This window comes from Legionella saoudiensis, assembly GCF_001465875.1.
Taxonomy (GTDB): domain Bacteria; phylum Pseudomonadota; class Gammaproteobacteria; order Legionellales; family Legionellaceae; genus Legionella; species Legionella saoudiensis.
Genome location: NZ_LN901321.1, coordinates 156,689 through 214,359 on the forward strand (window position 1 = coordinate 156,689; position 57,671 = coordinate 214,359).

Consider the following 57,671-nt stretch of genomic DNA (forward strand, 5'->3'; position numbering starts at 1 on the left):
TTAACTGGTACCGGCTTTACGCCAACAACTACGGTCACCATTGGCGGTATTGCGGCTGCAGGCGTTATCGTGAACAGCGCAACCAGCATTACGGCCGTAACCCCAGCTTATGTGAGTGGGGCCTTGGCGGTGAATGTGGTGGTCAATAATGGGGTATCCAATGCGGTATTAAGCGGAGGCTTTACCTATCAACCGGCTGCTCCGACCATTACCAGCATTAGTCCAAACAGTGGTTCAATGGCGGGTGGTACGGCAGTTACCGTCAGTGGTACGAATTTTACCCCCACGACGACCTTAACCATTGCAGGCATTGCAGCCACCAATGTAACGGTAGTTAATGCGACGACGTTGACCGCAATAACCCCGGCCTATGTCAGTGGTCCTTTAGTTAGTAATGTGGTGGTAAACAATGGCGTAGGCAGTGCGACTTTAACCGGTGGTTATACCTATATTGCGGTTGCACCAACAATTACTGCGGTAAGTCCAACCAGTGGCCCTATGTCTGGCGGTACAACCATTACGATCACGGGCAAAAACTTTACCCCAACAACGACGGTATCTGTTGGCGGTATCAGTGCGACTTCAGTTGTCGTTTCCAACGCGACTACCTTAACTGCGGTAACTCCTGCTTATGTAAGTGGCCAGTTAACTAAAGACATTAGCATTAATAATGGTAATTCCAATGCAACCTTATCCAGTAGTTTCACTTATATCGCACCTGCTCCAACTTTGGTGAGTATTACTCCTACATCGGGACCAACGAGTGGTGGAACCTCTATTACCTTGACTGGAACAGCCTTTACTCCAGGCACTACGGTAACGATTGGCGGTGTTGCAGCAACAAGCGTTAATGTTGTGAATGCAACAACTTTAACGGCAATAACCCCAGCTTACGTCAGTGGTCCCTTAGTGGAAACGGTAGTAGTGAATAATGGTGTGGCAACCGCAAGTTTATTAAACGCATTTACCTATATTGCGAGTGCCCCCACAATTACTGCAATTGTTCCTACTTCGGGAACGTCCTCTGGAGGTACTAGTGTTACTATTTCAGGTTCTAATTTTATTCCTGGGACTACTGTCACTATTGGCGGGCAGGCAGCAACCAGCATAACAGTGGTGAATGCATCAACGATAACTGCCGTAACGCCAGCATACAATAGTGGTTCTTTGACAGTTAATGTTGTGGTAAATAATACGGTATCTACAGCCACATTAACTAATGGTTATACTTATATTGCGGTAGCGCCGAATATTACTTCTTGTAGTTATCCAGGAGGTATATTAACTACGGCATGGGTGTGTGTGGGAACAAATATGAATGTGTTCCCAAATACATTCCTGAATGTAAAAGGTGGATTGCTTTGTACCGCTGGAGTGAGTATCACAGGTTTAGTTGCAACTGTAGTGAATACCTTAAATATTGGTGGTAATTCACTACTTCCGGGCTTGTATTCTGGTTGTACTATTGAGCTTTGTAATAATAGTACGTGTACTGGATTAAAGTCCAACATTGTTGCATTTAGTTAAATTTGCTTCTTTCGATTGGAATTTTCTTAGGCCTTCATTAATAATTGATATTAATGAAGGTTTCTGATTTAAGGTGACTATTGTGAACGAGCTAGACATTTTGAAATTATTTTACGATGAAATGAAACTTCAAGGCGTTACCCGTGATCAAGTGTTTCTAACCATCGAGGAGGAGGCAGCAGCGATATTAACACAGAAACTTAATATGCCTGTTTCCGTAGAAGATGCGCAAAAATTAACTGATATTTGTATTGCCAATGAATGGTTAGAGCGCACTACCGCAGACCCTCATTACAAGTATTTATCCTTAACTGAGGCGGGCCTGCAAATTGTTCTGGCAAATGAATACAGTTAATTTATTAAAGATTATCAATCAAAGGTATAAACTTTAAGCAAAAATCGGTAAAATACATCACTTTATTTTTTTAGTTGTTGCCATGCCAAAACGAACTGATATTAAATCCATATTGATACTTGGTGCAGGGCCTATAGTTATTGGGCAAGCCTGTGAATTTGACTATTCTGGCACGCAAGCGGTACGTGCGCTTAGGGAAGAGGGGTATCGTGTTATTCTGGTTAATTCGAATCCAGCAACGATTATGACGGATCCTGAATTGGCTGATGCAACTTATATCGAGCCTGTTTCCTGGAAAGAAGTAGCACGAATTATTGAAATTGAACGTCCTGATGCCTTATTACCCACAATGGGAGGGCAAACCGCTCTAAACTGCGCCCTAGATCTGGTTCGTGAGGGTATTTTAGAAAAGTACTCTGTAGAAATGATAGGGGCTACGCGTGAAGCAATTGATAGAGCTGAGGATCGCGAAAAATTTCGTCAGTTAATGATTAAAATTGGCTTGGAAATGCCGCGCTCAGCCATTGCCCATTCTATGGAAGAGGCCTTTCAGGTGCAAGCCCAATTAGGTTATCCCGCGATTATTCGTCCTTCATTTACCATGGGCGGAAGTGGCGGCGGTATTGCTTATAACCGGGAAGAGTTTGAAGAAATTTGTATGCGCGGTTTAGAGCTCTCACCTACCCATGAATTACTTATTGATGAATCGGTATTAGGTTGGAAAGAGTATGAAATGGAGGTGGTGCGCGATAAAAATGATAATTGCATTATTGTCTGCACCATTGAGAATTTGGATCCCATGGGGGTTCATACTGGTGATTCTATTACCGTAGCTCCTGCACAAACTTTAACAGATAAAGAATACCAACGCATGCGTGATGCAGCGATTAAAGTCTTGCGAGCAGTAGGTGTGGATACCGGTGGCTCAAATGTGCAGTTTGCGATTAATCCTGAAGATGGGCGCATGCTGGTAGTTGAGATGAATCCTAGGGTTTCGCGTAGTTCCGCTCTTGCTTCTAAAGCAACCGGTTTTCCCATCGCTAAGATTGCCGCAAAACTGGCAGTTGGTTATACGCTTGATGAGTTAAAAAATGAAATTACTGGTGGTAAAACTCCAGCCTCATTTGAGCCAAGTATTGATTACGTGGTTACTAAAGTGCCCCGGTTTAATTTTGATAAGTTCCCGCAAACTTCGGCTACTTTAACAACGCAAATGAAGTCGGTAGGCGAGGTAATGGCTATAGGGGCGAATTTTCAGGAATCATTACAAAAAGCAATTCGAGGTTTAGAAATTGGACGTTGCGGTTTGCATTCATTATTTAAAAATGAAGACTTAGCTGAGTTAAGAGGACATTTGCGTGAACCTACACCCGATCGTTTATGGTACATCGCGGATGCGTTCCGCCACAATTTGACGCTTGAAGAAATTCATATGGAAAGCCGGGTTGATCCATGGTTCTTGGCCCAAATTGAAGAGCTGGTGCAGCTTGAGCGCTCTATTAAAGACAAGAGTATTCATGAGCTTGATAAAACAACATTGAGATTATTAAAACGACGTGGTTTTGCTGATGCTTATTTGGCCCAATTACTAGGGTGTACTGAAGATGAGGTACGTGCTTGGCGTAAAGAACAGGGGGTATTACCAGTCTATAAACGCATCGATTCATGCGCAGGTGAATTCCCCAGTGACACAGCATATATGTATTCATGTTATGAGAGCAGTTGTGAAGCACGTCCTGAGCATGATAAGAAAAAGATTATGATTCTTGGTGGGGGTCCTAATCGCATTGGTCAAGGAATTGAGTTTGATTATTGCTGTGTGCATGCAGCAATGGCATTAAGAGATGCGGGATGCCAAACCATCATGGTAAATTGTAATCCCGAAACCGTTTCTACTGATTTTGACACCTCGGATCGATTGTACTTCGAACCAGTAACCCTTGAGGATGTGCTGGCCATTGTTGATGTGGAAAAACCAGACGGCGTAATCGTTCATTACGGTGGACAAACACCCTTAAAATTGGCACGGGCTTTAGAAGCGAATGGAGTCACCATTATTGGTACCTCACCGGATGCAATTGATACGGCCGAAGACCGCGATCGCTTCCAAAAATTAGTTACCGAATTACGTTTGCACCAGCCTGATAATGGTACTGTGCGCAGCGAAGAAGAAGCCATCGCTTTGGCAAATAAAATTGGTTATCCCTTAGTAGTTAGACCTTCCTATGTTTTAGGTGGAAGGGCTATGGAAGTAGTTTATCAAGAAGAGGATTTACGGCATTATTTATCCCACGCAGTGGCAGTCTCCAACGATTCACCCGTATTGTTGGATAGATTTTTGAATGATGCAATTGAAGTGGATATTGATGCAGTTTGTGATGGCAAGGACGTATTGATTGGTGCGGTCATGGAGCACATTGAACAAGCAGGAATTCATTCAGGTGATTCGGCTTGTACATTACCACCCTTTAGCTTGAGCGTGGTGGTGCAACAGGACCTGATGGAACAAATGCGCCAAATGGCATTGAAATTAGGTGTGGTTGGCTTAATTAATGCGCAATTTGCAATTCAAGCTGACGATATTTACGTGTTGGAAGTGAACCCACGGGCATCGCGAACGGTTCCCTTTGTATCCAAAGCGACCGGCTTGCCCTTAGCGAAGATTGCGGCACGTTGTAAGTTAGGTATGAGTTTAAAGGAGCAAGGGTTAAGCCAAAATCACCATATGCCGGCATTTTATTCCATTAAGCTGCCGGTTTTCCCCTTTATCAAGTTTTCCGGAGTGGACTCGATTCTTGGCCCTGAGATGAAGTCGACAGGAGAGGTAATGGGGATCGCGAGACGTTTTGGACAAGCATTTGCCAAAGCACAATTAGGTGCAGGATGTAATATTCCCAAACGGCGACGTGCTTTTGTTTCAGTGCGCGACGCGGATAAGACTAGAGTAGGAGAGATTGCAAAGCGCCTAATTGAATTAGGTTTTGAAATCATTGCTACTCGGGGGACTGCTTTAGTTTTACAAGCGGCAGGAGTTGATTGCCGTAGGGTATTTAAAGTTGCTGAGGGGCGTCCCCATGTATTGGATTTCATTAAAAATAATGAGATCGATTTCATTGTAAATACTACTGAGGGTAAGCGAGCAATTGCAGATTCCTTTGCGATTAGACGCAATGCCTTACAGCATAAGGTGAGTTATACAACGACTCTTTCTGGTGCTGAAGCAGCATGTCTTGCAATGAAATATGAAGACCGAGAGACTGTAACTCGCTTACAGGATTTACATTAACTATTGGTATCATTAATTGGGGGGCGGTGGTTTCATCGCCCCTTAAACGATCTTTATTCCGGTTTAGGGGAGAAAACCAGGATAGGGGTTCTAATGAGGTATCTTTACCAGGGAATTACATTTAGAGGTTGATATGAACAAACATCCCATGACAATACAAGGTGCAGAAGCACTAAAAGAAGAATTACAACGTTTAAAATTTGTCGATAGACCACGTATTGTAGAAGCAATAGCTACGGCACGTGCGCATGGCGATTTAAAGGAGAACGCGGAGTATCATGCTGCTCGCGAACAGCAAAGCTTTAATGAAGGCCGTATTCAAGAACTAGAAGCAAAATTATCCAATGCGCAAATTATTGATATCAGTAAATTAGCGAATAACGGTAAAGTAGTTTTTGGTTCAACGGTGACGGTTTGCCATGTAGCAACAGATGCGCACATTACTTACCAGATCGTAGGTGAAGATGAAGCAGATATTAAGCTGCATAAGATTTCATACAGTTCACCAATTGGTCGCGCACTTATTGGCAAAGAGTTGGATGATGTAGTAACCGTTAATACACCAGGCGGGCTAGTTGATTACGAAATCATTGAAGTTCAGTATGTCTAAATTCCTGCTTATTCCTACAATTATTTATATCACCATGTAATTTATCATCCCTGAGGTTGGGTTTTATAACCCAACCTATTATTCAATAAATTCATCTTGCTAAGATAATCACACTAATAAATAGATTTAAGTAGCTTGGGAAGCTTGGGCTTTACATTCAGTATTTTGTCTAGTTAAATGTTTTTCGAATTTTAAATCAGGGAGAAGATAATGACAGGCAAATGTTATGTGGCTTTAGGAGGCGCAGCAGCTAGGGAGTTTAGAACGATAGATCTTCAAACAATCAGCAAAAAAGAGCTTACCACGCTTATCTTTAATGAGGCTGGTCGTGATGATGTATACGAGCCGCATAACGAGAAAAAAGCAAATAAAGAACTGGAGCGAGTCGATACATTGTTTTCTCATAATAATGCGAATGTAAATGTAAAATTCACCCTCCATTGCAGCAAAAAAACCTACATTGAAAAGCGCAAAAATTTTCTCGCAGGAAATCAAGAATCATTGCCAATCGATAGCGCCATAGATGTAAAAAAGCAGTATGGTGTTAAGTTTGATGGTGATCAAAAAATAAAGGCTTTTATGAAAATAGAGCAGGTAATCAATAAGGAGTTGGCAACCTTAGCCCTAAATGAGAACGATGCTGAAGCTCATACAAAATATAACCCGAGAATGTTTGTTGCAGCTGTAGAGCAAAATGAACCTCAAGAAGATTGTAAAGTGTATAAAAAACTCTAAAGGATAAGCCAATTATGTAGCCCGTATTAGCGAAGCGTAATACGGGCTACATAATGTTCTAGGATTGAAAATCGTTTTGCTGAATACCACCAACTACCCAGGCACTATTGTCATCAAATTGGCGGAAATGCCAAATTTCATCCAATTGGGTAATCGGCTCGTCATTTTCTTTAACTGAACCGGTAAAACGCACACTGGCAATATAGGAATTGGTTTGTCTGGAGATATCCAATAATTCCGCATCTAAAGTAATTACTTCCGTTTTATTAGGCTCATTACCGCGTTCATCCAATTGCATTTTAATTTCAGCAAATACCTCCGGAGCAGTAAATTCTCTTAAATCCTGGGTATTCTTTTCATCATATGCTGCTTGTAGGCGATTAAAGGTAACTTTTGCTTCCCGCAAAAAGCTTGCCGGAGAAAAGCCTGCAGGAACGTCTGCAGCACTGCTACTGCTAGGAGCTTGATTATTAAACGCCTGCGTAAAATTGTTAAACGGGCTTTGTTGCTGATTAAATGCGCGGTTTTGCTGCCCAGTTTGCATTCCTGGCTGCATGCGTCTGCGGAAAAAGTTAACTGCAAAAAAGATGACGGCACCAACGATTAGCCAGGTCAATATACCTGTACCAAAACCATGCCCCATAAATAAACTGGTTAATAGGCCGCCAATTAATAAACCGCCTAAGAGCCCACCCCATTTGCTGGTATTGTTAGTCCGTTGTCCCAATGGTGTTGCATGTTGCGCTTTATTTGGTGAGTACATACTGCTTTGTGAGCGCTGCACGCCAAAACTTCTGCCACCTCCAAATCGCTTAGCTGCTGCTTCATTAACTAACAGACCAAAGCTTAGTATGGTGATAAGTAAACATGAAATGAGAGTACGCATAGTATCTGACCTTTCTTTAAATAGGGAGTATAAGTATATATGAACGAAGGCTATTTTTCCTCTGGGTGAGTAAAAAATAAACTATAATTAATAAAGTAGTTATTGAATTTTGTTTTTCAAGGCCAATAGCTATACAAATTTCTTAAAATGTTTTATTTCGAGCCCTTACTTTCGCGTGCTAAGACAATATAAGCAAAGGAGTAAGAGCTTTTTATTAATTTGGGCATATGAATCAACTGCCATAATGACATTGTTCATGTACCTCCAGAAGTGATATAGGAGGATATCATGCGTGAGAACATAAATACCGACTTCGAGCTTTTTCGCCAAAAAAAGGAATCAGCCCCTAAGCGTAGGCATAAAATAGCAATCTTGGATAAAGCGCAATTGCATCAGGAGCGAGATGTTGTTGATTTAATTGAGAAGCCTGAGGATGGAGCGCTAGGCAAGGTGATAAAAGACAAGATTTGTCTTGGATTTTATGGCTTAGTGGCGAGAGTTCCCTACAGTTTGATTGCGGTGCGTGATAAAGATTATATGGAGCAATTGCTCTTTGATTATTTTTTAGCAGAAGAAATAAGGCAGGCACGAAAAGCTGCTAAACATAATGGGAGGGAATGGACTGCGGCAATGGAGTTAAAGTTAATTACTGACAAAGAGCAGGATATACAGGACGTTGTTGCAATAATGTTAGATAAAGCAACTTATGGGCATCTAAATAGACCATTATATGCCACTTTCCTGGTTCAATATGTAAAAGGATATACGGATTTAGGTTCTGATGTGGTTGATTATATTATCCAGCAAGGTAATCCCCCCGAGCACATTACGACAAAAGAAGGTTTTAATTATGAATTAAAGCAGCTAATGTCTCTTGCTGCTATGGCCAAAATTATGGGTGACCCTGATTGGCTAGGCAGCAAAGGTAACAATACTGGCTATGTGCTTGAAGATGCTCAGGCTAAAGTAGTGTTGGTTGATGCGGGAGCAGCTTTAACTAGTGATGGTTTGCGTATTGATTCTCACGCAAAGGATATTCAAATAGGCAAAAACCTGCAGCAGGGGATTGTTTTTGAGCAATTAACTCCCAAACAACACGATGAATACATTGGTGCTTTGTATCGTTTTTCCAGTTTAGATGATGCGAGGCTCTATGAGCTAATTTCTGAGTTGGTTCAACGAGGTGGAGTTTATAATAGCAGCCGGGATGATAAAGGTAATCCGATAATCTTGTTTCAGGATATGCAAGCGGAAGGTATGATTGTAAAGATTATGAATAATATTCTCCAGTTAAGAGAAACTTATGCGGTAGAGTTACGAAATTATCATAAAATGGCAATTCAACGAGGATTTCTCAATCCATTGCGCGAAGTATCACCAGAGCATTTTATCTTGCAGCCGGAAGAGGTATTTGCACCAACCTCTATAGGGATAGTTATGGATGCCTTCTTATCTAAAGACCAGGTTTAAAAACCTGGAATCCGCAAAAATCACATAACATATACATTTCGGCATTATTTTTATCATGAAGGTCAAAATTGATTCTTTAATTGGACCTTCTCTAAGATTCATAATGTTCTCTTAATGTTTCATTGTTATAATGCCCACAGTTAGCAAATATAGTCCAATTATCATTTCCTTATTGTGGAGAGTAATTATGCCCGGTTTTTTTAAACGTCCTGATCCTGATAAAAATTTTTTCCAGAATTATTATGATCATCTTAATGCTTTAGCCAGACAAACAGCAGAGCTTTGCACAAAGTATAAGGAACTGAAAACAGAACGTCAAATAGAAGAATTTATGGATAAAGTTATCAGTGATCGCTTCCTTGTATTAGAACCTCTACGTGACGGTTATGATTATATGGATGAAGTTCTTGGGGCTACCGTTTTGCCTGTTGTAGCATTGCTTGGTTCGGTTGTTGCCGCTGTTGCCGCTGCATGGGAGGGAGTTCACGCCTTAGCTATTCATTGGGGTATGGCTGATAATGACAAGGTGGATCATGCAGCGAATGCGCTTAATCTATGTATAGCATCAGCTTTAGCCTTATCGCTTTCTGTGGTATCACTCCTAAAGTCAGCGATTAGCTTGATAAGCCGTCCTATTGCTACTGCAGAATATGGTTTCGCTAAACAAGATACATATCGTTTCTATAACGAGGATAAAGAGCCTGCAGTTGAGTTTATGAGAGAAGGCGTTAAAGACTTTGTTGACTCTACAGCGAGCGGTTTAAATCGACTAGCAAATATGTTTAACTAACAGAAATCTGTTAGTGGAGCAATAAGCTGGGCTGAGAAGCCCAGCCTCTTCATTAAACAATAGCCTCATTTAATACAAAACCATTTAGAATCCCCGGTGTAAACGGGTTCACCTGATTATTTGTTTTTAATAAATAACGCCCTGAATTACTATTCACTTCAAAAAGAATTTGCAGACTGGAACTGTCTTGTTCATCAATTAAGACATTAACTTTTTCCAAAAGCTTAAATAAGGCCCAATTTCCTTGCTCAGCTAATTCATAGTGATTGCCATCAATAGAATCTAATGCGAGTTTGACATTAGGTTGAGGCCAGATAAAGCGAATATGTGATTCGCTGCTTTGATTGTCCGAGATTTGGGTATTGCCAATTTCCAGAACCAGGCTTGCTATTACCGGGTCCAGGTTTATTTTTTGCAGACTAAAGTCAATACGACTCTCATTACCGCCATTCGGGAAAAACATATTTGTAATTATATTTGCACGCATCAGTGCATCTAACGTTTCCGTGGCGATCGGTAGAACAGAATCATTAACTGCTTTTGGCTTCCACTCGGCAGTAGAGGTATCTAAAAACGGTTTAACGAATTGTTCCGTAAAGGAGTTTAATGAACCATTGGTCGCAAAAAAGTGGTTAAAATCAGCAATGGCAATTTCTTCATGTTGGTTGGCATCCAAAGGATAGCGTTTGGCAATGCGATTTTTGAATTCCTGATAAATCGTTTGTTGCCATTGTTGATTAATGTACTGACGGCTGTCTTTAAGTAAGAGCCCCCAGGTTTCACCTGCTAATTGCTTGGCCCAGTTACTTAAAGGCTCGGGTAATTGACGTGCTTGATTAAAGAGTAAGCTGACCGGATCGGAGGCGGTATCACTCATAAAACGAGATTTAGTAATATTAAATGCCGTTTTGCCTCCATCATTAATCATGGACAGGGTTGAAATGAAGCGATCAAGCTCTTCGATTTTTATACTTAATTCTTTAGTGCCTGATAGGCTCATTAAATTTAAATCAGTAAACTGGCTGGCAATGGCCTGGTTAAACAAGGATGATTCATTGCTTAAATCAGCCTTAGTTTCTTGTTGCAGCAAACCTACCAAAGTGGTGACAGTATGGGACTGCTCCAAGCGTTTAGCGACCTGACGTCCTTCCTGATAATTCTGATAATGTGCTGGTTGCGAGCGGCGCATAAAGGTTTGCCACCAAGTTACATAATCATAGCAATATGCTTGGGTGAGCATATTAGGCAAGTCCGATATATCCTGACGCGCCAATACCCAATTTTCTTTTTGCAGATTTTGGCTCATTTCGGAAATTTTCTTTATTATCTCGTTAAATCCTGCGCGAGTGTAATAAACAGGTAATTCATCAGTAGCCAAAATAAACCCATCGGCGACAATTTTTTGTCGAGTTTTAGGAAAAGACTCTTTAGCAATAGAGTAATAAAGGTAGCTGCTTGGTAAGGCATTTAAATAATTACGTGCATCACTAACCACTTGCGATTTAATTAGCATATCTTTAGGCGGTTTGCTTAATGATTGTTTGAGCAAGGCGATTTGTTTTTGTAATTCAACTGCAGGTAGATTGCGCCATTGAGTAGTAAACCAATCTTGCACCTGCGCTGCAGAGAAGTGTTCTGGTTGTCCTAACATCAGATACACTTTAAGCGCATTGTAACGAGCAATAGGCGTATTGCCTGGACTATTAATTACGGTTTCCAATTCGGCAGTGATTGCGGGTAAAAATTCCCCTTGTAAGCGATGCTGTGCATTATTGTGTAAATTCGATTTTAACTGATGTACCGTAGGCAATGATAAAGAGTTACTGGAAACATGTGCTAATTTTTTGGCCGCATTGGATAAGTGATATAATGCCTGCTTGCTCTTATCCTTTTGGCTAATTAAGGCATCATAAGCAAGCAGCTCTTTACTGGCGGCGTCCAATAAATGCACGGCTTTATAATGATGATAACTCAAAATACATAAAGTAATTCCGGCAATACCGGCGGTAAGTGCCACCAAAGGTTTTTGGGAAAACTTTCTTGCCTGGGGAATTTGACTGCATTGTTCTTGGATCGACTTTAAGGCTCCCTCAACAAAATATGCTCTAAAATTAGTTGCTTGAGGGAAGGTGTCTTGCACCACTAAGGCATATTCGTGCTGAATTTTCTTATTTAAACGGTCAATACTGACCCCACTTTGCTCGGCACTAGTAAAATAAATCGAGTGCAGTTGGAATAACTTGGGTGAAATTCCTTGCAGTAGGGAATGAATTGGCGGGCGTAAACTAGCCATTTGAATCGGAAACTCACGAATTAAGCTTCGTCTCATTGTAGAGCGGGCAGGATGCATTTTGGGAATTACTTGTTGCCCCAATGTTTCCAGCAAATGATTGAATTGAGAGGTAAAGGTTTCTATTTTTTTGTGTACTTCGTTTACACAATCTAATGAAAAACCTAGAGGTTTGAGTAATTCGGAGGCATGATTTGATTGATAAAATTCAGTAAAACCGGCCAAAGTGTCCATTTTAGTGAAAATCAGCGCTAACTCCACCGGATAACCAAGGTTAATCCCCCAGCGCTCTAGTAATTGTAAATGTGCTTTTCTTTTCTCGCCAAACTGGTTACGGTCGCTAATGAGCAAATCTTCAACATCAATACATAGCACTACCCCAGTAATTTTAAGATAACTGCTGCATCGATTGAGTTGTTTTAAAGTATTTTGCAACAAAGTTTTGCTGTTGGTAAACCAACCTTCGCCTAGTTCTACAATAATACCGCGTGGATTAAAATAAACTTTGGCGTGTTCTTCACTAAAGACAGGCATTTCCTCCATATTACTTTGTTTCAATAAAGAGGTTTTACCTTGAGCATGTTTTCCCGTAATCACGAGAAATGATAATTGGTTGCTTTGTGGTTTTAATCGAGTGAGTGTTTTTTTAATTGCATCACATAATGCATGTAAAGAATTGTCCATTATTTATCCAGCAATGCAAGTTGGGTGTGTCCAAATAAGACGGCCTTAGCTTTATTTTCTAATAAAATATGACTGGTAAAAAAAGCAAGTGAGACAATTGCTGCCGCAATGGCTACCGTTAATATGGCTGTTTTATAATTTTTTTTCACGATTTTCGGCATGGGGTTTTCATTAAATAAACGTTGGGGTTTGTGAAAACGATGCTGTTGCGTGATTTGATATAGATCTTCAATATAATTATCTAAAACTTGTCGTCCATCAGCTTTAAGATGGTAGCGGCCTTCAAAGCCAAGAATAAGTAAATAATATACCAACTCAATCAGATCAAGATATTGATTAGGGCGCTCTTTAATATAATCAACGATTTCAAAAAAACGGTCTTGGGGCTGAGCATTATCATTAGTTAACGGAGTAAACGCTTTGAATTCAGCAGTGATATTATAAACGCGCATGTAGCTTTTACCCAGCATTTCATCGATTGTTGCGGATACCAGGTAATGGGCAATGCCAATTAATGCCTCCGGGTATTTCGATGCATGGAGCTTACTGTGAAAAGCTAATAGCTCATGCTCAATATTATCCCTGATGTGCTCAACTGGAGGCAAAGCAGCACTTAAACACAGGCGCTCCAACAGTGATAATAAAGGGCCAGATGCGGCAACCAAAGTGTTGGTAGAAAAAGGGGCAATGAATAATTTAGAGCGATAATAGCCTTGCGGGGCAGGTAAAGGGCCCGAATTAGTGATGGGATTACTGACAAGTGAGGTGCTGTAAAGCTCAGCTGCCATCATGTAGCTCCTAAACGGTTTTTTGCGCTGTCATCCATTTGATGTGCAAAAACTCTAAATTCAAAAGAAGAAGATAATACGTTATGTAATGCACTGAGTTCAAGTGGGAGTTAGAGCGGAATTTCTCATTTAACGTTTCTCTGCCATCTGCCGGTTACTTATGATTAAATCAATGAAGCTTCCGGCTCCTATGTTAATGAAATTATATTAGAAGCTACATTGTCCGCACACACCGGACTGCCACTCCATTACTCTTATTAATAAATCCTTGCCCCCCAGCAGGGAAACTTTCAACTCTGGAACTTGTAATATCTAGCTCAGTTGAAGTCCAATAAAATGATACAGTGGAGAGGTTTCCTATATTATTATCAAATAAATTTGAATGTATATTCTGGAGTAAAGGTGCCGCCTGCGACCCGCAGCCAGAGCCTAGCGATAAAGCATCATATCCAAACTCACAAATAGCTGGTAAATACCAGTTGCTTGCCTCAGGCGTTATTTTATCCAGGCAGCTCTGAGCAGCAGGAAAGTCTCCTGGTGGATTGGCGAGTAGGGCAGTGTTGGTTTGGCCATCGGAAATATCGGTTGCACCCGTGACACTGTCTGCTAAAGACCACTGTAAAGGAGTGGTTTCATCGGCAATTGCTGCTAGCTTGCCCCCAACACTTGAAGTATTCGGCGTAGTATCATCAAAAGCAAAAACATATCCATCCTGATAAATACAGCCATAATTTAAAATAACAACGTTGCTGGTTACGGGGAGAGCATTATCTGCCTGAGCAGTAATTACACTGGGAATAGGTGAGGTTCCTGTGCTTGAACAAGGATTTGCCCCATCTGAACTTGCTGTTGCCCCTGGGGTTATGGTGATGGTGCAACTGTCCCCAGCGAGTAAAGGTGCGTTACAGTTCGTGGTATTAGATGCAGTACCGGCCGGCCATGACGGGATTGAGACATTAAAATTAACTGCAGGCGAGCTCCCAGTGTTTGAAATGGTGATTATTCGTGCAACTCCTGAATTTGGCGTTCCTGTCACCCCATACTCAGTAAGTCCTGTGACACTCAAGGCCAAATCGCTGACACTGGTTGATAACGTAGTGGTATTGGTCACACAGTTCACCTGAACATTCGTCACGTTAGCGGTACCCATAGTTCCGCTACCATTAGTTACGGTACATACTTGGTTAGCAGGTTGAGAATAGATAGTGACTGAATAAGGTGAGTCCTGGAGAACTGGAGTGGGGAAAGTAAATGGTCCATTCGTATTGAGTGTTATTAATTCAGTACCGTTATTTTGCAATACTAATGTGCCTTGAAGCCCTGATACACTTCCGCCTACCGTATGGGGCATAGAGCATAAAAAAGCATTAAGATTAAAAAATAAAGAGGAGGTATTGCTTCCTTTCACTAAAACATTGGCTATATAAAACGCAATATTGGCATTTGTTGCGAAGGAGATGTTACATTGAGCATTTGGGGCTAAAACAGCAGGACAGCCATTATTTTGCACCACATAATGAATAAAATTCGAATTTGTAGAGCTGACTTGAATATTTCTTGCTGGAATAAGCGAATTATTTTTAATGGTGATGGAGCCTGGGGTCGCCATGCACCCTTCTAGAGTAATATTGGTTACGCAGCTCAAATTTAAATTATTACACAGGGCATTGGATTGATTTTTGACAATACTTAAAACAGCGTTTGGTGATTGCGTAGTACTGAATGTATTAGATGCAAAGATAAGAGTAACCAAAAATAAATAATATCTCATAAATCTCCCTATCATAAAAAACAAATCCAAGGTTGTTTTTTTACTAAATTAAGGGTTGCATTATAAAGTATTTTATTTCGCAAGCATATCAACTCGATGGAAAGCTCAACAGGGCATTTTGAATTACATTCACCATGTTCCATCGGATTAGGGTTATGTGCTAACAAGGATAAAGAAGTTGCCTAACTTTCCTTAAATAGAACTTAATCTTTTGTTTCTTGGGATACCTTGTTATAAATCACGAGATTATTTCCAAGCACCTCTAACTTGCATCAACCCATAATAATAAGGTACCATTCGCCTTTGCCGTATATAGAACTATTTTAGTACTATATTTATAGTAATGAAGAACAATAATTATGCGCCGGCTTTGTCTTTAATTAAGACTTATTTAGTACTAGATTATTTGGCTTTGGAGTGTTATGCTGCGCATCAGCAAATTGGCCGATTATGGAACAGTTGTGATGGTGTACCTTGCCAGGCACCCACAGGATTTATGTAATGCCCGTGACATTGCGTTACATACCCATTTGACTGTCCCAACGGTAAGTAAAATTTTAAAACGTTTAACCAGTGCAGGATTGCTCACCTCAGTGCGAGGGGTAACCGGAGGATATCGGTTACGTAGGCCTGCTACTGAAATTTCCGTTTCGCAAATTATTTTTGCGCTGGAAGATCATCGTGGTTTCACCGAATGCAGTTTGCAACCTAATGACTGCTCGTTACAAGGAGTTTGTACTATTCAGGGCAATTGGCGACTTATTAGCCAGGCGATAGAGACCGCGTTGGATAGTGTGAGTTTGGATACCTTGGCAAAACCAACTCTACAGGTACGTGATATAGAGCGTATCCGACAATTAGCAAGTGGAGTCAATCGTGGCTAAAAGCAGTGAGCAACTTAATTCTCTGCTCGATAGAGAATATCAACATGGTTTTATAACCGACATTGAAGTAGAAACTTTTGAACCTGGACTGAATGAAGACGTGATTCGTCGTTTATCAGCTATTAAAGGAGAGCCTGAGTTTTTACTGGAATGGCGTTTGCAAGCATTCAGGCATTGGCTAACCATGCCGCATCCTGAATGGTCGAGTGTGTATTATCCCCCAATAGATTATCAGGCTATTTCGTATTATTCTGCGCCTAAAAGCAAAAAAGACGCGCCTAAAAGTCTGGATGAAGTTGATCCTGAGTTATTACGAACCTATGAAAAACTAGGGATCCCTTTAAAAGAACAAGAGCTCTTGGCTGGTGTTGCCGTTGATGCAGTGTTTGATAGCGTTTCCGTAGCGACGACCTTTAAAGCCAAATTGGCAGAAAAAGGGGTTATCTTTTGTCCTTTCTCAGAAGCAGTACATAAATATCCAGATTTACTGATGAAGTATTTAGGTTCAGTAGTATCTTATCGGGATAACTTCTATGCGGCATTGAATTCAGCGGTATTTAGCGATGGCTCATTTGTATACATTCCTAAAGGCGTGCGTTGTCCTATGGAATTATCTACTTATTTCCGTATCAATGCAGCCTCTACTGGTCAGTTTGAGCGCACATTGATCATCGCCGACGATGACAGCTACGTTTCCTATCTGGAAGGCTGTACGGCGCCGATGCGTGATGAAAATCAATTACATGCGGCTGTAGTGGAGTTAGTGGCTTTAGATGGTGCGCAAATTAAATACTCTACCGTACAAAACTGGTATCCAGGTGATAAAGAGGGTAAAGGGGGCATTTATAATTTTGTAACCAAACGTGGTGCGTGCCGCGGTAAGCGTTCCAAGATTTCTTGGACTCAGATTGAAACAGGTTCCGCCATTACCTGGAAGTACCCTAGCGTTATCTTGCAAGGCGATGACTCGGTAGGTGAGTTCTATTCGGTGGCCCTAACCAATAATTTCCAACAAGCCGATACAGGTACGAAGATGATCCATATCGGTAAAAACACGCGCTCTACGATCATTTCTAAAGGGATCAGTGCCGGACGTGCCCATAACGCGTACCGCGGCTTAGTACGCATTGCACCAACGGCAACGAATGCACGTAACTACACGCAATGTGATTCCATGTTAATGGGCTCGGAGTGTTCAGCACATACGTTCCCATACATTGAGGTGAAAAACCCTACCGCACAAGTAGAACATGAAGCAACGACTTCCAAAATCAGTGAAGAACAATTGTTTTATTGCCAGCAACGAGGCATTGATACTGAAGATGCAGTTTCTATGATTGTGAACGGTTTTTGTAAGCAAGTATTGAAAGAATTACCCATGGAATTTGCTGTAGAAGCCACTAAATTGCTGGGTTTAAGTTTAGAAGGGGCAGTAGGCTAATATGTTAAAAATTAATGAATTAAATGTTGAAGTGAACGAGCAGTCGATTTTAAAAGGCATTAACCTCAATGTTAATCCCGGCGAAGTTCACGCCATTATGGGCCCTAATGGTTCAGGAAAAAGTACCTTATCTAAAGTTTTAGCAGGGCATCCTTCGTATCAGGTAACCAGTGGCGAAATGATTTATTTAGGTAATGATTTGGCGCCTTTGTCTCCTGAGGAACGTGCACGCGCAGGCATTTTTCTATCGTTCCAATATCCAGTAGAAATTCCTGGGGTAACCAACATTAATTTTCTTAAGGCTTCGGTTAATGCAGTCCGTAAAGGTCAGGGTAAAAATCCTTTAGACGCAATTGAATTTTTAAGCTTCATTCGTGAAAAATGTGAATTATTGGATATGGATGAAAGCTTTTTATACCGCAGCATCAATGAAGGCTTCTCAGGTGGCGAGAAAAAACGCAATGAAATCCTGCAGATGGCGGCGTTAGAGCCCAAATTAGCTATTCTTGATGAAACGGATTCAGGTTTGGATATTGATGCATTACGCATTATTTCTCATGGGGTAAACGCCATGCGTTCACCAGAGCGTTCCATTGTTTTAGTGACGCATTATCAACGCTTACTGGATTACATTGAGCCTGATTTTATTCACGTATTGGTGAATGGGCGAATTATTATGTCAGGTGATAAAACCCTAGCGCTCGAACTAGAGAAAAAAGGGTATAGCTGGCTTGAGGAAACGGTGTAGTGATGAATGAGATTCTGGATTTTTATCAGCAACAGGCCGCAGTCAGTTTATCAACGACTCCTTGGCTTGCGCAGTTGCAAACAAAAGCATTAACGAATCTAAACCGCCGAGGTTTTCCTACTCGTCATGACGAAGAGTGGAAGTACACCAATGTTGATGCTTTATTAAAACAGTCTTTTACGCCCTATAATCGTGATGCAGTTGCGGCTAGCCCGCAAGTTTCCGATTTACCCGTAGCGCAGCAAGTACTTATCCACAATGGGTTAATTTCTGGAATAGAGCAAGTTACGCAAGCAATGCCTGCGGGTGTTTTGATTTTGCCTTTGGCAAGCGCATTAACCAGCCATGCGGAGTTGGTACAAGCGCATTTGGGTCATAGTTTAAATGAAGAACATGGTTTTCATTTCTTAAATACTGCCATGATTCATTGTGGGGTGTTTATTTATATCCCCAAAGGCGTTTGTGTGGACGAGCCGATTGCTTTAACCCATGTTCAAGACCAGGCTAACCAGGCAGTGCATTTACGACATTTGATTATTGTCGAAGCAGACAGCCAAGCATCGATTATTGAAGACTATCAAGGCCTGGAGGGCACTAGTTATTTAACTAACGTGGTTACGGAAGTTTTTCTAAGTGCCAATGCTAAGCTTACGCATTATAAGCTTCAACGCGAAAGTAAAATGGCGTATCACTTAGGCCATGTTTCAGTGAAGCAAGGAGCAGGTAGCGATTTTGCCAACCATTCATTAAGTTTAGGTGGTAAGTGTGTACGCTCTGATTTAAGTCTGTATTTGCAAGAAGAAAAAGCGCACTGCTTAATGAATGGGATTTATGCGCCAGCCGAAGGCCAACATGTGGATCACCACACAACGGTACATCATTTGGTACCAAACTGTACTAGTGATCAAGATTACAAAGGGATTTTAACTGGCCGCGCACGCGCGGTATTTAACGGCAAGGTGATTGTGGCGAAAGATGCACAGCATACCAATGCCAAACAACAAAATAAAAACTTATTACTTACGGCTAATGCGGAAGTAGATACCAAGCCGCAGTTAGAGATTTTTGCCGATGATGTACAGTGTTCACATGGTGCAACAGTTGGGCAATTGGATGAAGAGGCACTGTTCTATTTAGCAACGCGTGGAATAGGCCGTGTGGAAGCATCTCATTATCTAATACATGCTTTTGCTCAAGATAATTTGCGGCTCATCCCGCAGGCTAAATTGGCGGAAGTTATGGGCCATTTATTAATACAACAACTGGGGTAAGCACATGGACACGATTGACTCATTAGTTGACACGTTAAATATCAATGCAATTCGCAAAGACTTTCCGATTTTGCATCAGAAGATTAATGACTATGATTTGGTTTATTTTGATAATGCGGCAACCACGCAAAAACCAAAGGCGGTTATTGATGCCATTCAACGTTATTATGAATTGGATAATTCCAACGTGCATCGTGGTGTGCATACTTTAAGTGTTCGGGCCACCGATCTTTATGAGGTAGCTCGCTCAAGGGTCAAGCACTTTATTAATGCCCGTTCAGCACGTGAATGCATTTTTGTTCGCGGCACTACAGAGGCGATTAATTTAGTGGCACAAAGTTATGTGGCTCCGCGTTTACTCCCCGGGGATGAGGTATTAATTACCCATATGGAGCATCATTCAAATATTGTTCCATGGCAAATGATTTGCAAAAAGGCAGGTGCCAAGTTGCAAGTAGCACCTATTACTCAAGAGGGTGAAATTATCCTGGATGAGTTCGCCAAAAAATTAAACGAGAAAACACGCTTTGTTTCGCTAAATTATGTTTCCAATGCCTTAGGCACCATTAATCCAGTTAAAAAAATGATTGACATGGCCCATGAGTATGGAGTGCCTGTTTTATTAGATGGCGCTCAGGCCACAGCGCATTTACCGGTTGACGTGCAGGCTCTAGGCTGTGATTTTTACGCATTCTCCGGGCATAAAATGTATGGTCCAACAGGTATTGGCGTATTATGGGGTAAAGAGTCCCTTTTAGATGAAATGTCTCCTTATCAAGGGGGCGGCGAAATGATTAATTACGTCACCTTCGACTCCACTGAATATGCACCCTTACCACAAAAGTTTGAGGCAGGAACCCCTAACATTGCTGGCGCAATCGGTTTGGGAGCTGCTATAGATTATTTATGGTCTTTGGATCTTGAAACCATTGCGGCTTATGAAAAAGAATTGCTTGAATATGCAACGGCAGGAATTCAATCTTTAGGTGGTTTTAGAATTATTGGTACCGCCAAGCAGAAAGTACCGGTGGTTTCTTTTATCCATGAAAGCATTCATGCGCATGATATTGGTACCATCATGGACAGCAGGGGCGTTGCTTTACGCAGCGGCCATCATTGTGCCATGCCTTTAATGGATTTCTATGGGGTTGCCGCAACATCACGTATCTCGCTTTCGTTTTATAATACCAAAGAAGAGATTGACCGCTGTATCGAAGCATTAAACCAAGTTAAAGAGGTATTTGCATGAGTGCTGATTTGCGTGAGTTGTATCAGGAAATCATTATTGATCATAATCGCAATCCTCGCCATCATTATGCGATGGATGATGCAACTACTCAAGCCAATGGGTTTAATCCTTTATGTGGCGACAAATTAACGGTTTATGTGAAATTAGATAAGAATAAAATTTCCGAGTTAAGCTTTTTAGGCTGTGGTTGTGCGATTTCACAAGCCTCTGCTTCGTTGATGACGGATACCATCAAAGGAAAAACAGTGGAAGAAGCTCATGAACTTTTTCACCGTTTTCATCATATGCTGACGCAAAATGAAGATGGACAATTACGGATAATGGATAAACTCACGGTATTAGCTGGAGTTAAAGCGTATCCTGCGCGTGTAAAATGCGCCACTTTGGCTTGGCATACCCTGGAAGCGGCATTGAATAAAGACAGTAATGTCGTGAAAACTGAATAAAACAGGTACCTATATGTTTGGCTTAAAGAAAAAACCAGATCCTGAAACAATGAAAGAGGCGGTAATTACTGCCCTCAAAGGTGTCTATGATCCTGAGATTCCAGTTAATATTTATGACTTAGGACTTATCTATGATGTATCTATTGACGAAGAGGCACATGTAGCTGTGCAAATGACGCTAACCACGCCCGGCTGCCCAGTCGCGCAAACGTTCCCAGGAACAGTGGAACAAGCGGTAAATCAGGTCGAAGGGGTTCGTGATTGCACCGTTGAGTTGGTCTGGGAACCACCTTGGACTCAAGAGCGTATGACCGAGGCGGCACGACTTGAATTAGGGATTTTTTATTAAAATGTGGCAGCCTTCAGCCTCTATAGAGTCCTTGCGGCAACGTGCGCAGCTTGTCACTAAAATACGGGATTTTTTTAATACTCGTGGCTATCTTGAGGTAGAAACACCTGCCATGGCACGTTACGGCACAACGGATGTTTATTTAAGTAATATCAAAGCGCTATTTCGTGGAGAAACCTACCATCTACAAACCTCTCCCGAGTACCACATGAAACGCTTGCTTGCTGCAGGCAGTGGTCCCATTTTTCAGCTGGCTCGAGTTTTTCGTGATGATGAATTAGGGCGTTGGCATAATCCAGAATTCACCTTACTGGAATGGTATCAGTTAGGCATTGATCATCATGCATTAATGGATGAAATGGATTTATTTTTACAAACGATAATGCATTCACCATCAATGCTCAAAAAGACGTACCAGCAAGCTTTTGAAGAGGCTTGTGCGCTCGATCCATTAACGGCATCTATCGAGCTATTGCGCCAGGTATTAGCGCGTTATGGCTTGGATAATGTATTGCCGCCTGAGGAACTGGATCGGGATCAATATTTATTCTTACTCATGAGTCATGTGGTAGAACCGTTTTTGGGAAAGGAAAATGCTCCTGTTGCGGTTTATGATTTTCCTGCATCACAAGCATCCTTGGCAAAAGTTAATAATGGAGTGGCGGAACGCTTTGAAGTGTATTATCAAGGCGTGGAATTAGCGAATGGTTTTCATGAGTTGACCGATGCTGCGGCTCAGGCAAAACGTTTTGCTTTGGACCAGCAGATTCGCCAAGAGAAGGGGCTCGCGGAAGTTCAGGCGGATCAATACCTCATTCAAGCTTTGGAGCACGGATTACCAACATGTAGTGGAGTTGCTTTAGGCGTGGACCGCCTATTGGCTTTGGCGTTAAGTAAACCGCGGTTGGAACAGATTATTTCTTTTGATTTCGCTCGGGCTTGAGGCGGTAGGTTGGGTCTTGACCCAACCGTCTACAATATTACCCTGTTCAAAGCCCCCACCGTCGCGTCCCTTCACAATTTAAACTTCCATCCATATTAATCTGAAAATGAGACAGGGGTTCTTCCTCCTCAAAAATATATCCATGATGCTCTGGTTCAGAACCATCCTCGCAGATATCAAATTCAAACTCTTTCCCATCATGTGGGGAATCAAAAGATAATTTGGGCTCAAGTAGCTGCAGGCTTGGATTCATAGCGTATCTTTTAGCGGCCAAATTTTTTATATAATTTTCCCTTTGAATGGAATCAAAAGATTCAAATTCTGCAATTTTGGCTTTAATACGCCGCACTAAGATTTGTTGATACTCCGCATAATTCTCAGGCAAGGCGACATAATCTTCAGGAGATTCTAGATAATATTTAACCATCGAAACTCGCTCTTCGATGTGCTTAGGAAGCGGTGTGGGAGGTGGGGCAGGAAATAGAAGCTTGTTCAAATAGTAAAGAAAAAAGCCCCAAATGCCGGATGCAGGAGGAAGAAGTCTTTGGAGGGCAGTGCTTATTAGGCCATACTCCTCCATCGTATTAACAGCAATATTGTCGAGTTCATCGTTAATTAACTCGGTGTAATCGGCTATTAATTTATTATCAAATGACATGATTTATGCTCTTGTAAGTAATATTTTATCCTCAGTGTATTAGATAAAAACATGGAATTCCAGAGTAAGAGGACCTAAAATGTATACTCCGGAGCGCATTGCCCAAGCATTGAGCCAGGTGCAGGAAGCCTCTCACTGCGTTCGTGATGACTTTAGGCGATATCAATTACAAATCCACTTACTCTCTGCCATAATCGAATACACTTCATTATCCCCAATAACAATATGATCCAATAAACGTGCATCCACCAACTCAAGTGCATCTCGAATGCGCTCTGTGGCGGCAATATCCTGCTGACTGGCATCTGATACACCGGATGGATGATTATGCGCCAGGATAAGCGCTGCAGCATTAAGCTGCAATACCCGCTCAACTATAGGACGTGGATGAATAGTGGCTGTATTAATAGTTCCTGAAAAAAGCTCCTCATAAGCAATAATGCGATGTTGGTTATCCAAAAAAATGGCGGCAAAGGTTTCATTTTTATAATCACGTAATCTTTTCTTTAAATAAGCATAGGTTTGTTTGCTGTTGGTAATTTGGCTTTCCTTTTGTAACTGAATAAAATCACTACGCCGGCAAATTTCTTTAACTGCTTGTAATTGAGCAAAGCGTACCTCCCCAAGTCCTGGAACTTGCTGAAAATGTTGTTGATTGGCATTGAGTATCCCACGTAAATCCCCCAAATGCTTAAGTAAGTCCGTGGCTAATTGTAGACAGGAGCGCTTCCCACTGCCAGAACTGATGAATATAGCTAATAATTCGGTATCGGAAAGGCTGTGTACCCCATTGGTAAGTAAGCGTTCACGCAGATTTAACTGCCGCGTTGTTTGGACAAACGTCATTATGTATTCCTTTATGCGAGTTTTGCTCGGCTATTTTTATCAAAAATAAATAAACATGCAATATTTTTCCTTTAAGATTTAATCTTAATGTTTGAAATTTATCGAAAATCCCTTTCTGCCGGTCTGATTTTCTAGTAGCTTAATGTAGGTTTATTTGAAAAAATTATTTTCAGAGCAGAGCATGGATGAGTTTAGACTATTGAGTAAGGACGTATGTTTATGAGAATTAAACTTAATTTAACTCGGTTATTAGCTAGTGTTGGCATGGTCTTACCGATAAATTTCGCGCATGCCGGTATTCCAGTATGGACCTTTACCCCCTTAACTGCCATCAACGTTATGGTTCCAACGAATGGTTCTTCGATTATTCAATATCGAATTACTAATCAGGCAACTCGTACCCACACTCTAAAAATGAAACCTGTTGTTGGCGCAAGCCAAGATAGCAGTGGAGTAGAATATTGTGCTCCTCTTTTTACTTTGGCACCGCAGCAATCATGTATTTTAAGTATCAATGTGGATGGAAGCAAATTACCCGCAGGTGGTGTTCGCGGAGGACCTATTGTGTGCAATCAGGGGAATCTTAATCAATGTTATCGTCCAGGGCGTCCGGATGAAATGGTGCTACAAAGCACAGGGGCACCAGGACAAGCGGTTTTAGAATTTAGCATCAGCAATATGGCACTAAGTGTCACCGGCCTTACTGAGCAGGGAATTGTTGGAACGCCAAGCTCAGGACATCAACGAACACTTGCTATTAGGAATACTGGCACAATTACTGCCACGGATGTAACTTATAATTTATCCAGAAACTTACCTATTGGTTCAACTATCGGCCCATCAAGCTGTGGAAATATTCTACCTAAAAGCGCTTGTGTGTTAACGATTACTCCGGGAGCTACTCCAAGTGCTGCCGTTGGAGATACTTCTGCTACCCCCATTGTATTAACTGCTGTCTCAAGTAATGGAAGCACAGCCAGAGCAAACCTTAGTATTTTAACCTACGGCAGTGTTTACCAATCAGGTTATGTTTTTGCTTTTGATGATTCAACGCCAACAACTCAAAGTGTCGGTGGCAAAGTTGCGGCTTTGGAGGATGCTCAAGGCTCGCCAATAGTTTGGGATTCCAGTAGTAGTTGCAATGATACGGATCAAAGTTGCATTGTCACAGGGGCTCTTAGTAATAGTAATGGTGCCAATGTAGCAACACCTATGCCAGGAGATACCTATATTATTGTCTCGACGTTTAGCAATCTCGTTCCTCCTTTAGCCACATCAACCTATGCTGCGGGTCTTTGTATGGGCTTTATTGATGGTTATAGTGATTGGTATCTACCGGCAATCTGTGAAATGGGCTATAGAACAGCTGATGGCTCCGGGTCAACCTGCGGTGATACCCCAGGAATTTTGCAGAACATGCAATATAGCCTATTTGATTACAGTAATTTATCACTAATGTATGGTGCTTATTGGAGTTCTACCGAATATTCTGTTTCTCCTCAGTACCGTGGTGCCTTTGATCAGTTTTTCTCTATGAATGGTCAATATCAAGACTTAGGTAATAAAGATGCGGCTTATGGTGTCCGCTGTGTGCGTGCAATAACCTAACTAGTGAGCAATAGCTTTTAATCATTTGGTATTTCTTTATTGCATGGTTTATGTTTTGATCAGCATTATTTTTTTCAAAACGGTAAGCCATGCAAGATTTCACAGGTAAAAAAATTATTTTAGGCATTTGTGGCGGGGTAGCGGCTTATAAATCAGCTTACTTAGTCCGTGACTTAACCCGTCTAGGGGCTGAGGTTAAGGTAGTTATGACCGCATCCGCGCAACAATTCGTAACCCCATTACTGATGCAAGCATTATCGGGTAATGAGGCGCGTACTGATTTGTTTGATGCCCAGGCTGAACGCGCTATGGGGCATATTGAATTGGCGCGCTGGGCTGATCATCTGGTTATTGCTCCAGCCTCCGCCAATTTTATGGCAAAAATGGCTCATGGGATTGCCGATGATTTATTATCCACTTTATACCTGGTTGCCGAAGTACCAGTTTTTGTTTGTCCAGCTATGAATCACAGTATGTGGTCGCATCCTGCAACTCAGAGCAATTGTAAGTTATTAGAAAGTCGCGGAGTCATTCTGGTAGGGCCTGAAGAGGGCTCACAAGCCTGTGGCGAGTTTGGTTTAGGTCGAGTTAGTGAGTCTGAGCAAATTATCAGTGCCTTGCGTTTGCATGGAGTGAAACAATCATTATCTGGAAAGAAAGTGCTCATTACGGCAGGCCCTACACGTGAATCTATAGATCCCGTGCGTTATATTAGTAACTACAGCTCCGGTAAAATGGGATATGCGATGGCTGAAGCTGCAGCAATGGCAGGGGCACAAGTCACTTTAGTAAGCGGACCTTGTGAGTTGACTGCATCTGCTGGAATTAAACGGTTAAAAGTTGAATCAGCCCAAGAAATGCTGGATGTGGTCATGCATGAATTACAGGAAGGCAGTATTTTTATTGCTACTGCTGCAGTAGCTGATTATCATATTCAATCCCCAGCAACAGAAAAAGTAAAGAAAACCGAGCATTCCGAGTTAAGTTTAACATTAACGAAAAACCCCGATATTTTAAGTTCGGTAGTTGAAACAGGTAAAGCCTCTTTTGTTATGGGATTTGCTGCGGAAACCACCGATTTAATCCACTATGCTCAAGATAAACTAAAGCGAAAGAAATTGAATATGATTGTGGCTAATTCCGTAGGGAAAGGACTTGGTTTTGAAAGCGAAGTAAACCAGGTGACGGTCATCACACCAAGCAAACAAATTGCTTTGCCTTTAACCCATAAAACACGATTAGCAGGCCAAATTATTGCAATTCTTGCCGCATCTCTGCACAATGGCGCCTGAATATAATACGACATTACGATTTAGGAATAATGATAATGCAAGCAATTCAACTGAAAATTCTGGATTCACGTATTGGGCAGAGCATCCCTTTACCTACTTATGCAACTGATGGCTCGGCAGGCCTGGATTTACGTGTATGTATTAATGAGCCAATGCAAATTGCCCCTCAAGAAACTGTTTTACTGCCTACGGGGATTTCTATTTATATTGGCGATCCGAAATTGGCCGCGGTGATTTTACCACGTTCTGGTTTAGGCCATAAAAATGGTATTGTTTTAGGTAATCTGGTTGGCTTAATTGATTCAGATTATCAAGGAGAATTAAAGATTTCCTGCTGGAATCGTAGCAGTGAGCATTTCACCATTAATCCAGGTGAGCGCATTGCCCAGTTGGTATTTATTCCCGTTGTACAAGCTGCATTTGAACTTGTTAATGAATTTACCGAAAGTGCTCGCGGTGAAGGTGGCTTTGGCAGCTCTGGGAGACATTAATGCGTTACCAGAAACGGCCAATTTCTCGTTCTGTTTTTCGGGCTTATGATATAAGAGGTATTATTGGTCAAGAATTGGATGAGCATGCTTTTTACAGCATTGGTTTGGCCATCGCCTGTCGTTTGCATGCCTTGCAACGTCAACAGATTTTTTTAGGACGTGATGGGCGATTAACAAGTGCTGCTTTGGCTTTAGCGCTGAAACAGGGTTTACTTGAAAGTGGCATCGATGTGATTGAGCTTGGTATGGTTGCCACTCCTGTAATGTATTATGCAACACATACTCAAGGAATTGATTGTGGCTTGATGGTGACTGCAAGCCATAATCCTGCAGATTATAATGGCATCAAAATGGTCTTGGCAGGCAAAACGTTGGTCCAAGAAGATATTGATATTTTGTATCATTTAATAGCTGAACAAAAGCGAGTGCATGGGCAGGGTAAAGAATCAGTTGTCGATATGTTACCCAAATACATGCAACGGGTAAAAAGCGACATCCAGATTAAACGTCCATTAAAGGTTGTGGTTGATTGTGGAAATGGCGTTTCCGGGCCAGTCATTCCTAAGGTGCTAAGAGATTTAGGTTGTGATGTCATCCCTTTGCATTGTGAGGTTGATGGGCATTTTCCCAATCATCACCCAGATCCCAGTATTGCCGAAAATTTGGTGGATTTGCAAACAGCAATTGCACAGCATCAAGCCGATTTAGGCCTAGCCTTTGATGGGGATGCTGACCGCCTAGGTTTAGTCACGAATGCAGGCGAAATAATTTGGCCTGATCGCTTAATGATGTTTTACGCACGTGCGCTTCTTGCCAATCATCCTGGTGCCACCATTGTGTTTGATGTTAAATGTTCTGCTCATCTAGGGGCAGAAATTAAAGCTGCTAATGGCGTGGCTAAAATGTGTCCCACGGGCCATTCCATTGTGAAGCAAAGGATGCGCGAAGAGGGGGCTATTTTTGCCGGCGAAATGAGCGGGCATTTGTTCTTTAAAGACCGTTGGTATGGATTTGATGATGCTTTATACAGCGCATGCCGATTATTGGAAATTATTAGTGCTTCCGATCTTAGAGTAAGTGAGCAATTTGCTTTAATTCCTAATAGTGTCAATACGCCGGAACTCAAAATTCATATTGCGGAAGAAGAAAAATTTTTGTTCATGCAACGCTTTGCCGTACAGGCAGAATTTACTGGGGCAAAAATTGTTGCAATTGATGGATTGCGGGTAGAGTTTCCTATGGGGTGGGGATTATTGCGTGCCTCAAATACTTCTCCGAGTTTGACTGCCCGTTTTGAAGCGGTTGATTTGGCTGCATTGGAGCAGATAAAGCAATTATTTAAAAACGAGATACAGCGAGTAAACCCGCATTTAAAACTTCCATTTTAACGCTTATGTCATTCAGAAGATCCCTCAGAATGTTTGGATGGTATTGTTTGGCGCTGTACCACATACAACATTACTTCTAACTGCTGCTGATTTTGAATGCGTGCAGGGATTTTTTCATTTTGAATTAATTGCAAGTGATTTTGCTCCACCAGTTTTTTTACGTAATCTGGGTTGTGGCTAAAACGAGCGCTGCTTTGCAAAAACCAGGGGTCTTTTACACTAATTTCAGTAGTAAAAATAAAATAACCTTCAGGGGTTAAATGCTGCTGTACCGCATGCATCAACGTATCTAACTCACCAAAATAGGGGAGAACGTCGGCGGCGACAATCAAGTCATAATGGTTTTGATTAGTGTTAAAAAACTCAATAAGTTCTGATTCAATTAATTCGTCATAAATATGTTTTTCTTTGGCTTGTGCCAACATTTTGGGGGCGATATCTACTCCGGTTAGACGTTTGCTTAATTCGCGAAGCACTACGCCTGTCAAACCAGTGCCACAGCCTAAGTCCAGTGTTTGAGTATTTTCAGGCAGCTCGAGTCGGTAAATAATCCGTGTAATATGCTGGGGGATTGAATAATTCAAAGTACCTTGCATGTGTTGGTCATAATAAAGAGCATAATTATTAAATAAATTGTGGGAATACTCAGGTGTTGTTTCTGCGGTGGAGTTGCCTTCAATTGCATGCAGCATGTAACTGCTTACTCTATCATCGGGATTTATAACTAAAGCTTGACGCAAATACTCACGCGATGTTTCACGTTGCCCCATACGCAGATAAATTGCGGATAAATTATTTAAGGAGGCAGTATGGCTCTTATCTAAACGCAGAATGTGCTCAAAAAAGATAATGGCTTCATTTAAATGCCCTAGGGCCATTTGAGCCACGCCGGAGTTGTAAAGATATTCAATATTATCAGGATCTTTTTGCAGCAACACATCATAATGCATAAGGGCATTTTCAAAGCGGTCATGATGCATAAAGGTTGCTGCTAAATTATTACGGGCATCAATATTATCATTATCTAGGGCGAGTGCCTTACTAAAGTAGTCGACAGCTAATTGATTACGCTCTCTTTTTAGAGCTACCACGCCCAGATTAGTAAGGGCTTGTATTTGCTCATTGTCTTGCTCTAAAACCGATTGAAACGCCTGTTCTGCTTCATCAAGGGCATTATTTTCCAGGTGTAAAATCCCTAAATAAAAATGGGCTTCCATGTGGTCAGGAGTTAAGGTAATGACATTATTAAATTGAACTTTTGCCGCCTCTAATTGATTGTTTTGTAACAAGAGTAAACCTAAATTAAAATGTGCTGCACTGAAATCAGGCTCCGCATGAACGGCTTTAGTATAATGTTGCAATGCTTTGGGGTAATTATTTTGTAAGGCATAAATGGTTGCCAGATTATTATGAGCTTGAGCATAATCAGGGCTTAATTCAATGGCTTGCAAATAATAGTCAACGGCTTTGTCCAATTGGTGTATTTTTTTATAAGCATTTGCCAAATTATTCAATACTGTAGCATCCTCTGGATTTAAGGCATGTGCTTGGGACAAATAAAGAATCGCATTATGCATATCGCCGGACTGAGCATAGGCCAGCCCCAAAAAGAGTAGCGTATTTAAATGCTGCGGGTTTTTAGTCAGTATTTGCTCATAAATACAAATAGCAGCGGGTAACTTCCCCTCATGTTGGAGCTTATAAGCTTGAGCAAAGAGTCCTTCTATTTCTGCGTTCATGATTAATTCTGGATAAGTAGGCGCAATTGTTGTAATGCTTGTGCGCGATGACTAATATTATTTTTAAGTTTAGCAGGTAACTGGGCTGCTGTGCATTGGTATTCTGGCACATAAAAGATGGGGTCATAACCAAAACCGCCCTCACCGAGCGCGTTAGCATGGATTGTTCCTTTAAAAATACCCGTGGCAATCACCGGAGTAGGGTCTTTCGCATGCATTACAAAAGCTATGGCACAATAAAAATAGGCTTGGCGTTGCTCTCCATGTAAATGTGCCATGTTTTTTAATAATAAGTCGATATTTTCTTTATCAGTAGCATTGTTGCCTGCATATCGAGAAGAATAAATTCCAGGCTCTCCATTTAAAGCAGGAACCACCAATCCGGAATCATCTGCAAGCGCTGGTTTTTGAGCATAAAAGCTGGCATGACGGGCTTTTATGAGCGCATTTTCGATAAAGCTTAAACCATCTTCTATGGCGTCGTTTATGCCTAAGGTTGTTTGTGATACACAGTGAATAGGCGCCAAAAGGGCGTTTAACTCATTAATTTTCCCTTGATTGCTGGTGGCTAGAACCAGTTCGTTTATTTGAATGGTCATAATTACAAGTTTTAAAGGTATTTGATTTTATTGTGAGTTTAACCTGATCATTTACAAAGCGGAACTGAATTTTTTTATAGTTTAGGTATATAATGTGCAAGACGAGGCCCCTTTAGGGATCATTAATGAGGTTTTTCATTTTAATACTAGGATGTTTTCTTATGAACACTACAACATCAGCGGATACACCTAATCTTCATGATAATGCTTATGATTATTCGTTTCATACACTTATTGGAGACAAAGAATTACCTTTAGAAATGTTTCGCGGTAAGGTGGTAATGGTTGTGAATACCGCATCGAAATGCGGCTTTACTCCTCAATACGCACGCTTAGAGAAGCTTTATGAAGAGTATAAAGATAAAGGTTTTGTGATTTTGGGCGTGCCCTCTAATGACTTTGGTAGCCAAGAGCCAGGTGCAGCAGAAGAAATCGCTAATTTTTGCCAGGTTAATTATGGTGTTTCTTTTCCAATGGCTGCGAAAGAAGTAGTTTCAGGAAAACAAGCGCATCCCTTTTACTTATGGGCTAAACAGAAATTAGGCTTTGGCACTGCACCGAAATGGAACTTCCATAAGTATGTGATTAATCGCAAAGGCGAACTGGTTGATTATTTTTATTCAACTACTTCTCCTGACGCCCCACGCTTAATTAGGGTAGTGGAAAAGGCGCTTAAGGAAGAGGCATAACTTTACTGGCTCGTAAAACATTATCTAATGGTGGAAAAAGCGTAGGCTGTGCTGCCGCAGCAAAACTCCCAGGGGTGGCTTCCATGCTGGGCTTTTCAGCCCAGCCTACATCAACTGAGCATCTAAGTTGGTGAATCCATTTAGGCATTTTCAATGCTGAATTTTCTCATTTTTTACACAAATTGGTGTTTAAAAATTAAACTTTGTATCTAGCTTTGTTACAGGTTTTTTGCTAAAATAAGATTTTGATTCGTTGTGCCTAAACATGCCATTTTCTCATCTTATATTAGCGCTGATTGTCGTTTTTGTCTGGGGATTAAACTTCCTCTTTGTCAGCATCGGGCTTACCGAGATCTCCCCTTTGCTGCTCTGTGCCCTGCGCTTTCTTGTTGCGAGTGTTCCCGCTATTTTTTTTGTTAAACTACCAAAGAAATCTTTCAAAATGGTGGCTTTGTATGGTCTGGTAATGTTTGCTTTGCAATTTGCCTTGCTCTTTATTGGTATGAGCTTTGGTATGCCTGCAGGAATTGCGTCAATTCTCATTCAGGTACAAGTTTTCTTTAGTATGTTTTTTGCAATCTTCTTCTTGGGAGAGCAACCCAACATCGGGCAAATCATAGGCGCTTTGGTTTCATTTTCCGGTATTGCGTTAGTTGCCATGCACTTTGACCATGATATTTCTTTAATTGGCTTTATATTTATTTTGGCAGCGGCTGCGACTTGGGGTATTGGCAATTTAATTACCAAACAAATTAAGACCGAGCATGTTAGCATGATCTCACTTATTGTTTGGGGCAGTTTTGTCGCTTGTATTCCCATGTTTTTGATTTCTTTAATGGTGGAAGGTATTACCAATTTTACCTATACCTTTGCTCATTTAACTTGGAAAGGTGCAGGAGCGGTACTTTACATTGTCTTTGCGTCAACCTGGGTTGGCTATGGTTTATGGAATTGGTTAATGGCTCGTTACCCGGTTGGTATGGTGGCTCCATTTACTTTGTTAGTTCCAGTAGTTGCCATGGTAAGTTCAGTGTTCTTTTTGGGTGAGCCATTTTATATGTGGAAATTGGTTGCAGGACTATTGGTGATTAGCGGTTTGTGCATCAATATTTTAGGTTCTCGATTCTTTGCAGTAAAAACACCTGTCAGTGTGGATGCGGAAGCGGCCTGATTTTCTTATTGGGATGCGTTATCATAGGCTATTTTAGAAAAATAGGTATGGCTGTGAGCGAATTAAAAAGCATAAGGCTCTGCGCCGATGATTTCGGGTTAAATTCTGGAGTATCCCAAGGTATTCTAAAATTAGCACAATTGGGGCGTTTGTCTGCAGTAAGCTGTATGGTAAACATGCCCGCATTTCCTAGCTATGCTGAAGAGTTATTGGCGTTACAAGGTCGAGTACAGATTGGCTTACATTTTAATTTAACCGAAGGCTGCTTCTTGTCTATGCCTAATCGTCCATGTTTTTCGCTTAATGAATTACTTATTAAGACCCATCTGGCTTCCATCAAACTATCTTTTATTGCCCAGGAATTTAAGCAGCAATTGGCACAATTTGTACAGGTGATGGGGCGACTTCCTGATTTTGTTGATGGCCATCAACATGTGCATCAATTTCCACGTATACGCAAAGTTATTGTGGATCTTTATGAAGAGCAATTAAGGCAGCAGGGGGCATCGATTCGTTCAACTTATCCTACAGTTGATGTGAGACAGTATCGGTTGAAAGCAAAAATTTTGGCAGTGACTGGGGGTAGGGCTTTGCGTGCAGCTTTAGCTAAGGCGGAAATTCCTCATAATGCATATTTTTCAGGGATCTATGACTTTGCAGCGCATACTGATTATCGCAATTTATTTCGCAGCTGGTTGGATTCTATATCCGCTCCAACCTTAATTATGTGTCATCCCGGTGAGCCTTGTAATGAACCTGATGTTATTGCTGCTACGCGTAATATCGAAATGAATTATTTTTCCAGTAATGAATTTTTACAGGATTGCCAGGAGTATGGCGTGACCTTAGATGCTATAATTTGAATCTTAAGTTCGTTATGCTAGCAGCAGGATAATTGGCCCCTATTATAAGGATATAATCATGAATACTGATGCATCTATTCTATTTACCCCCTTTGACCTAAGAGGACATCAATTAAAAAATCGTCTGGTTATGGCTCCGTTAACGCGAAATCGTGCTTTGCATGGCAGTGATGCACCGCATGCATTAAATGCTGAATATTATGAGCAACGCGCATCAGCCGGTCTAATTATTTCCGAAGCCACTCAAATTTCACCAACGGCGAAAGGCTATGCTTGGACTCCAGGAATTTATTCTCCCAAGCAAGTTGCTGGATGGAAACTAGTCACTGAGGCAGTGCATGAGCAAGGCGGAACTATTTATGCCCAATTGTGGCATGTAGGGCGCATTTCACATCCCAGTTTACAACCTGGAGGGAATGAACCTGTTGCTCCTTCTGCATTAACCCCCGTAGGACAAAAAACCTTTATAGAAACCGGTATGTTTACGGATATTGGACAGCCAAGAGCCTTAAAATTAGAGGAGCTGCCGTTAATTATTGAGGATTATCGTAAGGCGGCACGTAATGCAATGGAGGCTGGCTTTGATGGAGTTGAGGTGCATGGGGCAAATGGTTACCTCCTCCAGCAGTTTTTGTCGGATGGTGCAAATCAGCGTACGGATAGTTATGGAGGTTCCGTTGCGAATCGCTTACGTTTTCCATTAGAGGTTATGGAGGCGGTGGCGAGTGAAATTGGTAGTCATCGCACCGCAATCCGCTTATCGCCTGTAGGCTCTATGAATGGAATTACAGAAACGTCACCCCAGTCGGTTTATTTTCCTTTGGTGCGTGAATTAAATCGTTTAAATTTAGCTTATATTCATGTTATTGAAGGAACCACTGGAATCTCGCGTGACTTCTTGGGATTTGATTTTCATGCCTTACGCGATGAGTTTCATGGCCCTTGGATGGTAAATAATGGTTATACCCGGGAATTAGCCATTGAGGCTATTGCTTCGGGTTATGCTGATTTGGTGGCGTTTGGTAAAGATTTTATTGCAAATCCTGATTTAGTCGAGCGTTTTCGCCTGAACGCGCCACTTAATCAAGGGGATCGCGCCACTTTTTATGGTGGTGATGAAAAAGGGTATATTGATTATCCAACCTTAAGATAGTTTGTTTTTCATAAATCAAAATCAAGGATTTTTAATGAGAATATTATTGTTGATGCTTTTTTGCATTCCCCTGCTTGCTGTGGGTAAGGAAGCACCTAATGAGGAAACCTTATCTCGATTGCAAAAATTATGCCGCGAGGATACGACCCCGGAGCTGCGTAAGTTGTATTGCCAATTAGCTAAAGATTATCGTACGGAGAAAAAGCGGGTGGATTCTGTTGCGCAAAAGGATAAAAAGGAAACAGGGAAGGAGCAGGTGAAAGAAAAAGCTTAAACCGAGTACGAGGCACCGTAGCCTGGTGCTTGCAACCAGGCTACTCCTGTTGGGTAATTAATTTAGTTAATCACTCCCTTTATCAAGAGCATATGTACCCGTAAAGTTAAGCGTTACAATCCCAAGTTGATTACTGGATCCTGAGCTACTAGTAGTTGAATTATTATTATTCGGCTTAAACGCTGAGGTATAGCGGATATCCATACCAATGGTTGCAAAATCATCCAAATAAGAACCAATTCCTATAATTCCTTGCGCAGCAAAACCATTATTTGAGGTGCTTATCGTTGTAGAAAACGTACTGCCTAAAGCATTATATTGATTACTTGTGAAATTGGCTTTGTTTTTGATGATTGCTCCCCCTAAACCAACGCCAATATAGGGAAACATCTTCACGTTTGGATCACTGGAAAGAAAATCATAAAATACGTTAAACATGCCATAAATACCGGTGGTATTTCCATTAAAACCCAAGCCAATACCTTGGTCATTACTTATAATTGCAGGACAGGTTCCTTCTGGTCCCATAACATTAGGACTAATTAAAGTACATGAGCCAACTTTTAATTCCCCATAATTATTAATATTAAAAAGAAATTGTCCTTCCAAGCGTACGGTATTTATGCGGTATCCAAGAGAAAACCCCGCGCCTCCGCCAATAGGGCTTAACGTAATAGGATTTGTGCCTGAGAACGAGAACTGGCTATTATTAATATTGAAAGTAAGGTTGGGATTGGAAATCGTACGACTGATTTGTCCAAAAAGCCCCAAATAAATACCTTGAACCGGGTCTAAACTAAACGCTTTGGAGCTTATGGTTAGCCCTACTATAAATCCAAATTTAATGAAATGTTTCATTAGAAATCCTAATCTATCCTGATAATAAAAGAATAAAAATTCCATCGGTCTACGGGGTTCTTGACCAAGGAGGGCTATTTCTTAACTGGTAAGGCAATGGCCGTTTAGGGAGGTTATACGAGACTTTATTTAGATGCAAGCTTTTAATTTTATGGATATCTTTTTATTTTTAGATAAAAAATCAGTGAGATGTTTTACATTATTTTTTATACTACCTACTGAAAACCAGAATATGGGGCTAAATAGACCCAGGAATAAAGCGCTGTCTCTATGACATCTTTTTACGTCGCAGGCGTATAGATGTGTAAAAGATATCGCAATGAATAGGAAGGGACATCTTGGTTGATATTTTATGGATCTCTATGGGCGCGATTATTGGCGCTAATTTGCGTTATTTGGTGAATCGTTTCTCGTTACGCTATTTGTCTGCGGATGTTCCTTATGGAACGTTTATCGTAAATTTAACCGGAAGTTTCATCTTAGGTTTTTTTCTGGCTTGGAGCTTCGGACGAATGGAACTAGACCCTAAATGGCGTGCTTTTGTTGCTGTTGGATTTTGTGGTGCTTATACTACCTTTTCGAGCTTTAGCTATGAAACCTATGCCTTAATTGAACAGGGGAGTTATGGCCTTGCTGCTATGAATTTTATTTGCAATAATCTTTTTTGCCTCATTGCCGTAATTGCGGGAGTGATTCTTGCGCGAGCAATTTAGCGTGGCAATTAAAACATGGAGCTTAACGTAAGGATACGCGATGAATTGTATGAAGGTTTCTATCTACATTAATGAATCAGATAAATGGAAGCATCGTCCTTTGCATTTAGAGCTTATGTCTATGTTGGATGAGGAAGGGATTGCTGGTGGGACTGTATTACGTGCCATTGCCGGTTTTACTTATATGAAGCCTGTTGAAACGGCATCGTTTGTAGATATTGGCGCTCATTTACCCTTGGTGGTCCAATTTATTGATACCGCCGAGCGCGTCGAGTCGATTTTACCTAAGATAAAAGAAATGTCAGGAACCCGGCTGGTTATTCGCGAGCCGGTAGAGGTAGTGAATGGAATGTTAGCGACAGGCCCAATATCTTGATAGGATGAAGCTGTAAGCGGAAACTAAAAATAAAACCAAACCTAGGGCCAATAGGTAATTTAAATGAGTATAGCGTAGCACGAGAAAATAAAGCCCCTCATTAATTACCCCAGCGGAAGCTGCTACCAAAAAAAAATGAGGTAGGCTTAGTACCTTTTGGTCATGCAGTTGTGAAAAAGTCAGATATTTGTGACCAAAGAAACTAACATTAAATGCAGTAAAAAAGGCAAAAATATTGGCTATAAGCGCATGTGTGTGCGCAAAATTTACCAGTAAAAAAACAATGCTCAGATGGGTTGCAGCCGCAGTAGCCCCAATTCCTGCGTAATAAACCAGCCGGTGCTTTAACTTAAGTTGCGCTTTCATCAAAACTGGCTTCCTCATCAATAATATAATGTGGTCGATGTTTTACTTCATCAAAGACCCGTCCTATATATTCGCCGACCACCCCTAAAGCAAAAAGTTGTAAACCACCAAAAAAGGTAATTGCGGTGACTATCGTAGCCCAACCTGGTGTTTTAATACCGAAAATTAAGGTGCTTATAATGATCCAGGCAGCATAAAGTATTGCTAAGGTCGCAACCCCAATACCTCCAAGTGCAATTAACCGCAGTGGAAATGCGGTGAATGAGGTGATGCCCGTAATGGCCAAATCAAGTAGGGAATAAAAGTTCCACTGAGAGGAGCCTGCTTTACGTGGTTGCACCTCAAAGGGAACCGCTACTTGTTTAAAGCCTACCCAACTGTATAAGCCTTTCATAAAACGGTTTCGTTCGGGTAATTTTTGCAAGCCATCCACTATTTTGCGGTCTAATAAACGGAAATCCCCGGCATTTGCCGGAATATTGACGCGGTTTATTCGGGAAGTGAATTGATAAAAGGTTTTTGCACAAGTACGTTTTAGCCAGGATTCATCGGAGCGATTCTGGCGTACTGCATAAACCATATCATAGCCTTCTTCCCATTTGGCCACAAACTCACCTAATAGTTCGAGTGGGTGTTGGAAGTCCCCATCCATTAAAATTACGGCATCACCACGGGCATGATCCAATCCTGCACTAATCGCTTTCTCCTTACCAAAATTACGGCTAAAGCGTAGATAGCGAAAAGAATATTTGGTTCTTAATTGTTGAATAATTGCTTGAGTATTATCTTGGCTGCCATCATCAACAAGCACTATTTCATAAGTATACGTAAGTTGCTTGAGGGTGGCATCGAGTGCGGCAATAAACTCGGCAATAATGGTTTCTTCATTATAAACCGGAACAACGCAAGAGATTAGTTTAGTTCGAATTAGTGAATTGGGCATGGCGTTGAGAGCTTCTAATACTTCATTTACTTGGGAGCCTATTTTAACCTGAATCTGTGGTTCTCGTAAGTAAATTTGTAATTTTACTCTGTAATTTATTAATAAGAGCAAAAAGAATAATATTAGATATATTAATGATCACATTTTTAACGTAAAATCGCGCCTATTCTGAGCTTCGGTAGACAAAGAATGCCTTTTATTGATCTAAGTTTATTAGCTAATCAGCAAACAACCCCATTTTTCTTAGATAAAAAGATCGCAAAATTTTTGTATGAAAGCAATAAAACTAAATTGTTGCCCCCAGTTTCTTTATCAATAAAAATTGCTAAAGATGAGTTCGTATTTAGCCATCAATTGGTTAAATCTGCAGCTAATCAATGGCATATTTTAGAGCCAGAGCCCGTAGGTCAAGGCGAGTTTGGCGTGTCTTATAAGTCAAAATATAAAATTACTCTAACGAAAACGAAACATGATTATCAGGCAGAGGTTACTGCAACGAATGATATTGCGAAAATACAACACGTTGGTTCGCGCTCCATTACCCATGACGAGCTAGTGAAAAGTACACTGTATGAAGCTCATTTTCAACGACAGCAGCACGTCCGAGTAAGCTCTGTTATCGATACGAAGCAGGAAGTAATTACCGTGGTTGAAGATTGTGGTCCTAGCCTTGATAAATTATTACCTTTTAAACCGGAAGATGCGCTTTTCCCTTTTATGATGCGCGTGGAGGTTGCCTTACGTATTACCAATGAAATGTCCATTCTTCAGCAACGGGGAATAGTGCATCGTGATCTTAAGCCGGCAAATATTTGTTATAAAGAAATTCCTGAAGATACTCAGCGCCGTATTCCCGCAGGGCAATTTCAAATTATTTTTATTGATTTTGGTTTGGCGAAAAAACTAGAAAATCGCAGTGCTCTTGTTGTAGGAACTCTAGGTTATATGGCTCCTGAGGTACTTGCTGGCGCAGAGTATAGTTATGCGTCGGATATGTATTCTTTGGCAGGAGTTCTTGCGGAAGTTTTTGGTTGTAAGAACACTCTTCGTAATAAGGAAGCATATTCACTCTCCCAACTTATTGTTAATGCACCCTATAATTTAGATGACATATTTTCTGATTATGATGTTTCGGGTGTGGATCCATTTTTGTTAAATGACATTAAAACCTTAATTAATAAAATGCACTCCCCAAGCCCTGAGCAGCGTCCAACGATTAATGTGATCAGTAAATTTTTTAATTCACTTCGGGGCCGGATGGATGCCTATGCTAAATTTAAAGACGATTGGCTTTTATTAACGAAAGAATTCGAATGTCTTGAGAACAATTATTTGCATTTGCATTTATTAAAAGAAAAGCATAGTTTAGAACCTAATAAGGCAAGTAAGTTTAATGTCGCCTGGCCAGCAAGCAATTTATTTAATCGAGCTATAATTCGCACGAAAGAGGAAATTTATCAGTCGTTATCGCAATTGACTAAAAAGCCTAAGTCTCACTATGAATTGGCATGCCGGTTGGTCAATGAAAACCGGGTAGCTGATTTTGATGAAGAGGATTATCCCTATCCTTTCTTAGATACAGCGATTGCTAAATTGCGCGACGAAAACCAAAAATTGGAACGCGCTTTAAATTGCTTTAATCATCATGCTCAGATTTTGGGGGATGTAAACAAATTCCGAGGCAGCAATAGTTCAGGTATCGCTGATATTCTTAAGATTTTAAACTCCGATAAGTCGCCTATAGAAAAACTATGTGAATTAAAGGAGTTAGGACGCCTAAAAACGGAAAATAGCTGGGCAAATTATTATAGTCGCTTGCACTTTTTTGGTAAGGGCCGTCATGAAAAGGTAGAAGAGCTATATCAAAAGTTGAATAAATTGACTTTGGTTCAAGATGTGCGCCAGGAGGTTTATATTGAAGAACAGCAGTTTGAGGATCTTAATAAATTTATTAGCGATAATACCTTTACACATTCTTAATTAAAAAGACGTCATCCTAATGAAGTACGGGCGAGGGCCCCCGCTTATAAATAAAAGGGGACTTTAGAAGCCATACCCATAAGGATTGCGTTTTTTTCCATGCGCCCTTTTTTCAAAATGCTGATAATCCTGTAAGTCAAACCAGTCACCAGCCCAATCCCAGCCCTGTTGCGTAAAGAGTTGATATACAATATCTCCCTTAACAATTTGCCCTGGAGCGGGTTGAGTACGATCAATGTACGCTGTTCCTTCAGGCGGTAATACAATATGGCCTTTAACGTATGGATTCATTAATGGGTTAATGTCAATGGCACGACCGTAGCTATGCTGAGAATACTCTCCCGCACGCCCAGTAACTTCGCGGCAATTAAAAGCAGAAGTATTATTGGCCGCCATCGAGGCTGCATCATCACCATAAAAAGCATCCATCAGTTCCATACGCTGAATGGGGAAGTGATGCTGATAGAGCTCTTTAAAAATAGCAACGACTTCCTGTGCCAGTTCTTGATTGACAATCAGTTTTCCTGTATGTGGTTTATTATCAAACCCCCAATAGCTGAGTTGGATATAAGCTAACTGTTCCAGTGGCACAGGGCAGCCTTCATGCCAAGTATAGTGTTGCATTTGCGTTGCAATTGTTGCTGGAATGGGGGTTATTTCGCTATGAAACACAGAATTTTCCTCGATTGTGGAGGCAAAGACAAAGGATGTAACACTCATTGCTATAGCCAAGAGAAAATTTTTTTTCATGATTTAATTAGCAAGCCAATTAAAGCAAGGAGATATAAAAAGTATAGTCTAACTTTTAGCAATACAGCTGGCTGGCTATTTTATCGGTAATGCAAAACGAAAAACAGCTCCCTTGCTGGGAAGATTTTCCACCCAGATTGTGCCTTGATGCGCTGAAATTATTTTCTCGCAGATTGATAAGCCTAAACCTAAACCATGCTCCTCCAAAGCCTCTTTACTGCGATAGAATTTTTTAAATAATTCATCTTGCTCTGCAGCATCAATTTCCAGCCCCATGTTTTCAATACTTACAATCAGATTGATGGTTGTAATTTGCGCAGAAAGGCGAATTTGTGATTTAGGATCGGAAAATTTAATGGCATTATCGAGCAGGTGCATGAGTACTTCTTGAATGTATTGCGCATCTACATTAATTAAGGGCATATGTTCGGGTATGGTTAATTTTATGGGTCTTTTTTCAAAAAGCTCACTGGAGATTTTGAGAGCTGCTTCGATAATTTCTTCTAAAGAGCAGAGCGCTTTTTTCAGGTTAACTCCTTCGGTTTCCAGACAAATCATTTGATAGAGATTATTGTTTAAGTGATTTAATTTATTTATCTCATGGTCCATGTTGCTTTCAATAACACTTAGCTTCGCTTTACGATTGTTTTTTAAGCCGTTTATGACATTTGTCACACTTTTGAGTGGGAAACTCAAATCATGATAAATTGATGTCAATAAGGAGATGCGGGCGCGATCTCGCTCCATTTCCAATTCTTTTTTGCGATTTTTTTCATGTAACAGATCAATTTCTAAAGCCAGTGACATTTGATTTACATAAGAATCGAGTAATCCACGTTGTTCTGGAGTAAACAACTGTTGATCTTTAGATTGCACTCTTAATACGCCAATTACTCCGGAGGCGCTGGCTAATGGCAAATAAAGTGCCTTAGATAAAGACAGGGTATCAGTACCCATTCCTGCAGGTTGCCCCATGTCAAAAACCCATTGAGCAATGCTTTGTTCTTTTGCATCAAGCCTCATTGAAGCGGGAAAACTAACTTGGACTGCGAGTTGATTTTTTTTAGGCATCAATGCCATAACATCACTATCAAAGGTATGAGCAATATACTCTACACCAAAGTTTAGTAGCTTTTTAATGCTACGCGAACGAATAAGTTGACGACTAAACGCATATAAGGCAGTTGTTTGGTGTTGCGTAAAGCGAGAAGACTCTTCCTGATGACGAAGGAGAATGGTTAAATAGCTAATCGTTTGTGACACTACAAGCATAATTATCAGAGTAATAAAAAACTGGATGTCGCTGATTGCAAAACTGTAGCGTGGCGATATGAAAAAATAATCACACATAATAACGCTAAATAAGGAAGCAAAGAGTGCAGGGCCTCGACGTCCACATAAGGAGATGAAGGTAACACCTAGCAAGTAAATCATAATAAGATTTACCGTGTCCAGATAGGGTTCTAAGGCAAAGTTGAATAAGGTTATCAGCGGTAGAACCACGACGGCTAAGCCATAAACTTTCCAGGGACGTTTTCGCAGAGGAGCTTTGGTTTTTGGGGATGCTGATTTTGAGTTATGCCCAGTAATAATATATATATCAATATCCCCACTTTGGCGTACAATTTCATCTGTCAAATTTCTATAAAACCAATCGCGAATACGGGTTCTGATATGTTTCCAAATCATAATTTGAGTGATGTTTTGCTCATGGGCAAAACGTAATATTTCTTTGACAATATCAAATCCGGACAGCACGTGAGTTTGTGCACCTAACAGTTCGGCTAAACGTAAATTTTTAATTGCCTGCCCGCGTGCTCCACTATTTTTTTGTGGTATATCAATATAAACAGCGACCCATTCTGCTTGCAGGTGCGTAGCTAATTTTTTTGCCGCGCGAATTAGTTTCATCGTTTCGGGATTAGGGCCGACGCAAACCAGTATTTTGTCTTTTATGGGCCAAATCTCTTTAACGCCCTCTCCATGTCGGTACCATAAAACATCGGAACCTACTCGTTCAGCCGTGACGCGTAATGCTAATTCGCGTAAAGCGATTAAATTACCTTTACGAAAAAAATGTTCACGGGCGAACTCTGCTTGTTGGGGAATATATATTTTCCCTTCTTGTAATCTTTTTAATAAGTCTTCCGGAGGTAGGTCAACCAACTCAATGGTATCGGCGCGTTCAATCATGGAATCGGGAACTGTCTCGATAATTGGAGCATGAATAATTTGTGCTACATCATCTTTTAAGCTTTCAATGTGTTGTATGTTTAAGGTGGTATAGACATCAATACCGCGCTCTAAAAGCTCTTTAATGTCTTGCCAGCGTTTGGCATGGCGTAACCCAGGAGTATTAGTGTGAGCCAACTCATCTACTAAAATTAACCCAGGATGACGTTGGAGGGCCGCATCAAGATCAAATTCGTCATAAGTTTTCTCGCGATAAGGTACAGGTTTGCGCGGGATAATCTCAAAATTATGCAGAAAACTTTCTATTTCTTCTCGCCCATGGGATTCGGCAATTCCAATAACTACATCAAGCCCTTGCTGTTTTTTTTCATAGGCATCATGGAGCATCTCATGGGTTTTTCCAACACCAGGTGAGGCGCCTAAATAAATTTTGAGTTTTCCATGATGTTCTTGACGTTCTTCTTCCGTTATTCGCTGTAATAAATGATCCGGGTTAGGGCGACTTTGGGGCATTACTGCTCCTTAAATTATCTAAGGCAATATTTAACTCCAAAACATTCACACGCGGCTCGCCTAAGATTCGCCATGTTCTTAATTTGCTGTATTGTTCCACTAATTGATAGACATCTGCTTCAGGAAGCTTACGTATTTTGGCAATTCGTGGCACTTGGTAATTGGCAGCATAGGGGCTAATCTCGGGGTCAAGACCACTACCTGAGGCGGTCACTAAATCAATAGGTACTGCTTGCTCATTTTGTGGATCCACTTGCTTTAAGTGCATCATCCTTTCTTTTACTATAGACAAAAAATTAGGATTTGAAGAACTGAGGTTGGATCCAGAGGATGCCGCGCCATTATAGGCATATGGTGCTGTGGCAGAAGGGCGACCCCAAAAATAACGTGCATCGGAGAATGGTTGTCCTATTAGTTTTGAGCCAACAAATTGATTATTTTGTTTTATTAAGCTGCCATTGGCTTTCCAAGGGAAAAAAATCTGGGCTAGTCCTGTTACGGTGAGTGGATAAATAAAGCCTGTTAAAATGCTGAGTAAAATAAGCAGTATCAATGCGGTTTTCATTTGATTTATTGCTTCTTTTAACATGGCGAGTCCTTAATATTAAATTGGGCTTAGGTGTATTGCCTTTAGTGCCGTTAAAATCAAGTCGATGAGTTTTATGCCGATAAAAGGAACAATTAATCCACCTAAGCCATACACTAAAACATTATTGCGTAAGAGCTTGGCTGCTTCTACATGGCGATATTTCACTCCCCGTAAGGCTAGAGGGATTAGAAAGATAATAATGAGGGCATTAAAAATCACTGCAGACAATATGGCGCTTTCAGGAGTGCTAAGCTGCATAATATTTAGATTATTTAAGGTAGGGTAGGTGCTAGCAAATGCGGCCGGTAAGATAGCAAAATATTTAGCGACATCATTGGCAATACTAAATGTAGTTAGCGAGCCACGAGTCATTAACAATTGTTTGCCAATTTCTACGACCTCGATTAACTTTGTGGGATTAGAATCTAAATCAATTAAGTTTCCTGCTTCTTTGGCGGCTTGCGTACCTGAATTCATCGCTACGGCAACATCTGCCTGAGCTAAGGCAGGAGCATCATTGGTGCCATCTCCAGCCATGGCAACCAAATGACCTTCTGTTTGCAATTGGCGAATCAGTTTAAGCTTTTCTTCTGGTTTGGCATTCGCTAAAAAGTCATCGATACCCGCTTCTGCTGCAATGGCTGCGGCGGTTAAGGGATTATCTCCGGTAACCATAATGGTTTTAATACCCATACGGCGTAATTCGGCAAAGCGTTCCCGAATGCCTCCTTTGATAATATCTTTAAGATGAATAATGCCTAAAACTTGTTTATTTTCCAGAACGACTAAAGGAGTTCCTCCCTGACGGGAAACCTGCTCAACAATTTGATGTGCTTCCTGAGGGAAATTGCCATTAATTTCTTGCAAATACCATTCAATTGCTTGGGTGGCTCCTTTCCTAATTTGTCTTCCTGGCAAATTAGCACCGCTCATCCGGGTTTCGGCGGTAAAAGGGATAAAACTTGCTTTTAACTCGCTAATATCACGTCCACGCAAGCCATATTGTTCTTTAGCTAAAATAACAATACTTCGCCCCTCAGGGGTTTCATCCGCCAGTGAAGACAGTTGCGCTGCATCAGCGAGTGTTTCCAGGGTAATGCCTTCCAGAGGAATAAACTCAATGGCTTCGCGATTACCTAAGGTCACTGTACCGGTTTTATCGAGCAGTAATATGTCCACATCGCCTGCAGCTTCTACCGCGCGTCCGGACATGGCAATAATATTGGCTTGAATCATGCGATCCATGCCGGCAATACCAATGGCTGAGAGTAAGCCGCCGATGGTGGTTGGCGCAAGACAAATAAAAAGAGCGGCTAAAACGGTGATACTGATTACTTTACCAGAGCCCGCGCTGGTAACGCTGTAAATAGAAAAAGGAAGAAGCGTGGCACAAACCAAAAGAAATACAATCGTTAACGCTGCAAGCAAAATGGTGAGCGCTAATTCATTAGGTGTTTTTTGTCGTTGTGCTCCTTCAACCAGGGAAATCATTTGATCTAAAAATGTTTCCCCCGGATTGGAGGTAATGCGAATAACTAGCCAATCAGAAATTACCTGGGTACCTCCGGTAACGGCGCTACGGTCGCCACCACTTTCACGAATTACTGGCGCACTTTCACCAGTAATAGCACTTTCGTTGACCGAGGCAATTCCTTCAATCACTTCCCCGTCGCTGGGAATAAAATCGCCAGCTTCTACTAATACAATATCGCCAGCCCGTAAACAGCCTGAGCGGACATGGGTAATGGCTGCATCTTTTTTAGGCTTTGCTAATTTTTTTGCCTGAATTTCATGGCGAGCTTTTCTTAATGCTTCGGCTTGAGCTTTTCCACGTCCTTCCGCCATACTTTCTGCAAAATTAGCAAAAAGTAGGGTAAACCACAGCCATAAAGTGATTGTTAATATAAAACTAGGAGCCGCCTCCCCTTGACCCCACCATGATTGAATAAATAAGGCAGTCGTTAATAGTGAGGCGATATAAACCGTAAACATAATAGGGTTACGGATCTGGTATTGGGGGGTTAATTTTAAAAATGAAGCACGTATGGCGAGCTTTACAATATCACTACCCCAAAAGGAGAAACGATGCATTTTAAGATCCATAATGTCCCCATAAGGTTAAATGCTCCACAATTGGCCCCAGTGCTAAGGCCGGCAAAAATGAAAGGGCGCCTACCAGAAAAATGATGCAAATAAGCAGAATAATAAACAGTGGGGTATGGGTGGCCAAGGTCCCTGTGCTTTGAGGAATTATCTTTTTTTGCGCTAGAGAGCCAGCAAGTGCGATCGTAGGTATGGCAATCCAGTAACGCGAAATCAACATGATGAGACTACCCAGTAAATTATAGAACGGAGTATTGGTATTAAGCCCTGCAAAAGCGCTGCCATTATTATTGCCCATAGAGGTGAATGCATAAAGAATCTCGGTAAAGCCATGCATTCCGGGGTTGGCAATAGCGCTTAATCCGCTTGGAGTTACGACCGCGATTGCAGTTGAGATAAGAACAATAAGCGGCATAAGTAGCACAGAAATGGATGCCATCTTCATTTCATAGGGTTCAATCTTTTTGCCTAAATATTCTGGGGTACGGCCAACCATTAAACCGGCGATAAATACCGTAAGAATGACAAACATCAACATGCTATATAAACCTGATCCGGTTCCACCAAAGATTGCCTCGTTTAAATGCATCATCCATAGGGGGATTAATCCGCCTAGAGGTGTGTAGGAGTCAAGCATCGAATTGACCGCGCCATTAGATGAGGCGGTAGAGCTTATGCTCCACAGAACCGAGCTTGTGATGCCAAAACGAGTTTCTTTACCTTCCATATTTCCACCAGGATAGCTACGCGCAACTGCATTTGGGCTGATACTCAAGGAGGTTAAGGCAGGATTTCCTTGTTGTTCTGCCATGATGCCTAAGAAGGTAAAGGGGATAAAAATAATAAACATGGCAGCAAGAATAGCCCAACCTTGGCGTTTGTCCTGCACTATTTCGCCGAAGGTATAACAAAGAGCTGCAGGAATTAATAGCAGCGCCAGCATTTCTAAAAAATTACTTAGAGGAGTAGGATTTTCAAAAGGATGAGCGGAGTTAACATTAAAAAAGCCACCACCATTGCTGCCTAATTGTTTAATAGCAATTTGTGAGGCAACTGGCCCCATGGGGATGGTCTGTTCCGTTAGAGGTTTTGTTGCGGTTTGGATATTATTATTTTTGTCTTTAAGGGGGTGTCCTGATGCATCGATAAGGGGTTGCTGATAACTGCTGGTTTGCACCAGGTGGATGGTTTGATTGGGTTTAACGTTTTGAATGACGCCTTGGGAGATCAATATTAAAGCAAAGATAAAGGATAAGGGCAGGAGAATATAGAGGATGCTTCGCACCATATCCACCCAAAAATTACCTAAGTTCGTGCTTTCATGCTGGGAAATACCTCGGCTTAGAGCAACCAATATGGACATACCTGTTGCTGCAGAAAGAAAGTTTTGGGTGGTGAGTGCGAACATTTGTGTAAAATAGCTCATGGTGGTTTCACCGCTGTATGCTTGCCAATTGGTATTAGTAGCAAAACTTACTGCGGTATTTAAGGCTAAATCAGGAGAGGGAGCGACAAGTTGCTGCGGGTTTAAGGGCAGATAAATTTGCAGCCGTTGAATGAGATAAACCGCAAGTATGCCAAAGAGATTAAAGCTAAGCATGGCAGTTAAATAACATTTCCAATCCATTGCTTGATTCGTTTTAATGCGGCAGGCTCGGTAAATGAATAGCTCAAATCGATTGCCAAAGCGATTTAACCAAAAATGTTTTCCCTCATAGACTTTTGCCATGTACCAGCCTAGTGGTTTGACCAGGGCTAATAGGACTAAAAGAAAAACGAGGGTCTGTAATAAACCTATCAATGTAATCATAGAATCCTTTCTAAGAGCTATTTATGCGATTTAAAAAAACTCTGGCTTAAATAAAACTAGCAATAGATAGGCCAGTAAGACAACTGCGATTATCCCTGCAATTAAGTAGGTAATCATTGCTCACTCCGTGACAGTTTATCGTAGAAATTGATCAATCCTAGGCACAAAATAAAAAACAGTACGGTCATGCTAATGAATAGTAAATCTTCCATAATGATTCCTGTTTAGTGACGATTTTTTATTATCCAAAACAATAGCATAGGAACGGTAATTTGACGATATTTTAAAATTTAGTATAGCCTGGTTACCAGCAATTAGGTACCGAATGATGCTCCTAGTTTATTTTCTCTAAATTTATGTTATACCTTTATCAATGATACAAAACTCTCTACTATGTCTCTGCGACGAGGCCGCCTATGAAAAGTCGTTACTGGTATTTACTGGTTTTTATTTTTCCCCTGTCTGCGATCATTGGTTTTTTGTTTGGCGGGCTGGTCAGCTATACCACCTTATTTTTTTTCAGCATCCTACTTCCTATAACCGAATTTCTTTGTGGCGAGGATTATACCAACCCCTGCGCGCTTGAAACGGAGTCTCATACTTATTACCGGATTGTTTTGTATGGGATAGTCATCAGCCAGGTTATTTTAACCTTTTGGGGGGCTTATGCTACCAGCCATTGCCAGTACTTATTTGAGGCGATTGGCTATATGATTGCGGTGGGTATTAATGGCGGAATCGCTTTTTGTGCTGCACATGAATTAATACATAAAAATCATCCTTTAGATAACTGGATGGGAAATATTGTTTTAATTTGTACTGCCACAGGCCATGCGCCAATGGAGCACGTATTGGTTCATCACGGCCCTTTCATTACAGGAACTCCAGCTGACCATGTGCATGCGCCAAATGGGATGAATTTTTATACCTATTATTTAAAATCGATGGTAGGTTTACGCACCTCCGCTTTTGCGGCCGAAAAGAAATTAATGCGTCGCAAAGGATATTTTCTATGGGGTTTACATAATCGCTTAGTGACGCTAAATCTCTGCACATTATTATTGGCTTTGGTTCTAACCATCCTTTGGGGGTATGCTGCACTATTGTATTTCATTGGGGTAGTGCTTGTAAGTAGCATAATTATTCTTGGTGCGGCCTATATTCAACATTATGGATTGGAACGTTTTACCTTGTCGAATGGGAGCTATGAAAAGTTTAGTGCCATGCATTGTTGGAATTCCAATTATATTTTAACTAATTATCTTTTGTTCCAGTTACCTCGTCATTCCATACATCATTTGCGTCCGGGTCGTGATTATGAGGTGAGCGTGGATAGTACGGCTAATCCACAATTACCTTATGGGTACTTTGTGTGTAGCTTAATTATCTTTATTCCCAGTTTGTGGCGCAAGCTTATGATGCAACCCGTGCATGACAATTTGGAGGCACGACGTAAAGCGGTAAATGAGTTTCATCCGGGAGCTTCTTAAAGATATCATACGTAAAATAGATGGCAGCATCAGAATTTAATTGTGTGGGAAAATAATAATAAGCCATACGATAATTGCATTGAGTATCGCCAGCAGAACAGCGGCAGAACCAATATCTTTGGCTTTTTTAGTTAACTCATGCCAGCTTAGATCAATACGATTTAATGCCGTTTCTACGGCTGAATTGAGTAGTTCGATAATAGGAACGGATAAAAAGGAACTGATCAGGGCAATACGCTCTAGAGCTGAATTACCAATCCAGAAGGCGGCAGGTAAGGCAATAAAACTGGCATAAACCTCCAATCGAAATGCAAACTCCTCTTTGAAGGCAACTTTTAATCCATCTAGTGAATAAAATGTAGCTCTTTTCAGTTGTAACCCTACTTTTGCTAGAAACTTTAGCATGCAAATGTACCTTAAAAAATAAACTTATTTGACCCAATCCTTAAGATATGCTTAATTTTGGACCAGGCTCTTATTTTTTTCCAATCCCTAGCTAATAGAAGCTATCAATTCTTTTTTTTTTTCAACCAGGTCTTTTTTGACAAAATATTTATCATTTGCTAGTTTTTTAATTAAGAGCAGTAACGCTATTAAACCATGGTTGTATCCATTTATTGTTCTCCGAGGGACCGATGTATGAGCAACAGCCGTTATAGCAGTTTAGTGAGCTTATTAGAAGCAACTGCTCAGTCAAAACCTGATTTTCCTCTATATACCTTTTTAAATAGAACTATGGATGAAAACAGAATTCTAACGCCTGAAACCTTGGCAGAACAAGCACGAAAAATAGCGATTTTGTTGCAAAAGAGCGCACGACCTGGTGAGCGGGTAATTATTATCTACCCTCCAGGTCTGGAGTTAATCGCTGCATTTTTTGGTTGTTTGTATGCAGGTGTCATTGCTATACCTGTTTATCCGCCTAATACTAAAGCTTTAGTGACCAAACTGCACCATATTATTCAAAATTCAGGCGCTAAAATCGCATTAACTACAGAGGAAATCTTAATTAAAATTAAGAAGTTAAGAATATTAAAGTTAATCGATAAAACGCCAGTTCTTGGGAAAATGATTCCTCACCTGATGGGGCCCTCTTTTGAACGGCATAGTCAATTACTTGGTTGGGACTTTGAGAAAATGCACTTTATGGTGACCGATCACTTGTCGGATTATTCATGTACGGGCTGGAATAAGCCATCAATAACTGAGAATACTCTGGCTTTTTTACAATACACCTCAGGTTCTACGGGAAAACCTAAAGGGGTGATGGTTAGTCATGGGAATTTATTAGATAACTTAGCGGTAATGCAATTACGTAACCGCTCCTCAGAAGATGATATTTGTGTTTCATGGCTGCCCCCTTATCATGACATGGGACTCATCGCGGGCATTTTGCAGCCTCTTTTCACCGGCTATCCAGTAAAATTAATGGCGCCCCTATCTTTTTTACAACGCCCAGTCTCTTGGTTAGAAGCAATGTCTCGCTTTAAAGGAACGATTACCGGAGCCCCTAATTTTGCTTATGATTTATGCATTGATAAGATTACTGATGATGAAAAAAGTCATTTGGATTTAAGTAGTTGGCGAATTGCGGCTACGGGTTCTGAACCGATTCGCTGTTCTACTATAGAAAAATTCGCTCATATTTTTGAAGATTGTGGCTTCCAAGCTGAGGCTTTTTACCCTTGTTATGGTTTGGCAGAATCAACCTTAATGGTCACTGCGGTAGATCGGAACGAAGGGGTTCAGAGCCAATTAGTCGATAATAAGGCTTTAAGCTTAGGACAGGTGCGTTATTGCGATGCCAGTCATCCTCATGCCCGCCGGCTAGTAAACTGTGGTAAGCCGGCTGATGATTTTCACGTGGTGATTGTTAATCCTGAAACATTACAGGTATGTGCTGAACGCAAAGTCGGGGAAATATGGGTGACCAGTAAAAGTGTTACTCAGGGCTATTGGCAATTACCTAATGAATCAAAATATTGCTTTCATGCAAAAATTCCTGGTGATGAGCGGACCTTTCTGCGAACCGGTGATTTAGGCTATCTTGCGGAGGGGGCGCTTTATGTTACCGGACGACTCAAGGATTTGATTATTATTCGTGGCTGTAATTATTATCCTCATGATTTAGAAGATACGCTACATAATTGTCACCCCAATGTACGCTTAAATTGCTGTGCAATTTTTTCTGTGGAAGAGAACGAGCGAGAATATTTGGTCGTTGTGCAGGAAATAAAACAACCTGTAGAGGCTGAAGTGGCCCGCGAGATAATTAAAATAATTCGCAATAGAATTTTAAAAGAGCATGGAATTACTGCTGATATTGTGGTGCTTGCGGCACATAAAGCAGTACCTAAAACAACCAGCGGCAAAATTCAGCGCTTATTATGTAAGAAAAATTATTTGGAAGGCTCATTAGAAATTTTCTATATTGATAGCATCCATGATTCCAGTTCTATATCCAAGATTCTTCAAAATGTGCGATTTTGTGTGCTTTGAGGCAAAGCTGAGCCAGGTAATCCTGAGATAGTGAGGTGTTCGCAAGAACCCCTCGCCAGAGGTTGGAATCTCTTACTACCTTCGGAATAACTTATTAGTAATGAGGAGAAGATGATGTTGGAGTTACGATCCAAAGTGACTCAAAAGCAAAAGATCCAGCAGGAGCTACTGCATCTTATTCATCATCTGCACCCTGATGATTCGCCATTCGAGTTTTGGGGCTTGGATTCATTAGCAAAAATTGAACTGTTGACGGTAATTGAGAAAAAATTTGGTATTCGCCTGGGGGATAATGAAATCATTGAGATGAACACTCTAGATGATTTGGCAGAAACGATTCTCTATAAGCAAAAACGAGACAAATGCGTTGGTAGCTCATTCATTGAGCAACCAGTAAATGCCTCCATTTCCTTTAAAACATCGCCCATTCGTAACACAATACATCAATATATCGCAGGATTTACTCGTAATCGCTTTGACATTGAAGTTCATGGCAAAGCCTTTTTGCCGCAAGATGGACCTTTTATTATTGCGGCAAATCATAGTAGCCATTTAGATAATTTGGCATTGATGGTGGCTGCTGGAGGGAGCTTTGATAATTATGTTTTATTGGCAGCCAAAGACTATTTTTATGAGCGCCGTTCATTGACTCTTTGGTTATTGAAAAAATTATTTAATCTGATTCCCTTTGATCGCAACCCCCAATCAGCAGCTATGCTAAATAATATTCGTAGCTGTAAAACGGCAATTAACGCGCAGAAGAATTTAATTATTTTTCCAGAAGCCACTCGTTCTTTGAGCGGCGAAATTCAGCCGTTTAAAGGTGGCTGTGCTATGTTGGCATGGGAATTGCAGATTCCTATTATTCCTGCATACATTGAAGGCGCTTATGATTGCTTACCTAAAGGAAAAGTCTGGCCTAGGAAAGGAAGCGTTACGGTTTGTTTTGGTTCACCAATCCTCATGACTAATTATCTACCCAAGGCGTCGGAGTTGAACTATCAATTTTATAAGATGATTACGCAAGAGCTTGAGCAGCAGATCAAACAGTTAAAGAGCGATCTGTGCGTTAAGGAGTAACCATGAAGAAAATCGCAGAATTAATTTCTATACCCAGGGATGAGTCTGAGGTTTGCTTTGAGAAAAAAGAACATGATTTTGCCTTATTTGAGATCCAAGGCTTACGTCCAACTCAAGAGGATGCTGCAGTAGCATTTTGGTACCCAGCAGGTTTTTTTAATACATTATCTGCGCAAGATATTGGTCATCGTTTATGGACCAGCTATAAATTAATTAATCAGCATTGTCTTAAGCCTGGTTTTGGCGGCTCCACCGCATCCACCACCGTTTATGATGGGGAGGGTAATTTAATTACTGCTACTTTAGGTGATTCGGTAGTTTTTGCGGTGGTGTATTTCCCCAATGGTCATGTTGCTTCCGTGGTACGATTAAATAAAATCATTCATCATCCTAATCTGGATCAAGAGCGGTTGGCTAAAGTGCGAGGTCTTGTACGCAATGGGCGGTTGTTGGGTCGAAATGGTTCTTTAGCATTATCCAGAGCATTGGGGGATTATGATTTTATCGAATCGGGTGTTTGTGATGATGCGCATATTGATATAACACCAAGTGACTTGACGCATGCCACCGGAATGAAGATGCAGATTATTACTACTTGTGATGGTTTTACCGAGCCTGTTCCTGGCCAAACAAAAGAAAATCAGGAACAATGGTTTTGGAAGCAGTTGCAATCGATTGATAATCCCGGCACTCGTTCCGAAGCAGAATTAGCTCGATTGCTTACTTATAAGGCATTACATGCCGGTTCAATGGATAATATTTCTGTCTCTGTACAAGTTTTAACAAAAAATAAACCCTTTTTAGTGGGGATTTATGATGGGCATGGAGGTGACTCCACGTCCACGTATGTAGCAAGTTCTATGGGTAAGGTATTTGAGCAACAATGCAGTTTAGAGGCCGCAGCCTATGCAGAACAAGCATTGAGTGTGGAGCGAAATTGGGCGATTTATTCCCGGGATAATCATTAATGCAGAATAGAGATTAAGGTTTTTTTTACTTGATTTTATTTGTTTTTATTGCCTTACTAACTATAGTTAATGATATTAAACACTAGAAATAATACAGGAGAGCTATTATGGATAATGCAAACCGTAGTGAAAAAGCGCATGTTTCAGAAGCGGCTAGTGAGTTGCTCAAAGAAGGAAAAAAATGGGCAAATGAAATGTGTGATGAAGGGATCAATCGTGCTTGCGAGGCAGAAGAGAACCTGAGGGAATGCACTGATCAATTATTGAAAAAAGTACAACAAAACCCATTAACCTCAATATTAATTGCAGGTGGGGTTGGCTTCTTATTATCTAAGATTATGAGAAAATGATGGAAGTCATAAAGCAGGTAGAGGACCTCGTTTCTACAAGAATTGATCTTGTAAAAACGATGTTTTCAGTAATGTGTATGGAGGCACGATTGGCGGGGCTTAGTATCTTCCCGCTAATTCTGAATATCTGCCTGCTCTTTATTGTTTTGGTAACTTTTTGGTTTTCTATTTCATTATTACTCGGGTATGAGTTTTTCGTAATTTCTCATAATTTTCTACTTTCGGTTGTGTTAGTCGTTTTATTTAATCTGGGAATATTATTGGGCTTGGCAAAGTATCTTGCTTTTAATCTGAAAAATATGAGCTTTGAAAAAACAAGATCCTATTTTTCCCACAATAAGGATACGGATGATGAGCAATTCGCGAAAACGGTTACGCCAGCAAATAGCAGCAATGGACAAGAGGGTTCATCTGCAACAGGCGTTGATAAGCCAAAATAAGCGATCTTTAGGCTTGCACCGAACAAATTATACGGTGATTTTAGTGATTACCGTATTAGTTCCTTGTTTATGGCTTGGATGGAAATTAAGTGAAGAAAAATGGGTTGATAGAATGGCTACACAGCTTGTGGAGTTAATCACGTTAACCTTTTTTACTTATTTTCGTAAACAATTGATTCATCTAATGACGCCTAGAAGAGTAGAGCAATAAAACACTATCCGTGCTACTTTGATTACGCGTTACTGCATCAAGGCTACAATTCAACCGTAGCTTTGCTGCAGTAACGCATAATTAGGATTTTACATTTATTGAGCACAGTAATAATTACCAGTAGGTGCCAATTCCTCATCATTAGAAGAAGTAATAGTACGTAACAGTGTATGCGCTCGATTAACACAGGTCTTATTATATCCCTGAGAGCTTAAGATATTTTGTTGACATTTTTCTGCCATTCCTAAAGCAACCTCAGGACATTTTTTTAGTAATGATACAAATCGAGGGTCATTTTTCCCCTCCTCTTCAACACATAATTCGCCAAATTCCTGCCAAAGCCTATCGATTACTTTGGTTTGAATTGCATTCCATATTACATTTTCCCCCTTAAACTTTAGGAGTTTCAGTTGCTCTGTAACTTTACGATACTCTTCTTCAGTAGCTGGCAATGAATATGCTTTTGCTTCTTCTTCGATAATCTCGTGCATCTTATTGAGTACGAGCTCGCTATTAAATAGCTTCTCGACTGCTTGTTCATAAGGTAGAAAACATTGGGTGCTGGATTCATAAATGAAAAATTCACCTTCTTCTATATCATAATACCAGGCATGAATTTTTAGCTTCTTTGCCTCCAAACGTTCTTTAATAACATCCAGAGTATGTAAATGTTCTATTTGTAAGAGGATATTTTCTTCGGTAAGGCATTTTAATTTTTGTTTTGCATCCTGTGTTTCTGGATGTTTTTTATGTACCCGCTCTAAAGCTGGTCGAGCATATGCGTCGAGAAACTCAGCAACTAGTGGTAAATTCTCAGCAAGATTAGGAGCTAACAACCCTTTCATAGCGCCGCAGTCTGAATGCCCACAAACAATAATTTCAGTCACATTCAGTACTTTTACGGCATATTCAGCGGTTGCCCTTTCCCCTGTAGGGTAGGGGACTTTTGGGGGGAAAATATTTCCTGCGTTACGTATAACAAACAACTCGCCGGCATCTGCATTTGTGACGTATGAGGGAACAATCCGGGAATCAGAACAGGTGATTAAAAGTGTATCTGGAGATTGGCCCTTGATTAAGGAGTGAAATAAATCACGCTTTTCAAGAAAGCCATTATTTTTAAAATGGCGTATTCCTTTGAGTAGCTTTATCGGCATATATTTCTCCTGGTTTCCATCGTCTAATTTTTTAAGTCACGTCATACCGGATGCCGTGACATTATTTAGGATGATATGGCATCGTTTAAGGGGACGCGACATCATTGGGGATAACGTGACTCTATGGAGGGTAACCTATCCCAGTTCCCTAAGATAGATTAGTTTCCGTTATTTTTGAACACTTATTAAATAAATAAGAACTTAAAATATGCAAAGGATCATACTGTTCCTTTAATTCCAGCCACTGGGAATATCGTGCCCCATAATGCTTCTTCCAATAATCACTTTTTATTGATTCCCCTAAATATCCAGAGAGATAACGCTTTCCTCCTAGAGGTAAAAAAAGCGCATCTAAATGGTTAATGGCTTCCAAGCAACTTGGAGTAAATACACTAGGCAAGCCCGGATTAATAATCATAAACGAAAAAATATGCGGTTCCTCAGGAAGCATTAAAAAGCCTACCGGCTTACGATTAACAATGGGAATTAAATGCACTAATGATGCGTAATGAAGGGGTAGGGTTTCCAAAATATCTTCTAATTTATTTAAAGGAAATTTAGGAATAAAACATTCATACCACGGGTGTTGTAAATCCCATTGTCCACTCAATTTCATAACATTTAAACGTGCATCATGACGATGCAAATAGGAGTGAATCGTTTCATCTTGAGTATGAAGAATTTTCCAAGGCTTCAAGGGTAGATCATGAAAATCAGGTGCATGATGATCGTATTCAATTGAAACGTGCAAAGCATAAAGCCATTGAGCGAAGGGTGCGCGTCCTGTGGTGGTGAGCTTAGCTCCTTGTATTGACGGACTGCAAAAGGATTCAACAAAATCCGCATAATTCTGACATTGATGTAAATCATGGAGCCAGCTTTCTTTATCCAGATAAGTTAAGTAGAACGTTCGTACCGTTTTTTTGCATAATCTCAGGGCGATGCGAGCTCGGGTTATCACGCCAAAATGACCTTGCCCTCCTAAACA

General features: G+C 40.9%; 54 protein-coding genes (1 of these 54 cut by a window edge). 33 read left to right on the plus strand and 21 right to left on the minus strand.

What is annotated here, in order from left to right; genetic code table 11:
* The 5 genes from BN3124_RS03075 to BN3124_RS03095 form a co-directional block, all read left to right on the plus strand.
* Positions 1–1,527 (plus strand): IPT/TIG domain-containing protein (locus BN3124_RS03075; RefSeq protein WP_196398892.1); only part of this gene is annotated, 1,527 nt, incomplete at its 5' end.
* Positions 1,528–1,609: 82 nt separating this feature from the next.
* Positions 1,610–1,882, plus strand: coding sequence for a hypothetical protein (locus BN3124_RS03080; protein ID WP_058533405.1), 273 nt, complete (start codon positions 1,610–1,612; stop codon positions 1,880–1,882).
* Positions 1,883–1,964: 82 nt separating this feature from the next.
* Complete coding sequence (gene carB, locus BN3124_RS03085) at positions 1,965–5,168, plus strand: carbamoyl-phosphate synthase large subunit (protein WP_058533406.1); 3,204 nt, start codon at positions 1,965–1,967, stop codon at positions 5,166–5,168.
* A gap of 133 nt (positions 5,169–5,301) precedes the next feature.
* A complete protein-coding gene (greA, locus tag BN3124_RS03090; protein WP_058533407.1) occupies positions 5,302–5,778 on the plus strand; it encodes a transcription elongation factor GreA in 477 nt (158 codons plus the stop codon).
* A 210-nt stretch (positions 5,779–5,988) separates the two neighbouring features.
* Complete coding sequence (locus BN3124_RS03095; protein WP_058533408.1) at positions 5,989–6,513, plus strand: hypothetical protein; 525 nt, start codon at positions 5,989–5,991, stop codon at positions 6,511–6,513.
* A 58-nt stretch (positions 6,514–6,571) separates the two neighbouring features.
* Here BN3124_RS03095 and BN3124_RS03100 read toward each other — a convergent pair whose 3' ends face one another.
* Positions 6,572–7,399, minus strand: a complete 828-nt coding sequence (locus BN3124_RS03100; protein ID WP_058533409.1) for a Tim44 domain-containing protein — start codon at positions 7,397–7,399, stop codon at positions 6,572–6,574.
* Between the two features lie 288 nt (positions 7,400–7,687).
* On the opposite strand from BN3124_RS03100, the gene BN3124_RS03105 reads away from it, so the two are divergent.
* Positions 7,688–8,869 carry a hypothetical protein gene (locus tag BN3124_RS03105; RefSeq protein ID WP_058533410.1) on the plus strand — a complete coding sequence of 394 codons (1,182 nt, stop codon included), beginning with the start codon at positions 7,688–7,690 and terminating at the stop codon, positions 8,867–8,869.
* A 187-nt stretch (positions 8,870–9,056) separates the two neighbouring features.
* Positions 9,057–9,659, plus strand: a complete 603-nt coding sequence (locus BN3124_RS03110; protein ID WP_058533411.1) for a hypothetical protein — start codon at positions 9,057–9,059, stop codon at positions 9,657–9,659.
* 52 nt (positions 9,660–9,711) lie between these two features.
* On the opposite strand, the gene icmF is transcribed toward BN3124_RS03110, so the two are convergent.
* From icmF to BN3124_RS03125, 3 genes are all read right to left on the minus strand, one after another.
* Positions 9,712–12,633, minus strand: a complete 2,922-nt coding sequence (icmF, locus tag BN3124_RS03115) for a type IVB secretion system protein IcmF (RefSeq protein ID WP_058533412.1) — start codon at positions 12,631–12,633, stop codon at positions 9,712–9,714.
* Complete coding sequence (gene icmH / locus BN3124_RS03120; RefSeq protein WP_058533413.1) at positions 12,633–13,421, minus strand: type IVB secretion system protein IcmH/DotU; 789 nt, start codon at positions 13,419–13,421, stop codon at positions 12,633–12,635. The genes icmF and icmH overlap by 1 nt, the downstream gene beginning before the upstream one ends.
* A gap of 214 nt (positions 13,422–13,635) precedes the next feature.
* A complete protein-coding gene (locus BN3124_RS03125; RefSeq protein WP_058533414.1) occupies positions 13,636–15,192 on the minus strand; it encodes an Lcl C-terminal domain-containing protein in 1,557 nt (518 codons plus the stop codon).
* Positions 15,193–15,614: 422 nt separating this feature from the next.
* Here BN3124_RS03125 and BN3124_RS03130 point away from each other — a divergent pair, with 422 nt between their 5' ends.
* The 8 genes from BN3124_RS03130 to epmA are packed head-to-tail and all read left to right on the plus strand — an operon-like array spanning position 15,615 to position 22,523.
* A complete protein-coding gene (locus tag BN3124_RS03130; RefSeq protein ID WP_058533415.1) occupies positions 15,615–16,076 on the plus strand; it encodes an SUF system Fe-S cluster assembly regulator in 462 nt (153 codons plus the stop codon).
* Positions 16,069–17,517: a Fe-S cluster assembly protein SufB gene (sufB, locus tag BN3124_RS03135; RefSeq protein WP_058533416.1), complete on the plus strand. Its 1,449-nt coding sequence runs from the start codon at positions 16,069–16,071 to the stop codon at positions 17,515–17,517. The genes BN3124_RS03130 and sufB overlap by 8 nt, the downstream gene beginning before the upstream one ends.
* Position 17,518: 1 nt before the next feature.
* Positions 17,519–18,265, plus strand: a complete 747-nt coding sequence (sufC, locus tag BN3124_RS03140) for a Fe-S cluster assembly ATPase SufC (RefSeq protein WP_058533417.1) — start codon at positions 17,519–17,521, stop codon at positions 18,263–18,265.
* A gap of 2 nt (positions 18,266–18,267) precedes the next feature.
* Positions 18,268–19,536, plus strand: coding sequence for a Fe-S cluster assembly protein SufD (gene sufD / locus BN3124_RS03145; RefSeq protein ID WP_058533418.1), 1,269 nt, complete (start codon positions 18,268–18,270; stop codon positions 19,534–19,536).
* 4 nt (positions 19,537–19,540) lie between these two features.
* Entirely contained in the window at positions 19,541–20,785 is a 1,245-nt protein-coding gene (locus tag BN3124_RS03150; RefSeq protein ID WP_058533419.1) for a cysteine desulfurase, read from the plus strand.
* A complete protein-coding gene (sufU, locus tag BN3124_RS03155; protein ID WP_058533420.1) occupies positions 20,782–21,231 on the plus strand; it encodes a Fe-S cluster assembly sulfur transfer protein SufU in 450 nt (149 codons plus the stop codon). The genes BN3124_RS03150 and sufU overlap by 4 nt, the downstream gene beginning before the upstream one ends.
* 13 nt (positions 21,232–21,244) lie before the next feature.
* Complete coding sequence (locus BN3124_RS03160) at positions 21,245–21,580, plus strand: SUF system Fe-S cluster assembly protein (RefSeq protein ID WP_058533421.1); 336 nt, start codon at positions 21,245–21,247, stop codon at positions 21,578–21,580.
* Position 21,581: 1 nt separating this feature from the next.
* Entirely contained in the window at positions 21,582–22,523 is a 942-nt protein-coding gene (epmA, locus tag BN3124_RS03165; RefSeq protein WP_058533422.1) for an elongation factor P--(R)-beta-lysine ligase, read from the plus strand.
* A 46-nt stretch (positions 22,524–22,569) separates the two neighbouring features.
* Here epmA and BN3124_RS03170 read toward each other — a convergent pair whose 3' ends face one another.
* Complete coding sequence (locus BN3124_RS03170) at positions 22,570–23,181, minus strand: hypothetical protein (protein ID WP_058533423.1); 612 nt, start codon at positions 23,179–23,181, stop codon at positions 22,570–22,572.
* 162 nt (positions 23,182–23,343) lie between these two features.
* Positions 23,344–24,027 (minus strand): RadC family protein, encoded by a 684-nt coding sequence (gene radC, locus BN3124_RS03175; protein WP_058533424.1) that lies wholly within the window; start codon positions 24,025–24,027, stop codon positions 23,344–23,346.
* 219 nt (positions 24,028–24,246) lie between these two features.
* Here radC and BN3124_RS03180 point away from each other — a divergent pair, with 219 nt between their 5' ends.
* The 4 genes from BN3124_RS03180 to BN3124_RS03195 all read left to right on the plus strand — a co-directional run bounded on the left by BN3124_RS03180 (position 24,247) and on the right by BN3124_RS03195 (position 28,806).
* The gene (locus BN3124_RS03180; protein WP_058533425.1) at positions 24,247–25,635 is read left to right on the plus strand and encodes an Lcl C-terminal domain-containing protein; all 1,389 of its coding nucleotides are present in this window, start codon (positions 24,247–24,249) and stop codon (positions 25,633–25,635) included.
* 89 nt (positions 25,636–25,724) lie between these two features.
* Positions 25,725–26,927 carry a bifunctional phosphopantothenoylcysteine decarboxylase/phosphopantothenate--cysteine ligase CoaBC gene (coaBC, locus tag BN3124_RS03185; RefSeq protein ID WP_058533426.1) on the plus strand — a complete coding sequence of 401 codons (1,203 nt, stop codon included), beginning with the start codon at positions 25,725–25,727 and terminating at the stop codon, positions 26,925–26,927.
* A gap of 32 nt (positions 26,928–26,959) precedes the next feature.
* On the plus strand, positions 26,960–27,418 hold the full coding sequence (gene dut / locus BN3124_RS03190) for a dUTP diphosphatase (protein ID WP_078061472.1): 459 nt from the start codon (positions 26,960–26,962) through the stop codon (positions 27,416–27,418).
* Positions 27,418–28,806: a phosphomannomutase/phosphoglucomutase gene (locus tag BN3124_RS03195; RefSeq protein WP_058533428.1), complete on the plus strand. Its 1,389-nt coding sequence runs from the start codon at positions 27,418–27,420 to the stop codon at positions 28,804–28,806. The genes dut and BN3124_RS03195 overlap by 1 nt, the downstream gene beginning before the upstream one ends.
* Positions 28,807–28,814: 8 nt before the next feature.
* On the opposite strand, the gene BN3124_RS03200 is transcribed toward BN3124_RS03195, so the two are convergent.
* Together BN3124_RS03200 and rdgB are read right to left on the minus strand one after the other, a co-directional pair.
* Entirely contained in the window at positions 28,815–30,545 is a 1,731-nt protein-coding gene (locus tag BN3124_RS03200; protein ID WP_058533429.1) for a tetratricopeptide repeat protein, read from the minus strand.
* Positions 30,546–30,547: 2 nt separating this feature from the next.
* A complete protein-coding gene (gene rdgB, locus BN3124_RS03205) occupies positions 30,548–31,132 on the minus strand; it encodes an RdgB/HAM1 family non-canonical purine NTP pyrophosphatase (protein ID WP_058533653.1) in 585 nt (194 codons plus the stop codon).
* Between the two features lie 173 nt (positions 31,133–31,305).
* Between rdgB and BN3124_RS03210 the strand changes: the two genes are divergently transcribed.
* Positions 31,306–31,833, plus strand: coding sequence for a glutathione peroxidase (locus tag BN3124_RS03210; RefSeq protein ID WP_058533430.1), 528 nt, complete (start codon positions 31,306–31,308; stop codon positions 31,831–31,833).
* On the opposite strand, the gene BN3124_RS17060 is transcribed toward BN3124_RS03210, so the two are convergent.
* Entirely contained in the window at positions 31,817–31,981 is a 165-nt protein-coding gene (locus BN3124_RS17060; protein ID WP_155522659.1) for a hypothetical protein, read from the minus strand. The two genes, BN3124_RS03210 and BN3124_RS17060, sit on opposite strands and share 17 nt — an antisense overlap.
* 117 nt (positions 31,982–32,098) lie before the next feature.
* Between BN3124_RS17060 and BN3124_RS03215 the strand changes: the two genes are divergently transcribed.
* From BN3124_RS03215 to BN3124_RS03230, 4 genes are read left to right on the plus strand one after another with little or no spacing between them, the layout of a single operon-like run.
* Positions 32,099–33,004, plus strand: coding sequence for an EamA family transporter (locus tag BN3124_RS03215; protein WP_058533431.1), 906 nt, complete (start codon positions 32,099–32,101; stop codon positions 33,002–33,004).
* A gap of 53 nt (positions 33,005–33,057) precedes the next feature.
* A complete protein-coding gene (locus BN3124_RS03220; RefSeq protein ID WP_058533654.1) occupies positions 33,058–33,867 on the plus strand; it encodes a ChbG/HpnK family deacetylase in 810 nt (269 codons plus the stop codon).
* Positions 33,868–33,925: 58 nt separating this feature from the next.
* On the plus strand, positions 33,926–35,020 hold the full coding sequence (locus tag BN3124_RS03225) for an alkene reductase (protein ID WP_058533432.1): 1,095 nt from the start codon (positions 33,926–33,928) through the stop codon (positions 35,018–35,020).
* Positions 35,021–35,054: 34 nt separating this feature from the next.
* Positions 35,055–35,294, plus strand: coding sequence for a hypothetical protein (locus tag BN3124_RS03230; protein ID WP_058533433.1), 240 nt, complete (start codon positions 35,055–35,057; stop codon positions 35,292–35,294).
* A gap of 66 nt (positions 35,295–35,360) precedes the next feature.
* On the opposite strand, the gene BN3124_RS03235 is transcribed toward BN3124_RS03230, so the two are convergent.
* The gene (locus tag BN3124_RS03235; protein ID WP_058533434.1) at positions 35,361–36,152 is read right to left on the minus strand and encodes an outer membrane beta-barrel protein; all 792 of its coding nucleotides are present in this window, start codon (positions 36,150–36,152) and stop codon (positions 35,361–35,363) included.
* 338 nt (positions 36,153–36,490) lie between these two features.
* On the opposite strand from BN3124_RS03235, the gene crcB reads away from it, so the two are divergent.
* Entirely contained in the window at positions 36,491–36,865 is a 375-nt protein-coding gene (crcB, locus tag BN3124_RS03240) for a fluoride efflux transporter CrcB (RefSeq protein ID WP_058533435.1), read from the plus strand.
* A gap of 40 nt (positions 36,866–36,905) precedes the next feature.
* Positions 36,906–37,241, plus strand: coding sequence for a DUF190 domain-containing protein (locus BN3124_RS03245; RefSeq protein WP_058533436.1), 336 nt, complete (start codon positions 36,906–36,908; stop codon positions 37,239–37,241).
* Here the strand turns inward: BN3124_RS03245 and BN3124_RS03250 are convergent.
* A complete protein-coding gene (locus tag BN3124_RS03250) occupies positions 37,218–37,607 on the minus strand; it encodes a GtrA family protein (protein ID WP_058533437.1) in 390 nt (129 codons plus the stop codon). The two genes, BN3124_RS03245 and BN3124_RS03250, sit on opposite strands and share 24 nt — an antisense overlap.
* Positions 37,591–38,550 (minus strand): glycosyltransferase family 2 protein, encoded by a 960-nt coding sequence (locus tag BN3124_RS03255; RefSeq protein ID WP_058533655.1) that lies wholly within the window; start codon positions 38,548–38,550, stop codon positions 37,591–37,593. The genes BN3124_RS03250 and BN3124_RS03255 overlap by 17 nt, the downstream gene beginning before the upstream one ends.
* A 189-nt stretch (positions 38,551–38,739) precedes the next feature.
* On the opposite strand from BN3124_RS03255, the gene BN3124_RS03260 reads away from it, so the two are divergent.
* Positions 38,740–40,530, plus strand: coding sequence for a protein kinase domain-containing protein (locus BN3124_RS03260; protein WP_058533438.1), 1,791 nt, complete (start codon positions 38,740–38,742; stop codon positions 40,528–40,530).
* A gap of 63 nt (positions 40,531–40,593) precedes the next feature.
* Here BN3124_RS03260 and BN3124_RS03265 read toward each other — a convergent pair whose 3' ends face one another.
* The 6 genes from BN3124_RS03265 to BN3124_RS17525 form a co-directional block, all read right to left on the minus strand.
* Positions 40,594–41,250, minus strand: a complete 657-nt coding sequence (locus tag BN3124_RS03265) for a M15 family metallopeptidase (protein WP_058533439.1) — start codon at positions 41,248–41,250, stop codon at positions 40,594–40,596.
* A gap of 105 nt (positions 41,251–41,355) precedes the next feature.
* A complete protein-coding gene (locus tag BN3124_RS03270) occupies positions 41,356–43,986 on the minus strand; it encodes a sensor histidine kinase (RefSeq protein WP_058533440.1) in 2,631 nt (876 codons plus the stop codon).
* Positions 43,967–44,575: a potassium-transporting ATPase subunit KdpC gene (gene kdpC, locus BN3124_RS03275; RefSeq protein ID WP_058533441.1), complete on the minus strand. Its 609-nt coding sequence runs from the start codon at positions 44,573–44,575 to the stop codon at positions 43,967–43,969. The genes BN3124_RS03270 and kdpC overlap by 20 nt, the downstream gene beginning before the upstream one ends.
* A 15-nt stretch (positions 44,576–44,590) precedes the next feature.
* Positions 44,591–46,678, minus strand: a complete 2,088-nt coding sequence (kdpB, locus tag BN3124_RS03280; RefSeq protein ID WP_058533442.1) for a potassium-transporting ATPase subunit KdpB — start codon at positions 46,676–46,678, stop codon at positions 44,591–44,593.
* On the minus strand, positions 46,668–48,488 hold the full coding sequence (gene kdpA, locus BN3124_RS03285; RefSeq protein WP_230849057.1) for a potassium-transporting ATPase subunit KdpA: 1,821 nt from the start codon (positions 48,486–48,488) through the stop codon (positions 46,668–46,670). Before kdpA ends, kdpB begins: the two co-directional genes overlap by 11 nt.
* A gap of 30 nt (positions 48,489–48,518) precedes the next feature.
* Positions 48,519–48,605: a potassium-transporting ATPase subunit F gene (locus BN3124_RS17525; protein ID WP_078061462.1), complete on the minus strand. Its 87-nt coding sequence runs from the start codon at positions 48,603–48,605 to the stop codon at positions 48,519–48,521.
* A gap of 299 nt (positions 48,606–48,904) precedes the next feature.
* Here BN3124_RS17525 and BN3124_RS03290 point away from each other — a divergent pair, with 299 nt between their 5' ends.
* Positions 48,905–49,978, plus strand: coding sequence for a fatty acid desaturase (locus tag BN3124_RS03290; protein ID WP_058533443.1), 1,074 nt, complete (start codon positions 48,905–48,907; stop codon positions 49,976–49,978).
* 36 nt (positions 49,979–50,014) lie between these two features.
* On the opposite strand, the gene BN3124_RS03295 is transcribed toward BN3124_RS03290, so the two are convergent.
* Positions 50,015–50,383, minus strand: coding sequence for a diacylglycerol kinase (locus BN3124_RS03295; RefSeq protein ID WP_058533444.1), 369 nt, complete (start codon positions 50,381–50,383; stop codon positions 50,015–50,017).
* Positions 50,384–50,617: 234 nt separating this feature from the next.
* Between BN3124_RS03295 and BN3124_RS03300 the strand changes: the two genes are divergently transcribed.
* The 5 genes from BN3124_RS03300 (at position 50,618) to BN3124_RS03325 (ending at position 55,526) form a co-directional block, all read left to right on the plus strand.
* A complete protein-coding gene (locus BN3124_RS03300; RefSeq protein ID WP_058533445.1) occupies positions 50,618–52,477 on the plus strand; it encodes a fatty acyl-AMP ligase in 1,860 nt (619 codons plus the stop codon).
* Positions 52,478–52,588: 111 nt separating this feature from the next.
* Complete coding sequence (locus tag BN3124_RS03305) at positions 52,589–53,557, plus strand: 1-acyl-sn-glycerol-3-phosphate acyltransferase (protein WP_078061463.1); 969 nt, start codon at positions 52,589–52,591, stop codon at positions 53,555–53,557.
* Between the two features lie 2 nt (positions 53,558–53,559).
* On the plus strand, positions 53,560–54,525 hold the full coding sequence (locus BN3124_RS03310) for a PP2C family serine/threonine-protein phosphatase (protein ID WP_058533447.1): 966 nt from the start codon (positions 53,560–53,562) through the stop codon (positions 54,523–54,525).
* 107 nt (positions 54,526–54,632) lie between these two features.
* Positions 54,633–54,875 carry a hypothetical protein gene (locus BN3124_RS03315; RefSeq protein WP_058533448.1) on the plus strand — a complete coding sequence of 81 codons (243 nt, stop codon included), beginning with the start codon at positions 54,633–54,635 and terminating at the stop codon, positions 54,873–54,875.
* A 348-nt stretch (positions 54,876–55,223) separates the two neighbouring features.
* Positions 55,224–55,526, plus strand: coding sequence for a hypothetical protein (locus BN3124_RS03325; RefSeq protein ID WP_155522660.1), 303 nt, complete (start codon positions 55,224–55,226; stop codon positions 55,524–55,526).
* A gap of 95 nt (positions 55,527–55,621) precedes the next feature.
* Here BN3124_RS03325 and BN3124_RS03330 read toward each other — a convergent pair whose 3' ends face one another.
* Together BN3124_RS03330 and BN3124_RS03335 are read right to left on the minus strand one after the other, a co-directional pair.
* On the minus strand, positions 55,622–56,683 hold the full coding sequence (locus BN3124_RS03330; RefSeq protein WP_058533451.1) for a carbonic anhydrase: 1,062 nt from the start codon (positions 56,681–56,683) through the stop codon (positions 55,622–55,624).
* 148 nt (positions 56,684–56,831) lie between these two features.
* Positions 56,832–57,671, minus strand: partial view of an FAD-binding protein gene (locus BN3124_RS03335; RefSeq protein WP_058533452.1) — the 3' portion only. The gene runs 570 nt beyond the window's last position; the window shows 840 of its 1,410 coding nt (coding positions 571–1,410); its start codon lies off the right edge, out of view; its stop codon occupies positions 56,832–56,834.

Bases quoted from the DNA above. Each gene is read 5' to 3' on its own strand.
- BN3124_RS03300 (WP_058533445.1), top strand. From the start codon at position 50,618: ATGAGCAACAGCCGTTATAGCAGTTTAGTGAGCTTATTAGAAGCAACT.
- BN3124_RS03195 (WP_058533428.1), top strand. From the start codon at position 27,418: ATGCGTTACCAGAAACGGCCAATTTCTCGTTCTGTTTTTCGGGCTTAT.
- sufD (WP_058533418.1), top strand. From the start codon at position 18,268: ATGAATGAGATTCTGGATTTTTATCAGCAACAGGCCGCAGTCAGTTTA.
- icmH (WP_058533413.1), bottom strand. From the start codon at position 13,421: ATGGCAGCTGAGCTTTACAGCACCTCACTTGTCAGTAATCCCATCACT.
- BN3124_RS03310 (WP_058533447.1), top strand. From the start codon at position 53,560: ATGAAGAAAATCGCAGAATTAATTTCTATACCCAGGGATGAGTCTGAG.
- BN3124_RS03180 (WP_058533425.1), top strand. From the start codon at position 24,247: ATGAGAATTAAACTTAATTTAACTCGGTTATTAGCTAGTGTTGGCATG.
- kdpB (WP_058533442.1), bottom strand. From the start codon at position 46,678: ATGGATCTTAAAATGCATCGTTTCTCCTTTTGGGGTAGTGATATTGTA.
- BN3124_RS03160 (WP_058533421.1), top strand. From the start codon at position 21,245: ATGTTTGGCTTAAAGAAAAAACCAGATCCTGAAACAATGAAAGAGGCG.
- BN3124_RS03255 (WP_058533655.1), bottom strand. From the start codon at position 38,550: ATGCCCAATTCACTAATTCGAACTAAACTAATCTCTTGCGTTGTTCCG.
- BN3124_RS03295 (WP_058533444.1), bottom strand. From the start codon at position 50,383: ATGCTAAAGTTTCTAGCAAAAGTAGGGTTACAACTGAAAAGAGCTACA.
- BN3124_RS03250 (WP_058533437.1), bottom strand. From the start codon at position 37,607: ATGAAAGCGCAACTTAAGTTAAAGCACCGGCTGGTTTATTACGCAGGA.
- radC (WP_058533424.1), bottom strand. From the start codon at position 24,027: ATGACGTTTGTCCAAACAACGCGGCAGTTAAATCTGCGTGAACGCTTA.
- BN3124_RS03150 (WP_058533419.1), top strand. From the start codon at position 19,541: ATGGACACGATTGACTCATTAGTTGACACGTTAAATATCAATGCAATT.
- BN3124_RS03210 (WP_058533430.1), top strand. From the start codon at position 31,306: ATGAACACTACAACATCAGCGGATACACCTAATCTTCATGATAATGCT.
- BN3124_RS03305 (WP_078061463.1), top strand. From the start codon at position 52,589: ATGATGTTGGAGTTACGATCCAAAGTGACTCAAAAGCAAAAGATCCAG.
- BN3124_RS03290 (WP_058533443.1), top strand. From the start codon at position 48,905: ATGAAAAGTCGTTACTGGTATTTACTGGTTTTTATTTTTCCCCTGTCT.
- sufC (WP_058533417.1), top strand. From the start codon at position 17,519: ATGTTAAAAATTAATGAATTAAATGTTGAAGTGAACGAGCAGTCGATT.
- carB (WP_058533406.1), top strand. From the start codon at position 1,965: ATGCCAAAACGAACTGATATTAAATCCATATTGATACTTGGTGCAGGG.
- icmF (WP_058533412.1), bottom strand. From the start codon at position 12,633: ATGGACAATTCTTTACATGCATTATGTGATGCAATTAAAAAAACACTC.
- BN3124_RS03330 (WP_058533451.1), bottom strand. From the start codon at position 56,683: ATGCCGATAAAGCTACTCAAAGGAATACGCCATTTTAAAAATAATGGC.
- BN3124_RS03215 (WP_058533431.1), top strand. From the start codon at position 32,099: ATGCCATTTTCTCATCTTATATTAGCGCTGATTGTCGTTTTTGTCTGG.
- BN3124_RS03130 (WP_058533415.1), top strand. From the start codon at position 15,615: ATGCTGCGCATCAGCAAATTGGCCGATTATGGAACAGTTGTGATGGTG.
- BN3124_RS17525 (WP_078061462.1), bottom strand. From the start codon at position 48,605: ATGATTACCTACTTAATTGCAGGGATAATCGCAGTTGTCTTACTGGCC.
- BN3124_RS03325 (WP_155522660.1), top strand. From the start codon at position 55,224: ATGATGAGCAATTCGCGAAAACGGTTACGCCAGCAAATAGCAGCAATG.
- BN3124_RS03095 (WP_058533408.1), top strand. From the start codon at position 5,989: ATGACAGGCAAATGTTATGTGGCTTTAGGAGGCGCAGCAGCTAGGGAG.
- BN3124_RS03230 (WP_058533433.1), top strand. From the start codon at position 35,055: ATGAGAATATTATTGTTGATGCTTTTTTGCATTCCCCTGCTTGCTGTG.
- BN3124_RS03235 (WP_058533434.1), bottom strand. From the start codon at position 36,152: ATGAAACATTTCATTAAATTTGGATTTATAGTAGGGCTAACCATAAGC.
- BN3124_RS03125 (WP_058533414.1), bottom strand. From the start codon at position 15,192: ATGAGATATTATTTATTTTTGGTTACTCTTATCTTTGCATCTAATACA.
- kdpC (WP_058533441.1), bottom strand. From the start codon at position 44,575: ATGTTAAAAGAAGCAATAAATCAAATGAAAACCGCATTGATACTGCTT.
- BN3124_RS03225 (WP_058533432.1), top strand. From the start codon at position 33,926: ATGAATACTGATGCATCTATTCTATTTACCCCCTTTGACCTAAGAGGA.
- BN3124_RS03100 (WP_058533409.1), bottom strand. From the start codon at position 7,399: ATGCGTACTCTCATTTCATGTTTACTTATCACCATACTAAGCTTTGGT.
- BN3124_RS03265 (WP_058533439.1), bottom strand. From the start codon at position 41,250: ATGAGTGTTACATCCTTTGTCTTTGCCTCCACAATCGAGGAAAATTCT.
- kdpA (WP_230849057.1), bottom strand. From the start codon at position 48,488: ATGATTACATTGATAGGTTTATTACAGACCCTCGTTTTTCTTTTAGTC.
- BN3124_RS03200 (WP_058533429.1), bottom strand. From the start codon at position 30,545: ATGAACGCAGAAATAGAAGGACTCTTTGCTCAAGCTTATAAGCTCCAA.
- BN3124_RS03245 (WP_058533436.1), top strand. From the start codon at position 36,906: ATGAATTGTATGAAGGTTTCTATCTACATTAATGAATCAGATAAATGG.
- greA (WP_058533407.1), top strand. From the start codon at position 5,302: ATGAACAAACATCCCATGACAATACAAGGTGCAGAAGCACTAAAAGAA.
- BN3124_RS03270 (WP_058533440.1), bottom strand. From the start codon at position 43,986: ATGCCCCAAAGTCGCCCTAACCCGGATCATTTATTACAGCGAATAACG.
- epmA (WP_058533422.1), top strand. From the start codon at position 21,582: ATGTGGCAGCCTTCAGCCTCTATAGAGTCCTTGCGGCAACGTGCGCAG.
- coaBC (WP_058533426.1), top strand. From the start codon at position 25,725: ATGCAAGATTTCACAGGTAAAAAAATTATTTTAGGCATTTGTGGCGGG.
- BN3124_RS03315 (WP_058533448.1), top strand. From the start codon at position 54,633: ATGGATAATGCAAACCGTAGTGAAAAAGCGCATGTTTCAGAAGCGGCT.
- BN3124_RS03105 (WP_058533410.1), top strand. From the start codon at position 7,688: ATGCGTGAGAACATAAATACCGACTTCGAGCTTTTTCGCCAAAAAAAG.
- BN3124_RS03260 (WP_058533438.1), top strand. From the start codon at position 38,740: ATGCCTTTTATTGATCTAAGTTTATTAGCTAATCAGCAAACAACCCCA.
- BN3124_RS17060 (WP_155522659.1), bottom strand. From the start codon at position 31,981: ATGCCTAAATGGATTCACCAACTTAGATGCTCAGTTGATGTAGGCTGG.
- sufU (WP_058533420.1), top strand. From the start codon at position 20,782: ATGAGTGCTGATTTGCGTGAGTTGTATCAGGAAATCATTATTGATCAT.
- BN3124_RS03170 (WP_058533423.1), bottom strand. From the start codon at position 23,181: ATGTCATTTGATAATAAATTAATAGCCGATTACACCGAGTTAATTAAC.
- BN3124_RS03110 (WP_058533411.1), top strand. From the start codon at position 9,057: ATGCCCGGTTTTTTTAAACGTCCTGATCCTGATAAAAATTTTTTCCAG.